The sequence below is a fragment of the Xanthomonas sp. 4461 genome (genome assembly GCF_024806475.1).
Taxonomy (GTDB): domain Bacteria; phylum Pseudomonadota; class Gammaproteobacteria; order Xanthomonadales; family Xanthomonadaceae; genus Xanthomonas; species Xanthomonas arboricola_F.
Genome location: NZ_JANTYV010000001.1, coordinates 1,768,575 through 1,812,080 on the forward strand (window position 1 = coordinate 1,768,575; position 43,506 = coordinate 1,812,080).

Below are 43,506 nucleotides of genomic sequence, written 5' to 3' on the forward strand. Positions count from 1 at the left end.
GCGCGACAAAGCCGGCAGACAGCAGGCGTGCAAACGCGCACGCCGCGCCGTGACTGCTACACCAGCAACGCCTGCAGCGACTCCCGCTCCAGCTGCGCATATAACGCGAACTCGTCGTGCACCTGTGCGCCCAACGCCTGCTCGAAACTGCGCTTGCTCGAATGTGCGGCGTAGGCGCGTTGCTCGGCGCCGCCGAGGTTGGACTGGAAGATGCCGGCTGCGCTGACCGGCAGGAAGTCTTCGTAGATGATCGGATCGGCACTGAGCAGGCCGAGCGCGATCGCCGTTTCTGCAGGCAGTGCGGCCACCTGCGCCGGATCGGCGCGGCCGGCATCGGTCAACGCATAGCGGAAGTAGCCCAGCCCTTCCTGACGCAGCAGCGCCTCGTCGTCTGGAAAGGCCACGAACGCGGTCTGCAGCCGCGTGGCGTAATCGGTGCCGGTGCTGCCGGCGCCATCGGCGTCGCGCGCCTGCGCCAGCAGTGCGTCGTACAGCGCGCGGCCCTTGGGCGTCAGTGCGAGCCCGCGCTGTTCGATCTCGCCGAAGCGCGCGGTATGCGTGCCGTGTTCGGGCTGCCCGCCGTCGCCGACAAAGCGCACCGGCTCTTCCAGCGCCTTGAAACTGGTCTGGCGCAGCAGGATCGGCACGCGCCGACGCGGCGGCCCTTCGATCACCGCCTTGGCATCGATGCCGGCGCGCTGCATCTGCGCCTGCGCCGCGTCGATATCCAGCGTGCGCGGGGTCAGATGGTTGATATGCGGGCCGTGGAAGCTCACCACATCGGCGATCAACTTGTGCGCATCGCTCAGCGCGCGGTAAGTGGGCAGCGACACCGTTGCATCGCCATGCCAGCGGAAGGTTTCCAGCGCTTCGGCCACGAAGCGCTGCGCCTGCCCGGCATCGAGCCCGCCGACACGCTCGTAGTGTTCGATCAACTCCACGACGGCATCGGTGAAGATCTGCCGCTGCTCCAGGATCTGCGCAGCCTGCGCACGTAGCGCGGCATCCTCGATCAGTTCCAGCCGCAGCAACGAGGTGAACACGCGGAACGGATTGGCCGACAGCGCGGCCTCGTCGATCGGGCGGAACGCGGTGGAATGCACCGGCACCCCCGCCACCGAGAGATCGTAATAACCCACTGGGTGCATGCCCATCACCGCAAACAGGCGCCTCAAGGTGGCCAGTTCCGCCGCCGTGCCGACCCGGATCGCGCCGTGCCGCTCCAGATCCAGCCGTGCGCGCTCGTCGTTGCGCTGCAGCCGCGCTGCCAATGCCGGATCGGCTTCCAGCGTCTGCGCATTGACCTGCGCCACCAGCGTCATCAGGTCGCCGTACAGCGGCACCTCGGCGCGATACATGTCCGACATCGCCTGCGCGAACAGGCTGCGGATATGGTCGGAAGAAACAAACACGGTATCGCGCATGGCGTGGTCTTGGCAGAGGCCGGCCGATGCCAGCGTTACCGCATTCTCGCCGACCACGCCCCTTAGCGACCAGCTGCACGGCAGCATCGCGCCCGCGCGTTGGCGCGCAGACAGCCGGCTGCGCCTGCGGACCTGCGACATGCCTTGCGCGTTACAACCCCGCCTGGGCTGCAGCGTCGGCCGCTTCGCTGGCCTCGCGCGCGGCCTCCAGCCGCTGCGCGTGATCGCCAAGCTGGCGGCGCAGCAGCGCATCGAGGGTGATCGGCCGTTCCCAGCGGTCGTAGCTGGCGACGATGGCGTGCCGCAGCGCGCGCAGATGCGCGTTGTCCGGCGCCACCGGCAGCCGCGTGATCACGCCCTCCCATCCATCGCGATGATCGCGCGTGTAGGCGCGCACGCTGTCGCGGCACGACAGCTGCACCGTGTGCGCCCACGCGCAGGCGAAGTAGATGTCGCCGGCATGCCAGCCATGCACCTGCAGCAGCGCCTGCACGTAGCCACGCGGGGTTTCGGTATAGCGGGCAACCTCATCGATGAAACTGTCGGGGTAGCGCTGCGCATAGCTGCCCATGTCGGCCAGATGCTGGTCCACCCACGCATCGCCAGTGCCGGGCGTCACCGCCGGTGCGGCTTCCTGCGTCCGGGTGCCGGCAGCCGGCGCAGGCACGCCCTGCGCCACCGCCAGTACCGGAACCAGCACGGCAACCAGCAATGGCAGCGATCGCAACCGAGGTGAGCGTAATACGGGCATGCCCCGATGATGCCGCATGCCCGCGCCGGTGTCAGGCCACACGCGTGTCAACGCAGATCGTAAAAGCCGATCGAATGCACTTCGCGAGCACGACCAGCTCAGGCCTGTCTGTGCCTGGCCAGTGCATCCAGCGCATGCACGGCGGCCGGCCAGCCTGCGGCATCGGGCACTTCGCGCATGCGCGGTTCGTCGGCGGCGACACCGTGGTCCTGTTCGTGCGCCCAGGTCACCGCGTAGGGGGTATGGATGCCCCAGCCGCCGATCGCCAGCACCGGCTCCACGTCCGAGCGCAACGAGTTGCCGATCATGACGAAGCGCTGCGCCGGCAGGTCGAACTCGCCGAGTACGCGCGCGTAGGTATCGGGATCTTTCTCGGACACCACCTCGACCCGCGGGAACAGGTCGGTCAGGCCGGACTGGGCGATCTTCTGCTCCTGATGGAACAGATCGCCCTTGGTGATCAACACCACCGCATAGTCGGCGGCGATAGCGCTGACGGCCTCACGCACTCCGGCAATCACTTCCACCGGATGTTGCAGCGTGGCCCGCCCAATCTCGACGATGCGCTGGATGTCGCGGGCGTCGATGCGGGCGTCGGTCAGTTCGATGGCCGTCTCGATCATCGACAAGGTCATGCCCTTGGCGCCGTAGCCGAACACCTTGAGGTTGCGCCGTTCCACCGCCAGCAGATGCCGCTGCATGCGGCTGTCGCCCAGGTCCAGATAACCGGCCAGGATCGCTTCGAAATCCGCTTCGGCGCTGCGGTAATAGTCCTCGCTTTTCCAGAGGGTATCGTCGCCATCGAAGCCAACCAGTTGGATCGCCTGGCCGTCGCGCTGTGTCAGAGCTGTCATCGCGCAAGTCTAGCAGCGCGTGGATGCGCTGCTGCGTCAGTCGCCCGCAGCGTCGCCCGGGCCGGGCTGGTAGCTGGCGAATTCGTCGCGCGACAGGCGCCCATCGCCGTTGCTGTCGAAGTCGGCGAAGTTCTCGCGCAGGATCGGATCGGCCCCGGCTTCTTCCCGCGTCAGCGAGCCGTCTGCATCGCTATCCAGACTGCGGAAGCTGCGCGGTACCAGCGTCCCGGCCGGCGCGGCCACCGAGGAGTCGGCGCCGCTCCTGGGGCGGACCGGGCCGGCGGGATCGCTGGGAAGCAGTGGCGTCGTTGCAGGTGGTGGCGGCTCGATCGGCAGAGGCGACATGGCCGGGGCACTGGAGCCAGGCGGCGCAAGCGGTTGCTGCGTAGACGCCGGTGGCAGCTCCGGGGGCGCGGCAAACGCCAGCAGCGGGCCAGATAGACCCGCCAGTAAGATAATGCGCAGCTGCACCATGGAAGAAGGCCGGAGTTGTAGCACTTCACCGTAACGTGCCCGACGTAAAGAAAACGGGAGCGACCTTGGCAGGCCGCCCCCGTGTATCCATCCCGACCCAACGCGCAAGGCGTGGTCGGCTTGCCTACCTACAAAAGCTCCTCTTCGATCATTGAAGGCTGTCTGTAGCCGTACGGGCTGGTGATCGCGGCACGATGCCGGTCAGTTCCCCTGCGAGCCGCTGGCACCGCCGCCGCTCTGCTGGGTGGCGACAAAGGCTTTGTACTCATCCGGGGTCAGCTTGCCGTCGTGATCGCCGTCGGCCTGGTCGAAGATCTGCGCCAGCCCGGCGTTGACCTGGGCTTCGGGCTTGCTGATTGCGCCGTCACTATCGGTATCGACACTGGCCCAGGTCTGCCCGCCGCCACTGGAACTGGAGCTACCGCTCTGGGCACCGGTGGCCGAACTTCCCGACTGCGCTGCAGCATCCTGGGAGGTGCTTTGCGCCATGGCCGGCAGCGCAAGAGCGGCGGCAAGAGCGGCGGTGGCGGCAAGCAGCGAGGTGCGGTTGCGATTCTTCATTGGGTGGTCTCCTTGGCTTGGGAATGCGCGGTGTCGCCGCACATGGCACCACCCTACCCATCGCAAATGAACGCCCAACCCGGCGTAATTTCGCGCAAAACGTCCTCTTAACCATCGCGCGGAACGTTGTGTTTAGCCGCCTGTTAGCGGCTGGTGAGCCAAACAGAAGCAGCGCATTCAACAGCGCGATTTTTGAGAACCAGGCCGCGTTTTTCCACCGTCGTTTACGCGCCCGGGGCCTCGTCATCCCAGCTTCCGGAGCTGAACAGTTTCCAACCCAGGACGACGCCCGCAAGTGCACCGGTCACTTGCAGGATGACGCGCGAACCTAATTCGTTGGGGTCGTGAATCTTTGCTAGCGCCAGCCGCGCATACAGCGGCGACTCCAGCCGCACGATGCTGGTGTAGACGAGGTTCCAGATGTCGTAGCCGGCACCGATGGCCACCGCGAGCAGGCAGGCGATTCCCAGGGTGTGGCCGTGGGTGAACTGCAGACGTCGGCCGATGTACTCGACAGCGGCAAACAACAGCACCCCAAGCACCAGCGCAATCAGGCCGGCCTCCAGCGAACCGAGCAGGCCGAAGTGCAGGGGCAGATTCATCGTGACAATCCAGGCAGCAGGCGTGCCAGTCTAGCGGCTAAGGGCAAGGGATCCGCAGGCGTCGCCGAATCGGTGGACGAGCACGCGAACATGGCAGCGGCGATGGCGAGTCAGGCGCGCGCCTGACTGGGTCCGGCATGTTGCGCGGCCTGCTGCAGCGCTGCACAAAGACCGTGTCCGCAAGTCCGCCTCAATCGTCCTGACCGCGCGCGGTCACCTGCGCCTCGCCATCCTCGTCCCATTGCACGCTGACCGAGATCGGCTTGCAGCACACCTGGCAATCTTCGATGTACTGCTGATCGCCACCGGTGAGATCCAGCGTCAGCGTGATCCACTCCCCGCAGTACGGGCAGGCGATATCCAAAAAGCGTTCCGGGTCGGACATGGCGATTCCTCAGGCAGCGGCCGCAGCGTGGCCAATAGCCGGCGAAGCGGCAAGCGCGACGCCAAGGGGTGCAGTGTACGAGCGTTCCAGCCACTGCACGCCTAAAACCGGCCCAGCTTGCACATGACCGCGCTCACTCCACCGGCACATCGTAGGCGGTCTGTGGTGTGGGCTCGGGGCGGAAGGTGAAATGCCACCACTCCATCGGGTAGTTGGCAAAGCCTTCGGCCGCCATGGCGCGCAACAGGTGCTGACGATTCGCACGCTGCGCACTGCTGATATCGGCTGCATCGGTATGCGCACGCGGATCGAAGAAATCGAAGTCGGTACCCATATCAACCGCGCGGCATGCACCGTGACGGCAATCCAGCAATCCCAGGTCCAGGGTGGCGCCGCGGCTGTGTCCCGAGGTCTCGGCGATGTAGTCGCCCAACAATGCCTGCTTGTCCACACGCGGGTAGTACTGCGGCTTGGTCAGCTGATCCTGCAGGTCCGCCGCCCACGCCACAAATGCATGCACCGCCCGCACCGGCCGGTAACAATCGAACACCTGCAGGCGATAGCCTACTGCGTTGAGCGTACGCGCCACCCGTGTCAACGCCTCGGCTGCCGGCCGCAACAGATAACACCGTGATGCGAGATACCCGGGCACCACGCGCCCGGTGAAGTTATTGCTGCCTGCATAGCGCATGTCGACGGCGATCTCCGGCGCGAGCGTGCCCACGTCGATCAGACCCGCGTCGGCAGCAGTGGTCGCCGGCGAAATGACCGGCGCTGCGGTGGCAACAAAGCATGTGCTTGCCAACGCCGCTGCAAGTAACAGCCAGGGCAGCGCAGGCTTCTGGCGGCCCGAAGGCACTGCGGGAATGTGGGTTGGGCGTGGATGCGTCATCTGCAAAGCATAGGCGATCGGCGCAGCAAGAAACGCCAGAGCAATCCTTTGCCGAGGCGCTCTATGCAGACCAATTGCCAGCTGGACCACGGAACTCATGTCTGGGATGCGGCATCTCGCCCGGATGGTCCGAGCTGGGCCGCGCCGCGCCGGGATTGGGGATTGGGGATTGGGGATTGGGGATTGGGGATTGGGGATTGGGGATTGGGGATTGGGGATTGGGGATTGGGGATTGGGGATTGGGGATTGGGAATTCGCGATGCTGAGCTCGAGTCGGATATCTCGCATTGCTCGAATGCGTCACTAGCATTTCTGACAATGGCCATGTCGCAGAGACGCATGCATCAAACAACGCTTCGCACACTGCAACTGCAAGGGGCACCGCCGCATTTGCACGACAGCCATAGCCTGACGCGATCGCGCGTGCAGCAGTGCAACCTGCAACGGCTCACAGATACCGGCCGCGCCCGGTGAGGCACGGCCGGTATCCCGGCGTTTACCGCGACGGGGCAGCTTGCGTTGCCGCCTGGGTCCGCTGCTCATCCTGACTTTGCCGCTGCGTCTCGGACGCCAGTTGCTGCTGGCTTTGCTCCAGCGGCACGGTTGCGGCCTGATGCCTGTCCACGTATGCACGATTGACGTCCAGGGGATTGTTCGGATTGCGCTGTACCGCAATCAGACCCTTGCCGTCGGTGCTTGCCACCAGGTCATCGATTCGCGACATGCCGCTGACCTTGGCTTCGAACGCCACCTGGCCGGCCGCCCGCTGCATCTCATCGCGATTCTTGAAGCCACCGTTGGGGCCGTGCTTCTCCAGCTGGGTCACCGCCTGGTCAAACAACGGATCGGCACGGCGAAGCTGATCGACGCCTTGTTGACGTTGCATTGCTCCATTGATCGATGCAAGCGTCTCTGAACCGGCTTTGCCATCGACACTTTTCAATCCGCTATCCCTCTGGTACTTCTCGACTGCGGCCTCTGTCTTGGGCCCATAGGTACCAATGGCGTCCTTGCCTTCCATATAGCCAAGCGACGCAAGCTTGTCTTGAAGTTCTTTCACCGCTGGACCGTGCTCATGCCGCTTCAATATCCCGCCATCTTGGGCATGCACATCGGACGGAGCCTTATCGGCTGGCGCTTTATCCCGACTGGACGGTGTAGCCTCTGACTGCGTCACCGTCTTGTCCAGGTCAGCCAACTTGACCAAATCCGCCTTTTCGTTTTCTGCGCGGTTCTTCAATGAATCCAGCGTCTTCTGCTTTTCCACCCGCGGGAAAAGTTCCTTGACGTGCGCCGCCTTGTAGTCCTGGACGGCACTGACAATCTCCTTGTCCGAAAGCTTGGAAACGTCGTAGCCCTTACCGAACTTTTCTTCGAGTCCTTTAAGGAATACGCCAGATCCGCCCGGCCGCTTATCGCTGCCGGGACCATACTGGACGGCAGTGCTCCACAGCGCGTCCTGTACTGCTGGACCGCGACTCGTCAAATCCAGCCCCTTGCCTTCCAGTCGGTCCACAAGCTTGTCGTAATGGGTGCGCTTGATGTAGTCGTGCTGCTCTTGTGCGAAAGATGTATCGGTCTTTGCCAATTCTTTCCACTTGGCACTGAAGTCGGCAGAGCCGGGGGTCAGCCCGGCGAAATCGTCTGCATACTTACTGCTTTTCACAAAGGCCGCAACGGTTCCGCCAACGATCACAGCCCCTTCCTTGGTCTTGACCTGAGAGGTCATCTGATACGAACCGTATGAGACGCCACCAGGATCGTCGATACCTGACGACACGGTACTCGCGCCCCGGCCGCCTGTTTCATAGTGCTTCGAAGTTTGCCCTAATTCCCAATCCTTGCCGCTCATCGCCTTATCTCCCTGACATAGAAATTACCAATAGAATTGACCGGCAACTTCACGGCTCAGCGCGACTCCAGCTGCGCAGCCCGTTCCGCTGTCATTTCGAGGCGGCACTGCGCCGCATCCACGATGCCCGCCTGTCCGCTATCGGGATCGTAGAAACATTTCTCGTCGCGATCTGCGATCCACTGACGCTGCTGGTCGCGCAGCTTGCTCTTGTCCTCATCACCGAGCCGCTCGATCAAGGCCTTATAGACCTTGTTGAGTTTTTCATCCTGGTACGCATGTTCGGCCGCAATACAGTCCTGCATTGCGGGAGTCGCACCTGCAGCAGCAGTAATACAGTCATCATAAGAAGGGCGTAGCACGGGGGAATCTCCTGTTGATGGTGAGGGTGTGGACTTCTGAGCTTGGCCAGCGGACGAGCTGGATGTTGGTTGTTTTGAGGTAGCCCTGGACTCCATGCCGTCCGCTGAGGTTTCCGACGCAGCAGTGGAGGTCACGGCAGCGGAGTCGAGGGATTTATCGGCCGACTGCGATTGCCCGCCACAGGCAGTGGTCAGCACGCACAGCGTCATCACAGACAAAAGGGGCAGAGTTTTGAGAGCTGGCATCGTTGAGACTGTTCCTTGAGAGGGATGGAGACTGACGCAAAGCACTTGAACGCCTAGCGCCACGCAACGGGAAATGAGTGAAAAAGCACGAAGGTGCTCGAATAGTGCTCACTGATCCAGCGGCGGGGTGTACTGCTGCCTGGAAGCATCGAAGGTGTAGGTCACCGTATCGGAGGCGTCCAGGACACGGACCTTGCCTGGACCGGAGACGGCGGTGCCTTTCATGACAACCCGCAGTGTCGGCATCGAACCGGTCTTGCCCGGCTCAAAGCTCAGCGTTCCAGCGCTGGAGGCGCATTTCATCGTCCCGCTGTCGTCGCACGCTGCGCTGTTGTCTCCACCGGTCACAACGGTACCCAGGTAAACCCAGCCCTTGTAATCGCCCAGGTCGTTTTTGTTCGGATCGAAGCTGAAGATGGCAAAGCCCAGGCTGCTGACGCCGGGTGCAAACCGTGTGGTGGGCACCGCCAGAAGCAGGTGACCGTCCTTGGTTTCCGTACTTTGCGGCTCGCGCTTTTCATCGAGCGGATCGGCGTTTTCATTTGCGCCGAAATCGCCAGCCCACTGCTGCGCGTGAAACAGTGTCCATGCCGGCTTGCCAGCAACGTCGTCGAGCACATACGTCGCCTGGCTGATGGCGACGCCAACGCCGGGGTCTGGGCCGTCGCGTTCCTCTGCCTTGCCATACGTTCCCGGCCCGGCATTGGCGAAGCCGGTGTAATAGTGCTTGCCGCCCAAGTCGAAGCGATAGCCATACCAGAAGGCGGCCAGCGCACCGTTATCGACGGTATAGGACGCTGACCCATCGCCCTTCATTCCATAAATGTCATTCAGCACCTGCCCCGGGGCCGGTACGTCGGCGACGATCTGCCGGGGCTGCGCCGCGGGCGGTGTCGCCGGCGTTGCGGGTGTCGTCTCGGTGGGCGCCGGCGGCGCGCCGGCCTGCCCGGTGTCGATGGCCTTATCCGAGCAACCAGCAAGGACTAGCATCGCTGCCACCCACAGCGCTGTCTTCCCGAGATTCATCACGCGACAGCCTTCCATTCTTGTCAGGAGAAAATCCTATCAAGAATGCGATGCAGGTCCAGTGGATTGACCAAAAGCACCTCAATCCAGGAAGGCAGCGCCCCCTCCCGCACAGAACGCGGCCCGCCCTGCCGCCGATTGAACCCGCTCAACGCGATGCACCGTGTCACTTGGCTCGGAGCGCGCCCGGAGTAAGCGGCACAGCCGGCGAATTCGGTGGTCGTGTCAACGCATGCAATATCCGCAGATCCTCGGCATCCAGCGTAGTGGCGCTGTTGCCGCGATAGTGGTGATGGAAGGCCTGCAGCGTGGCGGCGGGGTCGTCGAGGCTGTAGCCCAGCAGGGCCAGCGCCTGCCAGGGATCGAAATCCGCCGGTGCGGGTGGCGTCTCGGGTACGGGCCAGCGGCCGAAGCCAGCATCGGCCAGGCGTTTCCACGGGAATAGCGGCCCCGGGTCGTTCTTGCGTGCAGGAGCGACGTCTTCATGACCGACGATCTGGGTGCGCGGGATGCGCAAACGCGTGCACAGGTCTTCCAGCAATACCAACAGGCTGTCGATCTGCGCTGGTGCGAACGGTTCGCTGCCGTCGTTGTCCAGTTCAATGCCGATCGAGGCCGAATTGATGTCGGTGATGGTGCCCCAGCGGCCGGCACCGCCATGCCAGGCGCGCTGCGCATCGCTGACCAACTGGTAGCGCTGCCCATCCTCGCCGATCAGGTAATGCGCACTGACGCGGCCGCCGCTGTTGCGCCCACGCAACGTGCTCAGGCTCTGCTGCACCGAGTGCTGGTCGGTGAAGTGCAGCACGATCAGGATCGGCCGTCGCGCGTCGTAATTGGGCGACGGTACCCACTGCGCAAGCGGGTTGCGCTGCGGCGCGTGCGCGCAGGCACCCAGCGACAGCGCGGCCATGCAGACCATGGCCCGCAGCCAGGCCAATGAACACGGATGGGGAGTAGGCGGCATCGCATTTCTCTTGAAGGCACTCAGAGCGGCTGACTCCATCTGACAAATCGACGCCAGCGCGATGCAGATGCTGACGGCTGCAGTGTACGAGAGCAAACGCCGACACCGGGTCACGTCCGCTGACGGTGACTGCGGTGGCTGGTGACCGGTCGCAGGTGGTTCGCCGCGTGAACGGGCTCCGGCGAGTCCGCCTGGCTGCAGACCATGCGGATGGCAAAGCGACGCGCCAACCTTGGCCCCAACGCGATCTCCGCAGCAACGCCCCATCGATCGAAGCACCCCATGGCGGCAGCACGTCAACAGACCACCGCAAATCGCATGCCTGTGGAGGAGCGATCACCGCTTGCGGTCTGCGCACCCCGAGGCGTCCCGCGTACACTCATCATCACGCTTGCAGCGGCAAGGAGGTGAAGGTCGGCGCGCCGTGCTTCCCTCCACGCTGCATTGCAGCCCCACATGCACTCACTCCGAGATGTTCATGCCCTTGTCGCGCCGCCTGCTGACGTTGCTGTTGATGTCACTTGCGCTGCCCGGTAGCGCAGCGCCCGGCAGCACTTCAGCTTCACCTGTGGCCCCCTTTGCGGTCAGCCAGGCGCAACTGACAGCGGACTACTGGATCCAGCGCAGCGGCAATGCACGGTTGCCGCGTTTGAACGCGGCACAGATCGCCGCCTTCAATGCCCGCCTGTTGCGCGACGATGCGTCCATGCACGATCTGTCGCAGCTGCCCGAGGTCATGCCCGGCGACGCGGTACGTGCGCGAATCGAAGCACTGTCGGCGCCGCCGACGCGTGCGCTCTACGGCGCCGATGGACATGTCATCGACCCAGTGCGCCTGTCGGAGTTGCGCCGCACGCTGGCATTGGATGCGCTCCCCGCAACGGTGGCAGTGCAGTTTGCGCTGGTGGTCCAGCGTGCGGCATTGCGCACCTTCCCCACCACCCAGCGCGTATTCACCAGTCCCGACGATCTCGATATCGACCGCTTTCAGGAATCGGCCCTGTATCCAGGCACGCCGGTCGCGGTGCTGCACACCAGTGCCGATGGTGCTTGGCGGTTCGTGCTTGCAGCCAATTATGCAGCGTGGATCGCTGGCGACCGGATCGCTGAAGGCAGCCGCGAGCAGGTGTTGCGGTACGCACAACGCGGTCCACGCATGCTGGTGACCGGTGCCCGCGTGCAGACTGCATACACCCCGGAGCTACCCGCCGTCTCGGCACTGTCGCTGGACATGGGCACCAGCCTGCCCCTGGATGTCGACTGGCCATCGCAGCAGCCGGTCAACGGACAACTGCCACTGGCTGCCCACGTGGTGCAACTGCCGCTACGCGATGTCGATGGTCGCTTGCAGCTGGTGCCGGCCCTGGTCCCGCGCGGCGCGGATGTGCACGCCGGTCCCTTGCCGGCAACCGATGCCGCGTTGCTGCGGCAGGCCTTCAAGTTCCTCGGCGAACGCTATGGCTGGGGCAACGATTACGATGCGCGCGATTGCAGCGGCTTTGTGCTGGATATCTACCGCAGCCTGGGGATTGCGCTGCCACGCAATACCGGCGATCAGGCACGCAGTCCGGCTTTGCGCACGATTGCGTTCGATGCACGCGCACCGCAGTCGCAACGTCTGCAGCAGCTGGCGCAGCTGCGCATCGGCGACCTGATCTATATCCCTGGCCACGTGATGCTGGTGATCGGGCATGAGCGTGGCGCGCCCTGGGTGATCCACGATGTCGCCGGCGCCAACTATCGCGCTGCCGATGGCAGCGTGCAGCGTGCGCGCCTGAACGGCGTCTCGGTGACGCCGCTGTTGCCGTTGCTGACCACCGATGGCACGCCCTTCGTCGATCGCATCACCCGCATCCAGCGCATCGCGCCAATTGGCTCCCCATGAAGATCACCGGCTTCCGCCTTGGCATGCTGCGCGTGCCGTTGAAAACTCCGTTCAAGACCGCGGTACGCACCGTGCAGGCGATCGAGGACGTGGTGGTGCTGCTGCAAACCGATAGCGGCCATATCGGTTATGGCGCCGCGCCGGCCACCGCGCCGATCACCGGCGATACGCACGGCAGCATCATCGCCGCGATCGGTCACTGCATCGCACCGCGGTTGATCGGCCAGGACGTGGCTGAACTCAATCGACTGTGCGGGCTGGTGCAACATGCGCTGGAACGCAATACCAGCGCCAAGGCCGCAGTGGAGATCGCACTCTACGATCTGTGGGCGCAGACCTTCGGCGCGCCGCTCTATCAGCTGCTTGGGGGCGGCACCCCGCGCATCACCACTGACCTCACCATCAGTGCCGATACCATCGACATCATGGTGGCGCAGGCGCAGTCGGCATTGGGGCGCGGCTATCGGTCGCTGAAGATCAAAGTGGGTAAGGACAGCGCGTCGGATGTCGAACGCGTCAAGGCGATCCACGCAGCCGTCGATGGGCGTGCATCGCTGCGCCTGGATGCCAACCAGGGCTGGACACCCAAACAGGCCGTGCGCAGCATGCGCATGCTGGAAGACGCCGGCATCGTGCTGGAATTGCTCGAACAGCCGGTCAAGGCCGCCGATATCGATGGCCTGGCCTTCGTCACCGCGCGCATCGACACCCCGGTGATGGCCGACGAAAGCGTGTTCTCGCCAATACAGGTGATCGACATCATTCAGCGCCGCGCGGCCGACATCGTCAACATCAAGCTGATGAAGACCGGCGGCCTGTCCAATGCCATCCGCATCGCCGATATCGCAGCGCTGTACGGCGTACCGTGCATGATCGGGTGCATGATCGAATCCAGCATCAGCGTCGCCGCCGCCGTGCATCTGGCGGTGGCCAAGGCCGACAGCATCACCCTGGCCGACCTGGATGCACCGGCGTTGGGGCAGTTCGATCCCACCGAGGGCGGCGTGCAGTTCGATGAGGCGCAGATCCATATCGATGATTCGCCAGGCCTGGGCATCCGCCGCATCCGCGGGTTGGAACTGTTGCCCGACTGACCTGGCCATCGCAGGCGGCATATCGGGCGTCAAGCGACGGAGCGCTCGACTGGCACGCAGGCATGCCCTCGCCGCCTGCCTGCGTGATCCGCACGGCAAAAAACCATGCACGCAACGATGGCGATTCCAGGGCATCGCCATGGCCCGCACATGCAGTCGTCATCGCCATGCGCCACACACCCGCATTGCTGGGTACAGTAGGCCTGCCCGCCCCGATGCCATCGGGTGCGGCACGCGTGTCGTCGTCCGCACCGAGACACCGCATTCCTCACCAGCTCGTCCCCTGCCGTCCGGAGTCCGCATGCGCCTTGCCATCCTGTTGCGATCCACCCTGCTGCTGGCGCTCGCACTGTGCAGCAGCGGCGTCCAAGCAGGCGAGCCGATCCAGGCGCTGCGGCAGGCACGCGCGTTGATCGTGGTGACCACACCGGACTGGAACAGCACCCAGGCACGACTGCAGACCTTTGCGCGTGTGGATGGCGCATGGGTACCGGCCGCACCGGGATTTGCCGTGGCGCTCGGCCGTCACGGCAGCGCCTGGGGCGAAGGCCTGCACCCGGCACAGTCGCAAGGTCCGCACAAACGCGAAGGCGATGGCCGCAGTCCGGCCGGCGTGTTCGCCATCGGCCCGGCATTTGGGTATTCCAGCAGCATCGACAGCGCCATGCCGTATCAGGCGATGAGCGCCACGCATTACTGCATGGATGTGCCCAGCTCGCCGCTGTACAACCGCATCGTCGATGCTGCGCAGGTCGGTGAAGCGGCGGTGGCCGGCTCCACCGAGCCGATGCGCCTGGATCTGCGCCATCCCGGCGATGCGCGTTACCGCGAAGGTTTCGTCATCGCGCATAACCCCAACAACATCGCCGGGCGCGGCAGCTGCATCTTTGCGCATCTGTGGCGCACGCCGGGGCAGTTCACCGCTGGCTGCACGGCGATGGAGCCTGCCGACATGCAGCGTCTGCTGGCGTGGTTGAAACCTGCCGACAAGCCGCTATTCGTGTTGTTGCCGCGTGCCGACTATGCGCGCCTGCAAGCGCAATGGCAGCTGCCCGACCTGGGCGAGGCCGCCCCATGAGCACGCCGACGCCGCCGCCCGATGGCACCGGCCTGATGCGTGTCGTCAGCCGCTGGCAGATCGTCGGCTTGTCGATCAACGATGTCATCGGCAGCGGCATCTATCTCTTGCCTGCGGCCACCGCTGCACTGCTGGGGCCGATGAGCCTGTGGGCGGTGATGCTGGCCGGGCTGGCAGTGGCCTTGCTGGTGCTGTGTTACGCGCAGGCAGCAAGTTATTTCGACACGCCCGGCGGCAGTTATCTCTACACGCGCGAGGCGTTTGGCCCGTTTGTCGGGTTCCAGATCGGCTGGATGATCTGGCTCACCCGCATCAGCTCGGCGGCGGCCTTGAGCAACGGACTGGCCGATGCGGTGGCGCGGTTCTGGCCCACCGCCTCCACCGATGCCTGGGCGCGTACCTTGGTGGTGGTCGGCTCGCTGGGTGTGCTGACCGCGATCAACGTGATCGGCGTGAAGTCGGCCGCGCGTACCGGCATCGCGCTGGTGATCGGCAAACTGGTGCCGTTGCTGTTGTTCGTGGCGATCGGGCTGTTCTATGTGGACTGGTCGTGGGCGTTTGCCGGCACGTCCCCGGACCTGCGCGACCTGGGCAATCTCGGCGAAGCCGCACTGCTGCTGCTGTTTGCATACGCGGGTTTCGAAAACATTCCCGCAGCTGCCGGCGAATACCGCAATCCGCGCCGCGACGTGCCATTTGCGCTCATCACCATGATCGTGACGGTGACCTTGATCTATGCCGCGGTGCAGGTTGTCGCACAAGGCACGCTGCCCAATCTCGCGGCCTCGCCGACACCGTTGGCGGATGCAGCCAGCGGCTTCGGCGGCGAAGCGCTGGCGCTGATTCTCACCGTGGGCGCCACCATTTCCATCCTGGGCACGACCAGCAACACGGTGATGCTCGGGCCGCGCTTTTTGTTTGCGCTTGCGCAGGACGGTTACGGACCGGCGTTTCTGGCGCGCGTGCATCCGCGTTTTCATACCCCCGCAGCAGCGGTGCTCACCCAGGGCGTGTTGTCGCTGGCGCTCGCATTGTCGGGTTCGTTCACCCAGCTGGCGCTGCTGTCGATGGTCACGCGCCTGTTCGCCTACATCGGCACGGCGGCGGCGGTGATCGTGCTCGCGCGCCGCTATCGGCAACGCACCGATACGTTGCGGCTGCCGGGAGGCCCGCTTATTCCCATCGCGGCATTGCTGCTGTCGCTCGGCTTGCTGGCCAGCGCCAGCTGGCAGAATCTGGCCGCAGCAGGCGTGGCATTGCTGGTGGGCTGGGCGTTTTACCTGTTTCCGCGCAAGCCGGTGTAACGGCTTCGCAACGCGCTCGCGCCGCGCTCACGCACCTGTAACCGGTCACGCCCAACGCTGCGCCCTCACCTGCATGGGAGCCTGCGATGAAACTGCGCCGCGTCTACAGCACACCTGATCTTGCAAGCGCGCAACGCGTGCTGCAGGCCGCGCGCAGCGCCGGCATCGACAATGAGGCGTTGTCGCTGATCGCACGCTCGGATATCGAATTGCACGATGTGCCGGACGAGCGCAAGGATGCCAAGACCGATTTCGTGCCCGCCGCAGCGCGCGGTGCAGCCACCGGTGGCGCAGCCGGGTTGGTGGCAGGCCTGGTGGCAGTGGCGGTACCGCCGATCGGCCTGACCCTGGCTGGCGTGGGCGTGATGGCCCTGGCCGGCGCCCTGGTGGGCAGCTGGTCGTCGGCCCTGGTCGGCGCCACCGTGCCCGACCCGGTACGGCGTCAGTTCGAAGACGAAATCGAGGCCGGCCGCGTCCTGGTCGTCATTGATGCCGACGAACAGGCGCTGCAGGCGGCGGAGTCGTCAGTGGCCGCCGCTGGCGCCAAACCGCTGCCATACCAGTCAGCCTCGGCAGCGGTATGAAACGCATGGGCTGCGGGTGAGCGCAGCACACCTGTTCGCGATCGCCGAGCGATATGCAACTGCAACTGCACTTGCGGCGGGTCTTGACCCAACCATCACCTCGCGTGCCGCGCTGTTAACACCTCGCTGCTTAGCTTGGTTCGCACATTCGCAACGACGGAGACGAGCATGAACGTGCCGTACCAGATCCCGGGCCGCGCACCCGACGAGGACCGCAGCCAAAACGTATCCAATTACTGGCGTGAGCGTTTCACCGAAGAGCCGTACTACACCGAAGGCGACCGTTACGAAGACTACGAAGGCGCCTATCTCGTAGGGCATGAAGCGCGCATCCGCGAGAATGCGCGCGCCTACGATCAGGTCGAGGCCGAATTGCATCGCGACTGGGAAGCCAAGCGCGGCACCGATGGCCTGAGCTGGAGCAAGGCGCGCCACGCCGTCAAGCGCGCGTGGGAAAACGCCACCGATTTCGTCTCTGGCGATAGCAAATCCAAGCCGTAACCAACAACGCCACCGTCACGGTGGCGTTGTCGTCTCAGCGGCGGTGCCTGTCAGTCCAATGGCGGCGGCGCGACGCGCGAGGTGTACGCAGTCGTATCCGCTTCCATCGCATCGCGGGTGTTCTTCTGCACGGCCACTGCGCCAAACAGGCTCAATGCATACGCCATTGCATAGAAGCCTTTTTCGCTCAGCAGCAAGGTGGCGTTGAACAAGCCGACTGCCAGCAGCACCAGCGCGATAATCAGCGAAAACCAGCAGATGGCGTAGTAAAGGCCTGTCACCGGGATTCCATCCGCACGGTCACGCACGCTCTTCTGCAACGACACCGATGCGAACAGGCCAAACAACAGCAGCGTGAAGTAGTAACCCTTCTCGTTGAGCAACATCTGCGCGTTCCATAGACCGATCAAATACGCAGCGCCGCCCGCCAGCAAAGCGGCCCACGACGCGGCGATAAAGGCAAACGAGGTTTTTTGCGTGGCCATGGAAACTCCTTTTCATGGTGAAACTGCATGATGAAACAACGATGTGAGACGCGGCCGGCCTGCGGAGAGTGACCTGCGACAAGGGCAGCCCCGGTAGCGTCGTGTAAGGTACTTGAAAACCCGACGCGGAACACGTTGCGGGAGGGCTGCAGCGTGACCGTGCCCATCCCCTGGAGGACCTCATGTCTATCCGTCGTCTGCTCGCCCTGGCCTGTTCGGCCACCCTGTTCACCACCGGTGCCGCCCTGGCCGCACCTGCGGCCGCTCCCGCGGCCTCCATCCCCAAGGCGCAATGGCCCTTTCAGGCCGCCACCGTCGCCGACTTCGACGAGCCCTGGGCAATGACCTTCCTGCCCGACGGCACGCTGCTGGTCAGCGAAAAGCGCGGCGCGCTGATGCGTCTGGACCCCAAGACCCAGCGCAAGAGCGCGGTGACCGGTGTTCCGGCAGTCGCTTACGGTGGCCAGGGTGGGTTTGGCGATGTCCTGGCCCATCCGCGCTTTGCCAAGAACGGCCTGGTCTATGTGAGCTACGCCGAACCCGGCCAGGGCGACACCCGCGGCGCGGCAGTCGCGCGCGCCAAGCTCACGCTGGATGCCACCGGAGGCGGCACCTTGTCCGAGCTCAAGGTGATCTGGCGTCAGAATCCCAAGGTCTCCGGCAATGGCCACTTCGGCCATCGGCTCGCGTTCGGCCCGGACGGCAAGCTGTGGATCACCTCCAGCGAGCGCCAGAAGTTCGATCCGGCGCAGGACATGAAAGCCAATCTCGGCAAGTTGATCCGTCTCAACGACGACGGCAGCGTGCCGGCCGACAACCCGTTCGCCGCGCAAGGTGGCGTGGCCGCGCAGGTGTGGTCGCTGGGCCATCGCAACATCCTGGGTATTGCGTTCGACGGCAAGGGCCGGTTGTGGGAGCACGAAATGGGCCCGGCAGGCGGCGATGAGCTCAACCTGATCCAGCGCGGCGCCAATTATGGCTACCCGATCGTTTCCAACGGTGACCACTACGACGGCAGGCCGATTCCCGACCACAACACGCGCCCGGAATTTGCCGCCCCCAAGATCAGCTGGACGCCGGTGATCTCGCCGGCGGGTTTTGTGATCTATAACGGCACGCAATTCCCGGCCTGGCGCGGCCAGGGCTTCATCGGCGGCCTGTCGTCGATGGCGCTGGTGCAGGTCTCGCTGGGCGATCAGCCACGCGAAGTGGCCCGGTACGACATGGGCGCACGCATCCGCGAAGTGGAGCAAGGCCCCGATGGCGCGCTGTGGCTGCTGGAAGACGAGGCCAGCGGCAGCACCGGCCGTCTGCTCAAGCTCACGCCCAAGAGCAAGGCCGCGGTGGAAAACGACGCGTGAGCGGCGCGATCTAGGTCATTGCCGGCACTGTCTGCGCGTCTCGATGCGCAGACAGTGCCGGAGGCATAGGGGGACGCGCTCTGTCTTGCATCACCATGTGCATCCCATGCCGGCGATTTTCTCTGGCCGGCGCTTCGCACTCAGCACGGGCACGATCTATTGCTGGCAGCGGAGGCCTGCGCGCTGTCGCGCATATCCGCTTGCAGCAATGATGGCATCAAAACGATGGCATCAAGGTGCGCGTGCACCGATGTCGGCACGCACCTGCGCTGCGGCAGCAGGCAAGGCCCGCTCACCCTGCCACCTCACGCGACAACGGCCCTGCCATCACAAGCGGCAGCCAGCGGCGTCTTGATCAGGTCTTGCACATGATCGCATCGCAGACGACGACCTATCGCCGCGATGGTGCTCCACCGTCTTGGCCAGCGCACTCAGGCGCCAAGCAACTCGAAAGTCGCCGCTTCGCCACTCTTGGCTGATGCACACACCCATAGGTCGAACAGACCAGGCTCGGCACCGAACACGCCCTTCGGATTGGTAAACGCCAGCGCCTCGCGCGTCAGCGTGAACACCACATCCATGTGCTGGCCAGGCTGCAACAAGACCTTGCGGAACCCCTTGAGTTCGCGCACCGGACGCACCCGGCTTGCCACGCGATCGTGCAGATACAACTGCACCACTTCTTCGCCGGCAACGGTTCCGGTATTGGTCACGCGCGTGGTGATGGTCAGCGTGTCGTCCCAGCCAAGTTGCGCGGCGCTCAATTGCGGCTGCGCATATGCGAACGTGGTGTAGCTCAGACCGTGCCCGAACGGATACAGCGGCTCGTTGGGCATTTCGCGCCAGCGCGCCTTGTATTCGGACAACGTCGGCAGCTCGGGACGGCCGGTGCGCAGATGATTGTAGAAGTACGGCTGCTGCCCGGTGACCTGCGGAAAGCTGATCGGCAGGCGCGCGGACGGGTTGTAATCGCCGAACAGCACATCGGCCACACCGGTACCGGTCTGAGTCCCCAGATACCAGGTCACCGCAATCGCCTGCGCATCGCGCACAGCGCCATGCAGCGCCAGCGCGCGACCGTTACGCAGCAGCACCACAATGGGCGTGCCGGTGGCGGCAACCGCTTCGGCCAGCGCCTGCTGCGCAGGCGGCAAGGTAATCTCGGTGCGCGACTGCGCCTCGCCACTGAAACGCTGCGGCTCGCCGAGCGCCAGCACCACCACGTCGGCAGCCTGCGCGGCATCGATGGCCGCGGAAATACCGCCCGGCAGCGCCTCTTCCAGGCCACAGCCCTGCACAACGCTCAGATAGTCGGAGCCGACCACGGCGCGCACGCCCTGCTCCAGGGTCACGTAGCGCGCCTTGTCGCCGAACAACGTCCAGCACCCTTCGATGTTCTCGCGGTCCTGCACGAACGGGCCGATCAGCGCGATCCGCTGACCGCTCTTGCGCAGCGGCAGCACCGCGCCGTCGTTCTTCAGCAACACGATCGAACGCCGCGCCGCATCGCGCGACAATGCATCGTGTGCAGGCAGGTGAGCGTTATCGGCTTCGCGCGCCGGGTCCAGCGAGCGATACGGGTTGTCGAACAGGCCGATCGCCTCCTTCAGCTGCAGGATGCGACGCACGCTGGCATCCAGCGTGGCCATCGGCACCTCGCCGCTTTCCACCAGCGACGGCAGATGCGCGGCGTAAAAGCCGCTCTGCATGCTCAGGTCCAGGCCAGCCAGGAAGGCCTTCTTGGTCGCATCGCGCTCGTCGGCCGCGTAGCCGTGCGCGATCAGTTCCATGTCGGCGGTGTAATCGGAAATCACCACGCCGGGGAACTGCCATTCGCCGCGCAGGATCTCGGTCAGCAATTCGTGGTTGGCGCTGGCCGGCACGCCGTTGATGTCGTTGAACGAGGACATCACGGTCAATGCACCGGCATCGAAGGCGGCCTTGAACGGCGGCAGATGCACATCGCGCAAGGTCTGCGGCGCGATGTCCACGGTGTTGTACTCCATGCCCGCGGCCACTGCGCCGTAGGCGGCGAAGTGCTTGGGGGTGGCCAGCAACGCGTCGTCGGCCTTCAGATCGCTGCCCTGGAAGCCACGCACGCGCGCGGCGGCAAACGCCGCGCCCAGCACCACGTCTTCGCCGGCGCCCTCGGCGCCACGGCCCCAGCGCTGGTCGCGGGCGATGTCCACGGCCGGTGCGTAGGTCCAGTGCAGGCCGGCGGCGGTGGCCTCGATCGCGGTGGCGCGCGCGGTGCGCTCGGCCAGCTCCGGCTCGAAGCTGGCCGCTTCGCCCAGCGGGATCGGGAACACCGTGCGCATGCCATGGATCACGTCGGCCGCCAGGATCACCGGGATGCCCAGGCGGCTCTCTTCCACCGCCACCTTCTGGATCTGCACACCCAACGCGGCGCCCACGCCGTTGAACAGCGAGCCGACCCGGCCTTCGCGCACCTGCTGCAGCACCTCGTCGGCATTGCGCACGTTGGCTTCGGGATTCACGTCCGGTGCGAACGGCCGCACCATGTCGGCGAACACACCCAATTGGCCGACCTTCTCTTCGACGGTCATCCGGGCAATCAGGGTTTCGATGCGATCAGCAGCCATGAGATCCTTGAGAAAACGTTTACATGGCCGTCAATTCTAGCCTGACGCGACCGCGAGGGGGCAAGTGTCGGGAGATGGAATTCGAGATTCGGGGTTTGTAGAGTCCGGTTGAAACGCGCGTTGGTGGTGTGGATCTGTAGGTGGTTGTGGATCGCTGGGCCAGCGCCGGTAGGATCTCCGGGGCTGGCCCATGGCCGCAGCGGACGGCGGCCTTCAGCCCGTCCGCTCACGCTCGATGATCACCCCCACCGCCTGCGCGCCGCGCACCGCGCCAGGCTTGCTCAGCTTCAACCGCAGCCAGTGCACGCCGAACTCGTCCAGCACGATCGCCGCGCAGCGCTCGGCCAGCGTTTCGACCAGCCCGAAGTCGGAGGCCTGCACGAACTCGATCAACCGCTTGCTCACCGCCTTGTAGTTCAAGGTATCGGCAATCTCGTCGCTGGCGGCCGGAATGCGGTTGTCGAAGCCCATCTCCAGATCGAACCGCAGCGTCTGGCGAATCCGCCGCTCCCAGTCGTAGATGCCGATCAGCGCATCGATTTCGAGACCTTCAATGAATACTTTGTCCATGGGGGAATAGGGAGTCGGGAATAGGGAATGGTGAAGAGCACAAGCAACGGCACGGCAGCGCGAACGGAATCGAAGTAGCGCTTTTACGATTCCCGATTCCCGACTCCCGATTCCCCCGCCGCCAACGGCGGCAAGCCAGCCATATCCCAGCGCGGCGTCACATGCACCTGCGCACCGGCGCGCTCGCCGGCTTCCAGCCGCAGCGCGCCGGCGAAGGCGATCATGGCGCCGTTATCGGTGCACAGGGCCGGTCGCGGGAAGCAAACCCGGCCGCCCCGATGCTGCGCGGCCTCGTGCAGCTGCGCGCGCAAGCGCTTGTTGGCGCCCACCCCGCCGGCCACGACCAGCGTGTTGCAGCCGGCCGCATCCAGCGCGCGCAGACATTTGATCGCCAGCGTCTCCACCACCGCATCCTCGAAGCCGCGCGCGATGTCCGCCCGCGTGGTGTCGGACTGGTCGCTGGCGCGCCACGCCAGCAGCACCTGGGTCTTGAGCCCGCTGAAACTGAAATCCAGGCCCGGCCGGTCGGTCATCGGCCGCGCGAACTTGTAGCGCCCCGGCGTGCCGGTTTCGGCCAGCGCCGCCAGCTGCGGGCCGCCCGGATACGGCAGGCCCATCATCTTGGCGGTCTTGTCGAAGGCCTCGCCGGCCGCATCGTCCAGGGTCTCGCCGAGCACTGCGTACTGGCCCAGGGCCTTCACCGACACCAACTGGGTGTGCCCGCCGGAGACCAGCAGCGCCACGAACGGCGGCTGCGGCGGGTCGTCTTCCATCAGCGGCGCCAATAGATGGCCTTCCATGTGGTGCACCCCGATCGCCGGCACGTCCAGCGCCCAGGCCAGCGACCGCGCCACACCGGCACCGACAAGCAGCGCGCCGACCAGGCCCGGGCCGGCGGTATAGGCCACTCCGTCGAGTTCGTCTACACCCAAACCGGCCTCGCCCAGGGTCTGGCGGATCAGCGGCAACAGCTTGCGTACGTGGTCGCGGCTGGCCAGTTCCGGCACTACCCCGCCGTACTCGGCATGCAGCGCGATCTGGCTATAGACCGCATGGGCACGCAGCGCCGGCACCCCGGACAAGGCGGTGTCGTAGACCGCTACGCCAGTCTCATCGCACGATGATTCGATCCCAAGGACTTTCACGGCAGCTCGGCAGGGAGAACAGGCGCCTATTTTCGCAGCTTTTGTACTGCGCAGATGCGCCGGCGGCGATATGCTGCGCGCCCGCATCCGCAGCGCCGGATCGGGCGCAAACGCACGCTCTGACGGGCTTGTCGAGGTAAATATCGGCAAGGGCTTGCAGGCCGCCTGCAAGTCGTTATAATGCGCGGCTCGCCGGGGCAACCCGGAAATTCCGTCACGCGAGTCCGCTCGCACCCGCCCGGGGCTCCCGGACGGAAATCCCATTATCTGGAGAACCCATGCCCAGCGTTAAAGTCCGCGAGAACGAGCCCTTCGAATTTGCGCTCCGCCGTTTCAAGCGCACCTGCGAAAAGGCCGGCGTGCTGGCCGAAACCCGCAAGCGCGAGTTCTATGAAAAGCCGACCCAGGAGCGTAAGCGCAAGGCTGCCGCTGCTGTGAAGCGTCAGTTGCGTCGTTCCTCGCGCGACGTCACCAAGCGCCAGCGCTTGTACTGATCGAACGCGGTTCTTGCCGGTGGGTCTGCGCTGTAGGCGCGGCCCATCGAAGAGAGCCCAAGAGCCGGCACGCGCAAGCGTCGCCGGCTTTTTGTATTGGTCCGCCGACCGGATCGAACGACCTGTTGGGCGATGCGACGCCGCCGGCTCCCGCCGCGCATCGCCATCCCGTCCATTCAGCCGATGCACGTTGCCACCGCAGCGCGCCGGCCTCCCCACTATGTAACCAGGAGTTACCGCATGCCCCTCAAGCAGCAGCTTACCGATGACATGAAGGCCGCCATGAAGTCCGGCGACAAGCACAGCCTGGGCGTGATCCGGCTGATCAACGCCGCGATCAAGCAGAAGGAAGTGGACGAGCGCATCGAGATGGACGATGCCGCGGTGATCGCCGTGCTCGACAAGATGGTCAAGCAGCGCAAGGACTCGGTCACCCAGTACGAGGCCGCCGCACGCGAGGACCTGGCGCAGATCGAGCGCGAGGAGATCGTGGTGATCGAGCGCTACCTGCCGGCCAAGATGGGCGAAGCCGAGATCGTCGCCGCCATCCAGGCTGCCATCGCGCAGACCGGCGCCAGCAGCCCGGCCGATATCGGCAAGCTGATGGGCGCGCTCAAGCCCAAGCTGGCCGGTCAGGCCGACATGGGCCTGGTCTCGACCCTGGTCAAGCAGCACCTGGCAGGCTGATCGGTCCGCCCTGCCCTGCACCAAACGCCAGGGCACTGCGGGCAGCGGGGGTGCATGACTGCAGTGCGTCGGTGAGTCGTCATCGGCGCCGCCTTTGTTGTAGATGCTGGGCGGTTCGTGTTGCCGGAGTGCGTGCTCATGCCTTGGTGCAAGGCCGCCGTACGCAAGACCTTCAAAGACGCTTGCACGCCGCTGTCTCGCACTGCCCAGGCGCGGTGTCCGCCGATTGACAGATGCACAGAGCGCCGCACGCACGCGCTTTCACCCCTCCTTCGATTTGGCCCTGCTAGAACGGGTACGCCAGCGCAGGCGTGGGCAAGGTCTTCCCGCATACCGACCTTGCTGCGACCCTCCTGCGCGCACAACGGTATGCGCCAAGGATGTTCCCGACGGTGACGACGCTTTCAACCGCCTATCTGCATAAGCACGTGAGCCGTCTGCAGCGCAGCGTGCCGATGGCGCTGCTGAACCGCTTTATCGAAATCGACGTCATGACGCAGGCTGCGTCGTTGTCGTTTTACGCACTCTTGTCGCTGGCACCGCTGCTGGTCCTGCTGTTATGGCTGACGGCCTCGCTGTATCCGCCTGCGCAGGACGCGTTGGTGCAGCAGGTTGCACAACTGGCCGGCGGCAGCGCTGCCGAAGTCGCCCAGACCATCATTCGCAACGCCACCGATCAGCCCGGCGTCGGCTCGCTGGCAGGTTTGTGGAGCACGCTGCTGCTGTTCATCGGCGCCACGGCGGTGTTTGCGCAGCTGCAGAACGCCTTGAACCTGATTTTTCGCACCGACAAGCAACGCCTGGACGGGTTGATGGCGTGGCTGAAGAAGCGCGTGTTCTCGTTCGGCGTGATCCTGGCGCTGGGCTTTTTGCTGATCGTGTCGATGATCGCCACCACTGCGTTGCAGGTGGTGTTTGCGCGCCTGCCGTCGGTGCTGCCGGCCGTGGGCTATGTCACCACGCTGGCCCTGTATTCGCTGGCGTTTGCATTCCTGTATCGCTATCTGCCCGACCGCACCGTGGATTGGCGCCAGGCGTTTCTGGGTGGCGTCATCACCGCGCTGTTGTTTGCGCTGGGCCGCTATGCCATTGGCGTGTACATCGCCACCGCCGCGCCCGGCAGCGCATACGGTTCGATGGGCACGTTGGTCATTCTGCTGGTATGGATGTACTACGCCTCGGTCGTGTTCTTCGTCGGTGCATTGATCACCGCGGTGATCGACGAACGGGTGCGCTCGCACCGCAAGTTGCGCGAGGCCGGCGTGGATCCGGAGCACCCGCCGGTGCTCGCGCCGGCAGCCGATGCGCCGGCCGCTTCGGCAGCCCCGCAGCCGACGTCCCCGCCACACAGCTGAGCGTGAGCTGATGCGGACATCGGCAACCCAGGCGCGCGCCCTCTAAAGCAGGGCGGTCGCCGGCCGCTGCGATATCCTAGCGGGATGGCCCGCATCCCCGACGCATTCATCGACGAACTGCTCGCACGTACCGACATCGTCGAGGTGGTAGGCGGCCGCGTGCCGCTCAAGCGCCAGGGCAAGGAATACTCGGCACGTTGCCCGTTCCACGACGAGCGCTCGGCCTCGTTCACGGTCTCGCCGACCAAGCAGTTCTATCACTGCTTCGGCTGCGGCGCGCATGGCACGGCGATCAGCTTCCTGATGAATTACGACCGCCTCGAGTTTCTCGATGCGGTCGACGAGCTGGCCAAGCGCGCCGGCATGGAGATCCCGCGCGATACCCAGCAGCGTACGCCGCAGCAACAGGACGACAGCCGCGAGCTGTATTCGGCACTGGAAGCGGCCACCAAGTTCTTCCAGCGTCAGCTCGAAGGCAGCGCGCGTGCGGTCGAGTATCTGGATGGACGCGGCGTGGATGCGGAGAACCGTGCGCGTTTCCAGATCGGCTATGCGCCCGATGGCTACAGCGCATTGAAGGACACCCTGGGTACCGATGCCCGCCGCATGAGCGTGCTCGAACGCGCCGGGCTGTTTTCCAAGAACGATCGCGGCCACGTCTACGACAAGTTCCGCGACCGGGTGATGTTTCCGATCTTCGATCGCCGTGGCCGGGTGATCGCCTTCGGCGGTCGCATCATGGGTGCGCCGGCCGATGGCCGCGACCCGGGGCCGAAGTACCTCAATTCGCCGGAAACCGCGCTGTTCCACAAGGGCCGCGAGTTGTACGGCCTGTGGCAGGTGCGCCAGGCCAATCAGAAGATCGAGCGGCTGATCGTGGTCGAGGGCTACATGGACGTGGTCTCGCTGTTCCAGTTCGGCGTGACCCAGGCGGTGGCCACGCTGGGCACCGCCACCACGCCCGAGCATGCCGAACTGCTGTTCCGCAATGCGCCGGATGTGTACTTCTGCTTCGATGGCGACAACGCCGGGCGCAAGGCAGGCTGGCGCGCGCTCGAATCGGTGCTGCCGCGCATGAAGGATGGCCGCCAGGCGTTCTTCCTGTTCCTGCCCGATGGCGAGGATCCCGACACCATCGTGCGCAAGGAAGGCGCGCAGGCCTTCGATCAACGCCTGAAGCAGGCAACGCCGCTGTCGCAGTTCTTTTTCGACGAGATGTCGCGCGAGATCAACCTGCACACACTGGACGGCAAGGCGCGCCTGGCCGAGCGTGCCAAGCCGATGCTGGCGCAGATTCCCGAGGGCGCGTTCGGCGATCTGATGAAGCAGGAGCTGGCGCGCATGACCGGCGTGGGCGCGAGCACGTCCGCGCCACAGTTCTCGCCAAAGGCACGGCCGCCCGCGCGCATGGGTGCACCCACGCAGAAACGCAGCCTGGTGCGCGCATCGATCGCCATCCTGTTGCAACAACCCTCGCTGGCGATGAGCCTGGAAGGCAACCACGATTTTTCCGGCCTGCGCCTGCCCGGCATCGAGTTGTTGATGGAGCTGCTGGCGCTGGTGAGGCAACGGCCGGAAATCAGCACCGGCGCGCTGCTGGAGCACTTCGCCGAGCGCGAGGAACTGGTCGCGCTGCAGAAGCTGGCCGCGCAGGAGCTTCCCGGCGACGAGCATAGCTGGGCGATCGAGCTGCACGACGTCGTCGCCCAACTCGACAAGCAATTGCTGCGTCAGCGCGTGGAAGAACTGCAGGCCAAACAGCGCGCACAGGGCCTGGACAATACCGACAAATACGAAATGCGCGAGTTGCTCAAGGCGCTCGCAGCGTTGTGATGCATCACCGCCTGCGCCATGCGGCTTGGTGCGCCGCGCTACTCAGCGGCGCTGCGCTGGCGCAGGCAAGGCCCACAGGCACGGCCCGCGATCTGCTCAGTTCCGGCCAGCCCACGCCGGCGCACCTGCGCGATGCCGCGGCCCAGGGCGTCACCACCGTGATCGATCTGCGTGCCCCGGACGAGCCACGCGGCTACGACGAGAGCGCAGCCACCCACGCACTGGGCCTGCGCTATGTCCGCCTGCCGATCCGCAATGCCGATGCACTCACGCCGGAGACCGTCCGCACATTGCAGCGGGTGCTCGATCAACAGCAGCGCGGCGCGGTATTACTGCACTGCGCCACCGGCAATCGTGCGGGCGCGCTGCTGGCCCTGCTCGCCGCACGCGAGGGGGCCAGCAGCGAACAGGCCTTGCAGGTCGGACGCGATGCCGGCATGCAGCCGTCGCTGGAAGCGGCGGTGCGCAAGCAACTAGGTGTCCAACCGCAGCGCTGAGAGGCTGTGCAAGCCGGGCAGCCACGACGACACAGGCTTAGGCAGCGCCCGCACGCGTCGTAGAATGGTCCGCTCCAGGCGCACAATCGCGCGATACCGTCGGATCTCGATGAAGAAGCTGCTGGCGCGGTTGCGCATTGACCCCTTCACCCTCGCGCTGCTGTGCACGGTCACGCTCGCCTCGTTGTTGCCGGTTTCCGGCGCTGCCGCCGCGATCATGGACGATGTCACCGATGTGGCGATCGCCGCGCTGTTCTTCCTGCACGGCGCACGGCTGTCGCGCGAAGCGGTCAAGGCCGGCGCGCTGCATTGGCGCCTGCATCTGGTGATCCTGGCCTGCACGTTCGTGCTGTTTCCGCTGCTGGGCCTGTTGTTCAAGCCGCTGGCGCATATCGCACTGACGCCGGAGCTCTACATCGGCGTGCTGTTCCTGTGCGCGTTGCCGTCCACGGTGCAGTCGTCGATCGCCTTTACCTCGATGGCGCGCGGCAACGTGCCGGCCGCAGTCTGCGCGGCCTCGCTTTCCAGCCTGCTGGGCGTGTTTTTCACCCCGTTGCTGATGGGCGCCATGGTCGGCAGCCAGGGCGCAATGGCGCACCCGGCCGAGGCCATCGGCAAGATCCTGCTGCAACTGCTGGTGCCATTTCTGGCGGGGCATTTCATGCGTCCGTGGATCGGCGGTTGGGTGGAGCGCCATCGCGCGGTGCTGCGCTATACCGACCAGGGCACCATCCTGCTGGTGGTCTACACCGCCTTCAGCGCGTCGGTGAACGAAGGGCTGTGGCAGAAGACGCCACTGCCGGCATTGCTCGCAGTGCTGGGCGCTGCGGCGCTGTTGCTGGCAGTGGCCATGCTGTCGATCACCTTCATTGCGCGCCGGCTTGGCTTCAACCGCGCCGACGAGATCGCCATCGTGTTTTGCGGCTCGAAGAAGAGCCTGGCCACCGGCGTGCCGATGGCCAAGGTGATGTTTGCCGGTGGCGGCCTGGGCGCGATCGTGTTGCCGATCATGCTGTATCACCAGTTGCAGCTGATCGTGTGCGCGTTCGTGGCCGCGCGCTATGCGCGCAATGCACCTGACCAGCCGCAAGGCGCGTCCGGGTCGCATTGACGGTGCGCCGTCAGCGCTCGGACGCTGCGCATCGCGTGACAGCAGTTCGCATCGCCGGAAGGCCCGGGTTGTAAGCAGATATACAACGGTTATCACGCATGTCCGCATGCACGCGCCAGCGCTCGCTAGAGTGCTCGATCGACCTCCTGCCGCCCCACGGTGACTGTCATGACGCTGTCGTTTCGACGCCCCTCCCCGTCCTTGATCGCGCTGCTGGCGGTGCTGGCGACGCTGACTGCCTGCAACAAGCCCGCCCCGCCCGCGGCTCCCGCGCAGACCAAGGCTGCATCCACGCCAGCACCCGCTGCCAGCATCGCCTGGCGCGAGGGCGACGTGGAAGACGCCTTCGCCGAAGCCAAGGAAAGCGGCAAGCCGATCCTGCTGTACTGGGGGGCGGCCTGGTGCCCGCCCTGCAATCGCCTGAAGGCCACCCTGTTCAAGGACCCAGCCTTCATCGCGCGTACCCAGCAATTTGTCGCCGTGCACCTGGATGGCGATTCCGAAGGCGCGCAGGCCTGGGGCGAGCGCTTCGGGGTCAAGGGCTATCCCACCATCATCGTGCTGCGCCCGGATCACAGCGAAGTCACCCGGCTGGCCGGCGATGCCGATAACGCGCGTCTGGTCGACGTGCTACGGGCCGCCGCCAAGAGCACCAGTACCGCCCAGCAATTACTCGACAAGGCGCTGCACACGCCACAACAGCTCAGCGCGGACGACTGGGCCGTGCTCGGCAACTATGCCTGGGGCACCGACGACCGGCTGGTCAAGCCCGCCGACGCCGCCAATGTACTGACCCGACTCTCCAAATCGGCGCCGCAGCCGGCGCTGCAACGCAGCTTCGCCCTGGCCGCCATTAGCGCCGCAAAGGATCCGCCAGCTGCCAATCCGGCCAATCGCACCTTGCTAGAAGCGGTGCTGGCCGACCCGGCCGAAGTGCGCGCCAATCTGGGTACCCTGAGCTATGTGCCCGCACGCCTGATCACGGCCGCCAGCAACGAGGCTGGCGTCCGCGCTACGCTCTCCAACGCACTGAATCAGGCCTTGGACAAGGTCTACGCCGACACCTCACTGCCGATCTCCGACCGGCTCGGCACTGCCTATGCGCGCATCCAGCTGGCACGGCTGGCGCAAGGCCAGCCCACCGAGACGCAAGCCAAAGGCCCGCAGCCGCCGCTTCCAACCGAGGTGGCCGATCTCGTGCGCCAGCGCGTGCAATGGGCCAGCGACGCGGCCAAGACCGATGAGGAGCGCCAGTCCACCATCAGCACCGCCGCGGCGTTGCTGGGAGAAGCCGGCGACGCCAGCGGTGCCGAGCAACTGCTGCTGGCGGAGCTGTCGCGCAGCAAGACGCCGTACTACTACATGCCCGAGCTGGCGGATCTGGCCGAACAGCGGGGCGACAAGAAGACTGCACTGTCCTGGCTCAGGAAGGCTTACGAGAGCGCGCAAGGCCCTGCCACCCGGGTGCAGTGGGGCGTGATGTACGTGGATGGGCTGATCCGGCTCAGCCCCGACGACACCGCCGGCATCGAGAGCGCCGCCACGCAGGTGATCGGCGAACTGGCCGGCCAACCGGATGGCTACAGGCAACGCACCCGGCAGCGCTTCGCCACGCTCGGCACCGCACTGAAGACCTGGAGCAAGCAGCATCGCCGGGAAGGCAGCGCAGTGCTGACGCGCCTTCAACAGAAAATGCAGTCCAGCTGCGATAGCAAAAACACCACCGAGTGCGCCAGCTGGCTGAGCTGAGGTGTGGCGGCTCAGCGTGGCTGTTGCCGGCAACGCGTGATGGATCAATGCACTGGACGAACCCGAAATCGCGGCGTCTGCCGACGCTGACGCCGCGATTGGCTTGGACGCAGCGCAGTTGGCCAGTCTTTTCAACGCCCGTAGCCATGCTTCGCATGCCTGCAGACGCATCGCACGGGATGCGCGGGCTTGCGCAAGCGCGCTGGACGGCTGATCTACAGCGCTGCCGCGGCCACTAGCGCACCCAGGGCAACAGCAGGTGATCGACCATCAAGAAGGCGAACAGCGCCATCAGATACACGATGGAATAGCCGAACATCTTCATCGAAAACAGTTCGTCCGGCGGGTCCAGCATGCGCCACGCATACCAGAGGAATACCGCGTTGAGCACCACCGCGCCGCCCAGATAGAACACCCCGCTCATGCCCACCGCCACCGGCAGCAAGGTCACGATGGCCAGCACGATGGTGTAGATGAAGATCTGCTTGCGCGTATGCGGCACACCGTGGGTCACCGGCAACATCGGGATCGCCGCCTTGGCGTAGTCGGCGCGCCGGAAGATCGCCAGCGCCCAGAAATGCGGCGGCGTCCAGATGAAGATGATCAGCACCAGGATGGAGGCATTGATCCAGTCGGCCGTGGTCGGCAACCCGGTCACCGCCGCCCAGCCCAGCATCGGCGGCGTAGCGCCGGCCAGCCCGCCGATCACGATGTTCTGCGAGGTCGCCCGTTTCAGGTAGACGGTGTAGATCACCGCATAGCCGATCATCGAGGCGAAGGTCAGCACCGCGGTGATGACATTCACCCAGACCACCAGCATGGTCATGGAGATCGCAATCAATACGCTGGCAAACACCATCACCTGCCACGGCCGCACCTTGCCCACCACCAACGGACGCCAGGAGGTACGCGCCATCTGCGCGTCGATCTTGGCATCGAGCAACTGATTGATCGCCGCCGCCGCCGAGGCGGCCAGCCAGATTCCCACAAAACCCAAGGTGCCCGCGCGCACCTGTGCCCAGGTGGGGACGCCGGGAATGGCCAGGAACATGCCCACCAGCGCAGTGAACACGATCAGTGCCACCACCTTTGGTTTGGTCAGATCCCAATAATCGCGTGCGCTGACAGCCATGCTCACTCCGGCGCGCGCAGCCGCGCCAATAACGACACCAGCACGAACAGCAAGGCCACCGCGCCGCCGTTGTGCAGCACCGACACCTCCAGCGGCAAGGCCAGCTTGACGTTGAGCATGCCCAGCGTCACCTGCACCGCCACCAGCACCGCCAACGCGGTCGCCCACACGCGCATGCCCGGCGAACGCGACAGACGCCACGCCAGCCACCACAGGTACAGCGCGGTCGCGATCGCCCACAAGCGATGCGCCATCTGGATCGCGATGCGCGCTGCGCCATCGAGCACGCCGCCTTCGTAATCCACCCCGATCCCGCGCCACAGCGTGAAGCCTTCGCGGAAGTCATGCGGCGGCCACCACTGGCTGACGCAACGCGGGAAGTTGTCGGCAGACCAGCTGCCGCCGCCGCAGGCCAGCGCCGCGTAATTGGCACTGACCCAGCCGCCCAGCGCAATCTGCAGGCCCAGCACTGCCACACCCAGGCGCAGCAGCCACTTCAGCCGCGAGGCGTCGGCCAAGGTGATCGGCAAATGGGTCGCCCGCCATGCCATCCACACCAGCAAAGAAAACATCAGCATGCCGCCGAGCAGATGGCCCATCACCACGATGGGCTTGAGCAGCAGCGTCACCGTCCACATCCCCAGCAGCGCCTGGAAGATCACCACCGCCAGGGTCAGCACCGCCGCACGCGCCAGATCGATATTGCTCCAGCGCAGCGCCGCCAGCAGCAGGATCGCCTCGCCGGCGATCGCTACAGCCATTGCCGGCATGTGCCACCCGGACATGTACAAGGGGATCGAGAGCGCCACCAGCGCCGCTGCCGACACCACCTGCGCAATGCCCATACGGCGGCGACGCGCGGCCAGCAGCGACAGCACCAGCACTTCCACGCCCAGCGCGCCGGCCAGGAAGCGGTGCACCTGCTCGCGCCAGGCCTTGTGCGATTCCAGCGGGCGGATCTTGCTGGCCACGTGCGTGTTGGCTTCGTCGGTGGTCTGCGGCCAGGTGACGCGGCCATAGCAGGTCGGCCAGTCCGGACAGCTCATGCCGGCGTCGGACAGGCGTACGAACGACCCGAACAGGATCGTGCTCGCAGTGAACAGCGCCGCAAGCCAGGCCATGCGGTGGAAGTGGCGGAACAACGCCGGTGGCGCAAACAGATTCATCGAGACGGACTCACATCAATTTCAGCAGCTTGACCAGATCCGCACGCAAGCCGGCCGGGTCGAACCCCGGGGCATAGCGCAGGATCACGAAGCCGTTGGGGTCGATCACATACACCGGCACGCCAGCGGCATCGTTGCCACCCGGCAGTGCGCCCCGCAGCGAGGCATCGTCGCGCAGCACGCGCAAGGCCGGCATCGGCGGCAGACCGGCGGGCGGCGTTCCGATCCACAGCAGCTCCACCTTGTCGGCGCGATGCCCCAGCAGTTGCCAGACCTTGTCCAGTTCTGCGGCCAATGCCACGCAGCGCTGCGCGCAGTCTGCCGGCGGCGCCAGCGCGATCCGCCAGATGCGTTCGCCAGGCGCCCACGCGTACGGCTTGCCGTCCGCGCGTACCGGCACCAGTGCACGCAGGTCGGCGGGCGGATTGAGCAATTGTCCGTTGTTGCGCATCGACGCCGGCTGCCAACCGGAGAAGCGCAGCACGCCGGCCAGCAACATCGAGCCGAAGAACAGCACTGCCAGGGCAATCAGCATCCTGCGGCCGCGTTTGACCGAGTGCGGCGTGGCCGATGTAGGAGAGGTCATGCCGGCGATTTTCTCATGCCGCGCGGGTCAGTGCCCGCGCCGCCGACGGCGCCGCGCACGCCACGTCAGCAGCGTCGCAGTGGCCAGCACCGCCGCCGCGAGGCCGAACCATTGCACCGCGTAACCCAAGTGCCGCGCGGGCGGCAGCGTGTTCGGCAGCATCTCCATATCTCGCGCATAACCGACCGGCACGGCTGGATCCAGCCGCAATACCTGCGACGAAATGTCGCGCCTTCCCAGCATGCTGCGCACCGCCTGCGCATCCAGCCGCGTCGCCAACCAGGCGTTGGACGTGGCGGTGGGCGCCAGCGCCGGCCCGATCGCCAGGCCGGACGACGGCGGCGCGCTCAGCAGCCCCTGCACCTCGCGCGCACCTTGGAGTGCAGCGATGTTCGGCAGTTGCCGATTTGCCGGCAACGGCAGCCAGCCCAGGTCGACCAACAAGGTGCGCGATGTGCCCTGCGCGGCGGCAAGCTGATAGACACGCACGCCGGCACGCCCGGCATGCAACTGATTGTCCAGCAGCACCTGCTGCGGCAAGAACTGCACACCTCCGCTCACCCAGGCCAGCGGCTGCCGCGCAGCCATTGCCTGCGCCAGCGTCAACGGCGTCTCACGCACATGCGCTGCGCGTTCCAACAACGCCTGTTTGCTGTGCATGCGCTGCAGTTGCCATTGCCCAAGCGCAGCAAACCCCGTGCTCACCAGCACTGCCAGCGCCCACCCCAACACCGCCGTGTGCTTGCGCGTCATGACAAGCGGCGCAAAAAAGCGTGCAATGCCCGGACCACGTCGACGACCACCGGGGCTGCTGTGAACGATTCGCTCAAGACGCTGCTGATTGTCGCCTTCCTGATCGTGATCCTGTGGAACCTGGGTGCCGGTCTCTACTACCTGCTGACCGACCGCGGCCAGACCAAACGCACCGTCAATGCACTGACCTGGCGCATTGGATTGTCAGTTGCATTGATCGCCATCGTGATCATCGGCATCTACACCGGCTGGATCAAGCCACATGGCATCGGCCGCTGACGCGGCCGATGGGATTGGGGATTGGGCATTAGGGATTCGTAAGAGCAAAAGCGGATCGCTCTTGCAAATCACCAATCCCGACTCCCCAATCCCCGCCCTTAAAGCACATACACGAACAGGAACAGCGCCAGCCACACCACGTCGACGAAGTGCCAGTACCACGCGGCCGCTTCGAATGCGAAGTGATTGTCGCGAGTGAAGTGGCCCTTGGCCGCACGCAGCCACATCACCGCCAGCATGATCGTGCCCAGTAGCACATGCATGCCATGGAAGCCGGTGAGCATGAAGAACGTGGAGCCGTAGATGCCCGAGCCCAGGGTGAGATTGAGTTCGGTATAGGCGTGGATGTATTCCTCGGCCTGCAGGAACAAAAACACGCAACCCAGCAGCACGGTCAGCCCCAGCCACAGCAGCAGCGCACCGCGACGACCGCCCTTCAGCGCGTGATGGGCGATGGTCAGCGTCACGCCGGAGCTGAGCAGGATCAGCGTATTGATCAGCGGCAATCCCCAGGCCGGAATGGTCTGGAATTGGCCGCCGATCGTGCCTGGACCATTGGTCGGCCAGGCAGCGGAATAGCCGTTCCACAGCAGCTCGTTGGTCATTACGCCATCGCCTTCGCCGCCCAGCCAGGGCAGCGTCAGCACGCGCGTATAGAACAACGCACCGAAGAAGGCACCGAAAAACATCACCTCGGAAAAAATGAACCACACCATCCCCATGCGGAACGAGCCGTCCACCTGACGGTTGTAGTTGCCTGCATTGGACTCGCGAATGACGTCGCCAAACCACATGAACAAGGTTGCCAGCAACATCGCCATGCCGGCAAAGAATGTCCAGCGCCCCCATGCCGCGTCGTTGAGCCAACTGGCCACGCCAATCATCATCACGAACATCGCAATCGACCCGACGAAGGGCCATTTGCTCTGCTTCGGGACGAAATACGCATCGGCGTTGGGACTGTGATCGGCCATGGCGTTGCTTCCGTGTGGTGGTGCGGGTGGATGAAGGTTACGGTGCCGCGCGCGGCGTGCCGGACACGGCACCGCCCTGCAGTTCCGAGGTCAGCGCGTCATTGCGATAGAACGTGTACGACAACGTGATTGTGGTGACCTCCGCAGGCAGCGCAGGGTCCACGATGAAACGCAGCGGCATGTCGCGCTTCTCCCCGGCCTGCAGCGTCTGCGCGGTGAAGCAGAAGCATTCGGTCTTGTTGAAATAGCCGGACGCTCGCGCCGGCGCAACCGATGGCACCGCGCTCCCCACCACTGCGCGCTTGCTGTCGTTGCGCGCAAAATACAGCGCCTCGTTGAGCTCTCCCGGAACCACGTCCATCGTCATCTGCTCGGGATGAAAGGTCCACGGCAGTTTCGAATTGACCCCGGCATCGAACTCCACGCGCACGGTGCGTTTGCCACCGCCCACCGCCTTGGACGCACCTTCGCGGGCGCTCCCCGGTGCGCGCTCCATGCGAATACCGAAGACTTTTTCGCATGCGATGCGATACAGCGGCACCAGCGAAAATGTCAGCACAAAGACGCCCAGCACCACGCCCAGCAGCTTGAATAAGCCAGCGGTCGGCGCATGCGTGGGCGCGCGCGCAGTCATCGGCCGATGACGCCCGAAGCGATGAAGCCGGCATAGATCAGCAGCGCAATGATGCCCACCGTGATTGCGGTGCGGCGTACCGCACGCCGCTGCTGCGCCTGCCGCTCGGCAGCGGAAAGTAGACGCGTCACCGCCGGCTCCGACGCCGACTCAGTGGCCGATGTCTTCATGCGCAAGATCTCCAGGCTTGATGACCGGCGGCACGGTGAAGGTGTGCGCAGGCGCGGGCGAAGGCACTGTCCACTCCAGCCCCTTTGCACCTTCCCAGGCACGCGCATCGGCACGGGCGCCGCTACGCAGCGACGCCAACAGAATGGCGGCCATCAGGAAGGGCGTGGCAAACATGCCGAACGCACCGATCGAGCTGACCAGGTTCCAGTCGGCAAACACCACGTTGTAGTCGGGGATGCGCCGCGGCATGCCGGCCAGCCCGAGGAAGTGCTGCGGGAAGAACAGCAGGTTGACGAAGATCATCGTCCACCAGAAATGGAACTTGGCCCAGGCTTCGTTGTACATGCGCCCGGTCCACTTGGGCCACCAGTAATACACCGCGGCAATCAGGGCAAACACCGCACCGGTGACCAGCACGTAATGGAAATGCGCCACCACGAAATAGGTATCGTGATACTGGAAGTCGGCCGGCACGATCGCCAGCATCAGGCCGGAAAAACCACCAATGCTGAAAAGGATCACGAACGCCACCGCCCACAGCATCGGCGACTCGAACGTCAGCGAGCCCTTCCACATCGTGCTGACCCAGTTGAACACCTTCACCCCGGTCGGGATGGAGATCAGCATCGTGGCGAACATGAAGTAGATTTCGCCACCGAGCGGCATGCCCACGGTGAACATGTGGTGCGCCCACACGATGAAGCTCAAGAACGCGATCGCCGCGATCGCATAGACCATCGCCTGATAGCCGAACAGCGGCTTGCGGCTGAAGGTGGGAATGATTTCGCTGACCACGCCGAACGCCGGCAGGATCATGATGTAGACCTCCGGGTGCCCGAAGAACCAGAAGATGTGCTGGTACATTACCGGATCGCCGCCGCCGGCCGCGTTGAAGAAGCTGGTGCCGAAGAACTTGTCGGTCAGCAGCATGGTGACCGCACCGGCCAGCACCGGCATCACCGCGATCAGCAGGAAGGCAGTGATCAGCCACGCCCAGCAGAAGATCGGCATCTTGAGCAGATCGATGCCGGGCGCGCGCATGTTGAGCACGGTGGCGATGATATTGATCGCGCCCATGATCGAACTGACGCCGGCCACGTGGATCGCAAACACGCTGAAGGCCACGTTGTAGCCGCCCTGCAGCGACAGTGGCGGGTACAGCGTCCAGCCGCCGGCAGGCGCACCGCCGGGCAAAAACAACGTCAGCAACAACAAGGTGAAGGCAACCGGCAGCAACCAGAACGACCAGTTGTTCATGCGCGGCAACGCCATGTCCGGTGCGCCGATCTGCAGCGGAATCATCCAGTTGGCCAGGCCGACGAAGGCCGGCATCACCCCACCGAAGATCATCACCAGCGCATGCACGGTGGTCATCTGGTTGAAGAATTCGGGTTTGACGAACTGCAGCCCGGGCTGCATGAGTTCAGCGCGGATCACCACGCTCATCGCCGCGCCGATGATGAACATCACGAAGGAGAACAGCAGATACAGCGTGCCGATGTCCTTGTGATTGGTCGAAAAGAACCAGCGCTCGACGAAGCCGGGCTGGTGGTGTCCGTGGTGATCGACTGCGGTATGCGCCATGACGGAACGACCTCTGCGAAGCGGTACGGTTGCGAGCGGTGTTAGAGAGCGGCGGTCGGTGCGGCAGGTTGTGCTGCCGCAGGCGCAGCCTCACCTGTGGGTGCTGTCGCTGGTGCAGCCGGCGTCGGAGTTGCTGCCGGCGATGCAGCGGGTGCGGTACCGGCAGCGCTGCGACGCGACGCCAGCCAACGCTGGAATTCGGCCTTGGGCAGCGCCTCCACCACGATCGGCATGAAGCCATGATCCTTGCCGCACAACTCGGCGCACTGCCCGCGATACACGCCCGGCTGCTCGATGTTGGTCCACGCCTCGTTGACGATGCCCGGGATGGCGTCCTGCTTCCAGCCCAGTGCAGGCACCCACCACGCATGGATCACGTCGTCGGCGGTGATCACGAAACGGATCTTGGTATCGACCGGCAAGACCAGGCGATTATCGACGTCGAGCAGATAATGCGGCTGCGACGCCACGGTGGGACGTTCGCCGCTTTGCCGGATGCGGTCCGATTCGCGCGCCAGACGGCTGGTGAACTCCACCCCCTGGCCCAGATATTCGTACTTCCACATCCACTGGTAGCCGGTGACCTTGACGGTCATTTCCGACTCGCGGGTGTCGTACATCGCAATCAGCTTGGCCGTCGCCGGCCATGCCATCGCAATCAGCACCAATACCGGAATCACTGTCCACAGCACCTCGGCGCGCGTGTTGTGGCTGAACTGTGCAGCCACCGCGCCCTTGGACTTGCGAAACTTGAAGATCGCATAGCCCATTGCCCCGAACACCAGCGCACCGATCACCACGCAGACCCACAGCGCCACCATGTGCGCCTCATAGGCCATGCGCGCGGTCTGGGTGACGCCGCGGCCCATATTGAGCTGCCATTCCTTGGGATCGGCCGATTGCGCCCACGCGAGCGGTGTGCCGACCAGCGCTGCCAGCGCCAGACTCAACCTTGTGTACGTCGACTTCCAGCTGCTGCGTTGCGTCATTGCCTAGACCCTTACGTCATCGGTGACGGCCATTGGCGGCCGCGAGCAAGCGTTTCAGCGTATCTGCCAGTTCCACACGTTCGGCCGGCCCGAGAAAACTTCCGATCTCGATCTGCCTGCCGCTGCTCACCAACAGCACCCTGTCGTCGCGTTCCATGCATAGCCGCACCCAGTGCGGATGTGCCTGAAACGCTGGTGGCGCATGGCCGGACGGAAACACCTCAACGGCGGTCTCCCCTACCCGGATCGCTTCTTCGCGCTCGCCACTTCGCCATAACTGCCGTAGCGCCAACGCCACCACACCACTATGCAACAGGGCGAATACCGGCGCGAATGCATTGCCGGTCCACCACCCCAGGCCCGCAAATAACCACATCGTTCCTGCCAGAACTGCAAACAGCAGCACGAATTGCCTTGCCGACAGCGCCCGCGGAGGCCGCAACCGCAATTGCGTCCCAACCCCTTCGGACATCAACGGCAGCACTTCGATCATTGGCAACACGCAGCGCGCTGCGGGAACAGCCCGATGGTAGACCCGCTCGAACGCATGCGGCAAGCGTTTCCGCCGATCGACGATTTGCTGCAGTGCAGCTAAAAATGCGTGGAAATCAATTACTTCACCGAAGTGGCCGACCGCGCGCGCCCTCGAACCCGCACGCCAGCACACGTGTGGGCGACCTGCACAAAACGGCGGGAAAGCTGCCGCTTCCACACAAGTGTGCCGGTGCCAGGTCTCTCTAGAATGCGCAAAGATTCCCAGGCACTTCTCGTATGAACGCTCAGCTCGACCCACTTGCCTCTACCGCCCCAGCGCCGCCGCTGCTCGCGCCCGAATTGCCGGTCGCGCCCGGTGCATTGCGCGCGGCCATCACCGCTGCCTGGCTCAAGGACGAAGCCGAACACGTGCACGAACTGCTCGACCAGGCACGCTTGCCAGCCGCAGAACAGGCCAAGGTGCAGGCACTGGCCGCCGATCTGGTCACCCGCGTGCGTGCCCGCGCGCAGGATCAGGGCGTGATCGAAGCCTTCATGCGCCAGTACGATCTGGGCAGCGAGGAAGGCGTGCTGCTGATGTGCGTGGCCGAAGCCTTGCTGCGCATTCCCGATCAGGACACCGCAGACAAGCTGATCCGCGACAAGCTCGGCGATGCGGACTGGAAAAAGCACATGGGCGGCAGCGACTCGGTGCTGGTCAATGCATCGACCTGGGGCCTGATGCTCACTGGCAGGTTGGTACAACTCAACGACCTCACCCGTGCGGATGTGCCCGGTGCCTTCAAGCGCCTGATCGGCCGCGTTGGCGAGCCGGTGATTCGCCTGGCCGTGCGGCAGGCGATGAAGATCATGGGCCACCAGTTCGTCATGGGCCGTACCATCGGCGAGGCGCTGTCGCGTTCGCGCAAGGGCGACAACGCCGACTACCGCTATTCGTTCGACATGCTCGGCGAAGGCGCATTGACCATGAAGGACGCCCAGCGCTATCTGCAGGCGTATCGCGACGCCATCCACGCGATCGGCCGCAGCGGCAGCTTCGTCGGCACCGATGTGTTCGCCGCACCCAGCATTTCCATCAAGCTCTCCGCGTTGTATCCGCGCTACGAACACGCCAAGCGCGCACGCGTAATGGCCGAACTTGTGCCGGGCGTGCTGGAGCTGGCGCAGCTGGCCAAGTCCTACGGCATTGGCTACACCGTCGATGCCGAAGAAGCCGATCGTCTGGAACTGTCGCTGGATATCATCGAGGCCACCTTCTCCGATCCGTCGCTCGATGGCTGGGAAGGGTACGGGCTGGCAGTGCAGGCCTACCAGAAGCGCACGCCTTACACGATCGATTTCCTGGCCGACCTGGCGCGGCGCGTCGGGCGTCGCATCCCGGTGCGCCTGGTCAAGGGCGCGTACTGGGATGCGGAAATCAAACGCGCACAGATCGAAAGTCATCCCGGCTATCCGGTGTTTACGCGCAAGCAGAACACCGATGTGTCCTACCTGGCCTGCGCACGGCGCATGTTTGCGCACAGCGACGCGCTGTATCCGATGTTCGCCACTCACAACGCGCAGACCATCGCCGCGGTACGCGCGATCTCTGCTGGCAAGACCTACGAGCACCAGAAATTGCACGGCATGGGCGATGACCTGTATGCCGAGGTGATTCCCGCCGATCGTCTGGGCTTGCCATGCCGCGTGTATGCACCGGTGGGTTCGCACGAAGATCTGCTGCCCTACCTGGTGCGTCGCCTGCTCGAAAACGGCGCCAACTCCAGCTTCGTCAATCGCATCACCGATGAGGACGTCGCCATCGAAGACCTGATTCGCGATCCGGTCGAGGCGGTGTCGTCGTTCGCTTCCATCCCGCATCCCAAGATCCCGCTGCCGACCGACCTGTTGCGCAGCCAGAACCAGAACAGGAAAAACTCCATGGGCGCCAATCTCGCCAACGACAACGATCTGCGGCAGCTGGCCGAGCAACTCAATGCCGCCGTCAAACCATGGAAGGCGGCGCCGCTGGTACCGGGTGCGGTGATCGGCACGCCGAGCCAAGCAGTGCTGAACCCGGCCGATCGCCGCGAGACCGTTGGCCATTGGCAAGCGGCCGATCCGGCGACGGTGCAGAAGGCGCTCGCCTCGGCGGCTGCAGCCCAACCGGGCTGGAACCGCACTCCGGCGGCGAGCCGCGCCACCATCCTGGAGCATGCCGCCGACCTGCTCGAAGCGCGCATGCCCGAGTTCATGGCCATCTGCGTCAAAGAGGCCGGCAAGACCCTGTCCGACGCCGTGGCCGAAGTGCGCGAGGCGGTCGACTTCCTGCGCTACTACGCAGGCCAGGCACGTGCGCAATTCGGCGCACCCGAGCGCCTACCCGGGCCGACCGGCGAATCCAACGAACTGCAACTGCACGGTCGCGGTGTCTTCGTCTGCATCAGTCCCTGGAACTTCCCGTTGGCGATTTTCCTCGGCCAGGTCGCCGCCGCACTCGCTGCCGGCAACAGCGTGATCGCCAAGCCCGCCGAGCAGACCAATCTGATCGGCTACGCAGCGGTGAAGCTGCTGCACGAGGCGGGCGTACCGGAGGCTGCCGTGCAATTCCTGCCCGGCGATGGCGCTACCGTGGGCGCTGCACTGACCAACGATCCGCGCGTGGCGGGTGTGGCGTTCACCGGTTCCACCGAAACCGCACGCGTCATCAACCGTACCCTGGCCGCGCGCGACGCCGCCATCGGCGTGCTGATCGCCGAGACCGGTGGCCAGAACGCCTTCATCGCCGACTCCTCATCGCTGCCGGAAGCCGTCGTCAAGGACGCGATCTCCAGCGCCTTTATGTCCGCCGGCCAACGCTGCTCGGCGGCCCGCGTGCTGTTCGTGCAGGACGACATCGCCGACAAGGTCATGACCATGCTCGCCGGTGCAATGGGCGAGCTGAAGGTTGGCGATCCTGGCCTGCTCTCGACTGACGTTGGCCCAGTAATCGATGCAGATGCGCTCAAGATCCTCGACGATCATGCAGCGCGCATGGATCGCGAAGCGCGTTTGATCGGCACCACTACCCCGGATCCAGCCACTGCCAATGGCAGCTTTTTCGCCCCACGTGCGTACGAGCTGGCGTCGCTCGCGGAGCTGCAGCGCGAGGTCTTTGGACCTGTGCTGCATGTCATTCGCTGGAAAGCCGACCAACTCGACGCCGTCATCGACCAGATCAACGCAACCGGCTACGGCCTGACGCTAGGCGTGCATTCGCGCATCGACGAAACCATCGACCGTATTACGTCCCGCGTCGCGGTTGGCAACGTCTACGTCAACCGCAATCAGATCGGTGCCGTGGTCGGTGTGCAGCCGTTCGGTGGCCAGGGCCTGTCCGGCACCGGTCCGAAAGCAGGTGGACCGCACTACCTGCTCCGCTTTGCTACAGAAAAGGTCGTCACCGTCAACACCACCGCAGCAGGCGGCAATGCCTCGCTACTGACACTGGGCGATTAACATCCCTCGCTGGATTCCCTACTAGCGCGCTGAGGAGGCAAAAACCCCGCCGAGGCGGGGTTTTTGTTGTGCCCAGATACCAATGGGGTGCGGTGTTTGTATGTCGGCAATGCAGGCAAAGCGATGAGGCTGGCTGCGCAACGACAGCGCTGACAGCTTGGGCAGTTGCCGTGGATGCTCAAAGCTCGTCAGGCCAGAGGCAATCACGGTCAAAGTACCGCAGCCTTTGGATGCCTGAAGTAGGCGAGCGTGACACTGTGTGGACGCTGGCGCTGACGGCGTTTCCTCGACGTGCCTACAGAGCGTTGAAAACGCTGACTGACCTAGACAATCGGTCATGGCGCCGTGGCGTGAGGCATCGCGTCACAGTGCTTCGAGCAGCACTTATGATCCTCAGCTCCGCAACACATTGGAGCTTTGCGCACATTACGGGAGTTGGGTTGGGCGAAGTGGTCGGTGTGGGTCTGTTGGCGAAGCGTGCAGAGCGAGGCGCTAGCGCAGGCGCAGGCAGCTACACCTACCTGCCGAGGGCAG

General features: G+C 64.9%; 42 protein-coding genes. 16 read left to right on the forward strand and 26 right to left on the reverse strand.

The genetic code is table 11. From position 1 onward, the window contains the following. Positions 1-56 precede the first annotated feature (56 nt). The 12 genes from FHY19_RS07605 to FHY19_RS07660 form a co-directional block, all read right to left on the reverse strand. Positions 57-1,424: a VOC family protein gene (locus FHY19_RS07605; RefSeq protein WP_259163587.1), complete on the reverse strand. Its 1,368-nt coding sequence runs from the start codon at positions 1,422-1,424 to the stop codon at positions 57-59. A gap of 151 nt (positions 1,425-1,575) precedes the next feature. After that, a complete protein-coding gene (locus FHY19_RS07610; protein WP_259156884.1) occupies positions 1,576-2,193 on the reverse strand; it encodes a hypothetical protein in 618 nt (205 codons plus the stop codon). A gap of 80 nt (positions 2,194-2,273) precedes the next feature. Beyond that, a complete protein-coding gene (locus FHY19_RS07615) occupies positions 2,274-3,029 on the reverse strand; it encodes an HAD family hydrolase (protein ID WP_259163589.1) in 756 nt (251 codons plus the stop codon). 36 nt (positions 3,030-3,065) lie between these two features. After that, a complete protein-coding gene (locus FHY19_RS07620) occupies positions 3,066-3,503 on the reverse strand; it encodes an EF-hand domain-containing protein (RefSeq protein WP_259163590.1) in 438 nt (145 codons plus the stop codon). Between the two features lie 201 nt (positions 3,504-3,704). Beyond that, positions 3,705-4,064 carry an EF-hand domain-containing protein gene (locus tag FHY19_RS07625; RefSeq protein ID WP_259156888.1) on the reverse strand — a complete coding sequence of 120 codons (360 nt, stop codon included), beginning with the start codon at positions 4,062-4,064 and terminating at the stop codon, positions 3,705-3,707. A gap of 224 nt (positions 4,065-4,288) precedes the next feature. Beyond that, complete coding sequence (locus tag FHY19_RS07630) at positions 4,289-4,666, reverse strand: hypothetical protein (RefSeq protein ID WP_259163593.1); 378 nt, start codon at positions 4,664-4,666, stop codon at positions 4,289-4,291. Between the two features lie 190 nt (positions 4,667-4,856). Continuing rightward, complete coding sequence (locus tag FHY19_RS07635; RefSeq protein WP_259156890.1) at positions 4,857-5,051, reverse strand: CPXCG motif-containing cysteine-rich protein; 195 nt, start codon at positions 5,049-5,051, stop codon at positions 4,857-4,859. Positions 5,052-5,184: 133 nt separating this feature from the next. Next, a complete protein-coding gene (locus tag FHY19_RS07640) occupies positions 5,185-5,856 on the reverse strand; it encodes a M15 family metallopeptidase (protein WP_259163595.1) in 672 nt (223 codons plus the stop codon). 583 nt (positions 5,857-6,439) lie between these two features. After that, entirely contained in the window at positions 6,440-7,795 is a 1,356-nt protein-coding gene (locus FHY19_RS07645; protein WP_259163596.1) for a peptidoglycan-binding domain-containing protein, read from the reverse strand. 56 nt (positions 7,796-7,851) lie between these two features. Then, positions 7,852-8,403 (reverse strand): lysozyme inhibitor LprI family protein, encoded by a 552-nt coding sequence (locus tag FHY19_RS07650; protein ID WP_259163611.1) that lies wholly within the window; start codon positions 8,401-8,403, stop codon positions 7,852-7,854. 108 nt (positions 8,404-8,511) lie between these two features. Then, the gene (locus tag FHY19_RS07655) at positions 8,512-9,429 is read right to left on the reverse strand and encodes a hypothetical protein (RefSeq protein WP_259163613.1); all 918 of its coding nucleotides are present in this window, start codon (positions 9,427-9,429) and stop codon (positions 8,512-8,514) included. Positions 9,430-9,595: 166 nt separating this feature from the next. Beyond that, positions 9,596-10,396 (reverse strand): N-acetylmuramoyl-L-alanine amidase, encoded by an 801-nt coding sequence (locus tag FHY19_RS07660; RefSeq protein WP_259163623.1) that lies wholly within the window; start codon positions 10,394-10,396, stop codon positions 9,596-9,598. Positions 10,397-10,874: 478 nt separating this feature from the next. Between FHY19_RS07660 and FHY19_RS07665 the strand changes: the two genes are divergently transcribed. The 6 genes from FHY19_RS07665 (at position 10,875) to FHY19_RS07690 (ending at position 16,842) form a co-directional block, all read left to right on the forward strand. Continuing rightward, positions 10,875-12,281: an SH3 domain-containing protein gene (locus FHY19_RS07665; protein ID WP_259163632.1), complete on the forward strand. Its 1,407-nt coding sequence runs from the start codon at positions 10,875-10,877 to the stop codon at positions 12,279-12,281. Beyond that, complete coding sequence (locus FHY19_RS07670) at positions 12,278-13,375, forward strand: dipeptide epimerase (RefSeq protein ID WP_259163636.1); 1,098 nt, start codon at positions 12,278-12,280, stop codon at positions 13,373-13,375. Before FHY19_RS07665 ends, FHY19_RS07670 begins: the two co-directional genes overlap by 4 nt. 301 nt (positions 13,376-13,676) lie before the next feature. Further along, positions 13,677-14,453 carry a L,D-transpeptidase family protein gene (locus tag FHY19_RS07675; protein WP_259163638.1) on the forward strand — a complete coding sequence of 259 codons (777 nt, stop codon included), beginning with the start codon at positions 13,677-13,679 and terminating at the stop codon, positions 14,451-14,453. Further along, positions 14,450-15,757, forward strand: coding sequence for an APC family permease (locus FHY19_RS07680; protein WP_259163640.1), 1,308 nt, complete (start codon positions 14,450-14,452; stop codon positions 15,755-15,757). Before FHY19_RS07675 ends, FHY19_RS07680 begins: the two co-directional genes overlap by 4 nt. 86 nt (positions 15,758-15,843) lie before the next feature. After that, entirely contained in the window at positions 15,844-16,341 is a 498-nt protein-coding gene (locus FHY19_RS07685; protein ID WP_259163642.1) for a hypothetical protein, read from the forward strand. Between the two features lie 168 nt (positions 16,342-16,509). Beyond that, positions 16,510-16,842 (forward strand): hypothetical protein, encoded by a 333-nt coding sequence (locus FHY19_RS07690; protein ID WP_259156900.1) that lies wholly within the window; start codon positions 16,510-16,512, stop codon positions 16,840-16,842. A 50-nt stretch (positions 16,843-16,892) separates the two neighbouring features. On the opposite strand, the gene yiaA is transcribed toward FHY19_RS07690, so the two are convergent. Further along, positions 16,893-17,327 carry an inner membrane protein YiaA gene (gene yiaA, locus FHY19_RS07695; protein WP_259163644.1) on the reverse strand — a complete coding sequence of 145 codons (435 nt, stop codon included), beginning with the start codon at positions 17,325-17,327 and terminating at the stop codon, positions 16,893-16,895. A 182-nt stretch (positions 17,328-17,509) separates the two neighbouring features. On the opposite strand from yiaA, the gene FHY19_RS07700 reads away from it, so the two are divergent. Then, positions 17,510-18,688, forward strand: a complete 1,179-nt coding sequence (locus FHY19_RS07700) for a PQQ-dependent sugar dehydrogenase (RefSeq protein ID WP_259163646.1) — start codon at positions 17,510-17,512, stop codon at positions 18,686-18,688. A gap of 431 nt (positions 18,689-19,119) precedes the next feature. Here the strand turns inward: FHY19_RS07700 and FHY19_RS07705 are convergent, their stop codons facing one another. The 3 genes from FHY19_RS07705 to tsaD form a co-directional block, all read right to left on the reverse strand. After that, a complete protein-coding gene (locus FHY19_RS07705; RefSeq protein ID WP_259163656.1) occupies positions 19,120-21,291 on the reverse strand; it encodes a glycoside hydrolase family 3 N-terminal domain-containing protein in 2,172 nt (723 codons plus the stop codon). 213 nt (positions 21,292-21,504) lie between these two features. Continuing rightward, the gene (gene folB, locus FHY19_RS07710; protein ID WP_259163662.1) at positions 21,505-21,861 is read right to left on the reverse strand and encodes a dihydroneopterin aldolase; all 357 of its coding nucleotides are present in this window, start codon (positions 21,859-21,861) and stop codon (positions 21,505-21,507) included. Between the two features lie 83 nt (positions 21,862-21,944). Then, positions 21,945-23,006: a tRNA (adenosine(37)-N6)-threonylcarbamoyltransferase complex transferase subunit TsaD gene (gene tsaD, locus FHY19_RS07715; protein ID WP_259163671.1), complete on the reverse strand. Its 1,062-nt coding sequence runs from the start codon at positions 23,004-23,006 to the stop codon at positions 21,945-21,947. A gap of 278 nt (positions 23,007-23,284) precedes the next feature. On the opposite strand from tsaD, the gene rpsU reads away from it, so the two are divergent. The 7 genes from rpsU to FHY19_RS07750 all read left to right on the forward strand — a co-directional run bounded on the left by rpsU (position 23,285) and on the right by FHY19_RS07750 (position 30,732). Next, positions 23,285-23,500 carry a 30S ribosomal protein S21 gene (rpsU, locus tag FHY19_RS07720; RefSeq protein ID WP_002808376.1) on the forward strand — a complete coding sequence of 72 codons (216 nt, stop codon included), beginning with the start codon at positions 23,285-23,287 and terminating at the stop codon, positions 23,498-23,500. Positions 23,501-23,740: 240 nt separating this feature from the next. Beyond that, a complete protein-coding gene (locus FHY19_RS07725) occupies positions 23,741-24,187 on the forward strand; it encodes a GatB/YqeY domain-containing protein (protein ID WP_126946494.1) in 447 nt (148 codons plus the stop codon). A 311-nt stretch (positions 24,188-24,498) separates the two neighbouring features. Beyond that, positions 24,499-25,542, forward strand: coding sequence for a YihY/virulence factor BrkB family protein (locus FHY19_RS07730; protein ID WP_259163673.1), 1,044 nt, complete (start codon positions 24,499-24,501; stop codon positions 25,540-25,542). Positions 25,543-25,626: 84 nt separating this feature from the next. Then, positions 25,627-27,375, forward strand: coding sequence for a DNA primase (dnaG, locus tag FHY19_RS07735; protein ID WP_259163681.1), 1,749 nt, complete (start codon positions 25,627-25,629; stop codon positions 27,373-27,375). After that, complete coding sequence (locus FHY19_RS07740; RefSeq protein WP_259163685.1) at positions 27,375-27,872, forward strand: sulfur transferase domain-containing protein; 498 nt, start codon at positions 27,375-27,377, stop codon at positions 27,870-27,872. The genes dnaG and FHY19_RS07740 overlap by 1 nt, the downstream gene beginning before the upstream one ends. A 64-nt stretch (positions 27,873-27,936) precedes the next feature. Further along, positions 27,937-28,983, forward strand: a complete 1,047-nt coding sequence (locus tag FHY19_RS07745; RefSeq protein WP_259156934.1) for a bile acid:sodium symporter family protein — start codon at positions 27,937-27,939, stop codon at positions 28,981-28,983. A 168-nt stretch (positions 28,984-29,151) separates the two neighbouring features. Beyond that, complete coding sequence (locus FHY19_RS07750; protein WP_259156936.1) at positions 29,152-30,732, forward strand: thioredoxin family protein; 1,581 nt, start codon at positions 29,152-29,154, stop codon at positions 30,730-30,732. 235 nt (positions 30,733-30,967) lie between these two features. On the opposite strand, the gene cyoE is transcribed toward FHY19_RS07750, so the two are convergent. The 4 genes from cyoE to FHY19_RS07770 are packed head-to-tail and all read right to left on the reverse strand — an operon-like array spanning position 30,968 to position 34,369. Continuing rightward, entirely contained in the window at positions 30,968-31,864 is an 897-nt protein-coding gene (gene cyoE / locus FHY19_RS07755) for a heme o synthase (protein ID WP_046964245.1), read from the reverse strand. Between the two features lie 2 nt (positions 31,865-31,866). Further along, positions 31,867-33,030: a COX15/CtaA family protein gene (locus FHY19_RS07760; protein WP_259163687.1), complete on the reverse strand. Its 1,164-nt coding sequence runs from the start codon at positions 33,028-33,030 to the stop codon at positions 31,867-31,869. A 10-nt stretch (positions 33,031-33,040) separates the two neighbouring features. Then, positions 33,041-33,616, reverse strand: a complete 576-nt coding sequence (locus tag FHY19_RS07765; protein WP_259163690.1) for a hypothetical protein — start codon at positions 33,614-33,616, stop codon at positions 33,041-33,043. A 27-nt stretch (positions 33,617-33,643) separates the two neighbouring features. Next, positions 33,644-34,369, reverse strand: a complete 726-nt coding sequence (locus FHY19_RS07770) for an SURF1 family protein (protein WP_259163691.1) — start codon at positions 34,367-34,369, stop codon at positions 33,644-33,646. A 60-nt stretch (positions 34,370-34,429) separates the two neighbouring features. Between FHY19_RS07770 and FHY19_RS07775 the strand changes: the two genes are divergently transcribed. Then, complete coding sequence (locus FHY19_RS07775) at positions 34,430-34,648, forward strand: twin transmembrane helix small protein (RefSeq protein WP_005996896.1); 219 nt, start codon at positions 34,430-34,432, stop codon at positions 34,646-34,648. Positions 34,649-34,746: 98 nt separating this feature from the next. On the opposite strand, the gene FHY19_RS07780 is transcribed toward FHY19_RS07775, so the two are convergent. From FHY19_RS07780 to FHY19_RS07805, 6 genes are read right to left on the reverse strand one after another with little or no spacing between them, the layout of a single operon-like run. After that, positions 34,747-35,622 (reverse strand): cytochrome c oxidase subunit 3, encoded by an 876-nt coding sequence (locus tag FHY19_RS07780; protein ID WP_259163693.1) that lies wholly within the window; start codon positions 35,620-35,622, stop codon positions 34,747-34,749. 37 nt (positions 35,623-35,659) lie between these two features. Beyond that, positions 35,660-36,256, reverse strand: coding sequence for a cytochrome c oxidase assembly protein (locus tag FHY19_RS07785; RefSeq protein ID WP_259163694.1), 597 nt, complete (start codon positions 36,254-36,256; stop codon positions 35,660-35,662). Further along, positions 36,253-36,426 carry a hypothetical protein gene (locus tag FHY19_RS07790; protein ID WP_003484652.1) on the reverse strand — a complete coding sequence of 58 codons (174 nt, stop codon included), beginning with the start codon at positions 36,424-36,426 and terminating at the stop codon, positions 36,253-36,255. Before FHY19_RS07790 ends, FHY19_RS07785 begins: the two co-directional genes overlap by 4 nt. Continuing rightward, positions 36,407-38,011, reverse strand: coding sequence for a cytochrome c oxidase subunit I (gene ctaD / locus FHY19_RS07795; protein ID WP_046964238.1), 1,605 nt, complete (start codon positions 38,009-38,011; stop codon positions 36,407-36,409). Before ctaD ends, FHY19_RS07790 begins: the two co-directional genes overlap by 20 nt. A 41-nt stretch (positions 38,012-38,052) precedes the next feature. Next, positions 38,053-39,000, reverse strand: coding sequence for a cytochrome c oxidase subunit II (coxB, locus tag FHY19_RS07800; RefSeq protein ID WP_259163717.1), 948 nt, complete (start codon positions 38,998-39,000; stop codon positions 38,053-38,055). A gap of 16 nt (positions 39,001-39,016) precedes the next feature. Then, on the reverse strand, positions 39,017-39,493 hold the full coding sequence (locus tag FHY19_RS07805; protein ID WP_170068618.1) for a DUF2244 domain-containing protein: 477 nt from the start codon (positions 39,491-39,493) through the stop codon (positions 39,017-39,019). A 278-nt stretch (positions 39,494-39,771) separates the two neighbouring features. Here FHY19_RS07805 and putA point away from each other — a divergent pair, with 278 nt between their 5' ends. After that, positions 39,772-42,972 carry a bifunctional proline dehydrogenase/L-glutamate gamma-semialdehyde dehydrogenase PutA gene (gene putA / locus FHY19_RS07810; protein ID WP_259163727.1) on the forward strand — a complete coding sequence of 1,067 codons (3,201 nt, stop codon included), beginning with the start codon at positions 39,772-39,774 and terminating at the stop codon, positions 42,970-42,972. Positions 42,973-43,506: the final 534 nt, after the last annotated feature.

Excerpts from the sequence above, each read along its gene's own strand:
- FHY19_RS07650 (WP_259163611.1), bottom strand. The coding sequence starts at position 8,403 with ATGCCAGCTCTCAAAACTCTGCCCCTTTTGTCTGTGATGACGCTGTGC.
- ctaD (WP_046964238.1), bottom strand. The coding sequence starts at position 38,011 with ATGGCGCATACCGCAGTCGATCACCACGGACACCACCAGCCCGGCTTC.
- FHY19_RS07680 (WP_259163640.1), top strand. The coding sequence starts at position 14,450 with ATGAGCACGCCGACGCCGCCGCCCGATGGCACCGGCCTGATGCGTGTC.
- yiaA (WP_259163644.1), bottom strand. The coding sequence starts at position 17,327 with ATGGCCACGCAAAAAACCTCGTTTGCCTTTATCGCCGCGTCGTGGGCC.
- folB (WP_259163662.1), bottom strand. The coding sequence starts at position 21,861 with ATGGACAAAGTATTCATTGAAGGTCTCGAAATCGATGCGCTGATCGGC.
- FHY19_RS07675 (WP_259163638.1), top strand. The coding sequence starts at position 13,677 with ATGCGCCTTGCCATCCTGTTGCGATCCACCCTGCTGCTGGCGCTCGCA.
- FHY19_RS07700 (WP_259163646.1), top strand. The coding sequence starts at position 17,510 with ATGTCTATCCGTCGTCTGCTCGCCCTGGCCTGTTCGGCCACCCTGTTC.
- FHY19_RS07780 (WP_259163693.1), bottom strand. The coding sequence starts at position 35,622 with ATGGCCGATCACAGTCCCAACGCCGATGCGTATTTCGTCCCGAAGCAG.
- rpsU (WP_002808376.1), top strand. The coding sequence starts at position 23,285 with ATGCCCAGCGTTAAAGTCCGCGAGAACGAGCCCTTCGAATTTGCGCTC.
- FHY19_RS07670 (WP_259163636.1), top strand. The coding sequence starts at position 12,278 with ATGAAGATCACCGGCTTCCGCCTTGGCATGCTGCGCGTGCCGTTGAAA.
- FHY19_RS07610 (WP_259156884.1), bottom strand. The coding sequence starts at position 2,193 with ATGCGGCATCATCGGGGCATGCCCGTATTACGCTCACCTCGGTTGCGA.
- FHY19_RS07660 (WP_259163623.1), bottom strand. The coding sequence starts at position 10,396 with ATGCCGCCTACTCCCCATCCGTGTTCATTGGCCTGGCTGCGGGCCATG.
- cyoE (WP_046964245.1), bottom strand. The coding sequence starts at position 31,864 with ATGGCTGTCAGCGCACGCGATTATTGGGATCTGACCAAACCAAAGGTG.
- coxB (WP_259163717.1), bottom strand. The coding sequence starts at position 39,000 with ATGACGCAACGCAGCAGCTGGAAGTCGACGTACACAAGGTTGAGTCTG.
- FHY19_RS07770 (WP_259163691.1), bottom strand. The coding sequence starts at position 34,369 with ATGACGCGCAAGCACACGGCGGTGTTGGGGTGGGCGCTGGCAGTGCTG.
- FHY19_RS07665 (WP_259163632.1), top strand. The coding sequence starts at position 10,875 with ATGCCCTTGTCGCGCCGCCTGCTGACGTTGCTGTTGATGTCACTTGCG.
- FHY19_RS07765 (WP_259163690.1), bottom strand. The coding sequence starts at position 33,616 with ATGACCTCTCCTACATCGGCCACGCCGCACTCGGTCAAACGCGGCCGC.
- putA (WP_259163727.1), top strand. The coding sequence starts at position 39,772 with ATGAACGCTCAGCTCGACCCACTTGCCTCTACCGCCCCAGCGCCGCCG.
- FHY19_RS07605 (WP_259163587.1), bottom strand. The coding sequence starts at position 1,424 with ATGCGCGATACCGTGTTTGTTTCTTCCGACCATATCCGCAGCCTGTTC.
- FHY19_RS07760 (WP_259163687.1), bottom strand. The coding sequence starts at position 33,030 with ATGAATCTGTTTGCGCCACCGGCGTTGTTCCGCCACTTCCACCGCATG.
- FHY19_RS07740 (WP_259163685.1), top strand. The coding sequence starts at position 27,375 with ATGCATCACCGCCTGCGCCATGCGGCTTGGTGCGCCGCGCTACTCAGC.
- FHY19_RS07790 (WP_003484652.1), bottom strand. The coding sequence starts at position 36,426 with ATGAAGACATCGGCCACTGAGTCGGCGTCGGAGCCGGCGGTGACGCGT.
- FHY19_RS07785 (WP_259163694.1), bottom strand. The coding sequence starts at position 36,256 with ATGACTGCGCGCGCGCCCACGCATGCGCCGACCGCTGGCTTATTCAAG.
- FHY19_RS07725 (WP_126946494.1), top strand. The coding sequence starts at position 23,741 with ATGCCCCTCAAGCAGCAGCTTACCGATGACATGAAGGCCGCCATGAAG.
- FHY19_RS07750 (WP_259156936.1), top strand. The coding sequence starts at position 29,152 with ATGACGCTGTCGTTTCGACGCCCCTCCCCGTCCTTGATCGCGCTGCTG.
- FHY19_RS07805 (WP_170068618.1), bottom strand. The coding sequence starts at position 39,493 with ATGATCGAAGTGCTGCCGTTGATGTCCGAAGGGGTTGGGACGCAATTG.
- FHY19_RS07705 (WP_259163656.1), bottom strand. The coding sequence starts at position 21,291 with ATGGCTGCTGATCGCATCGAAACCCTGATTGCCCGGATGACCGTCGAA.
- FHY19_RS07690 (WP_259156900.1), top strand. The coding sequence starts at position 16,510 with ATGAACGTGCCGTACCAGATCCCGGGCCGCGCACCCGACGAGGACCGC.
- FHY19_RS07625 (WP_259156888.1), bottom strand. The coding sequence starts at position 4,064 with ATGAAGAATCGCAACCGCACCTCGCTGCTTGCCGCCACCGCCGCTCTT.
- FHY19_RS07745 (WP_259156934.1), top strand. The coding sequence starts at position 27,937 with ATGGTCCGCTCCAGGCGCACAATCGCGCGATACCGTCGGATCTCGATG.
- FHY19_RS07620 (WP_259163590.1), bottom strand. The coding sequence starts at position 3,503 with ATGGTGCAGCTGCGCATTATCTTACTGGCGGGTCTATCTGGCCCGCTG.
- dnaG (WP_259163681.1), top strand. The coding sequence starts at position 25,627 with ATGGCCCGCATCCCCGACGCATTCATCGACGAACTGCTCGCACGTACC.
- FHY19_RS07630 (WP_259163593.1), bottom strand. The coding sequence starts at position 4,666 with ATGAATCTGCCCCTGCACTTCGGCCTGCTCGGTTCGCTGGAGGCCGGC.
- FHY19_RS07655 (WP_259163613.1), bottom strand. The coding sequence starts at position 9,429 with ATGAATCTCGGGAAGACAGCGCTGTGGGTGGCAGCGATGCTAGTCCTT.
- FHY19_RS07645 (WP_259163596.1), bottom strand. The coding sequence starts at position 7,795 with ATGAGCGGCAAGGATTGGGAATTAGGGCAAACTTCGAAGCACTATGAA.
- FHY19_RS07635 (WP_259156890.1), bottom strand. The coding sequence starts at position 5,051 with ATGTCCGACCCGGAACGCTTTTTGGATATCGCCTGCCCGTACTGCGGG.
- FHY19_RS07615 (WP_259163589.1), bottom strand. The coding sequence starts at position 3,029 with ATGACAGCTCTGACACAGCGCGACGGCCAGGCGATCCAACTGGTTGGC.
- FHY19_RS07685 (WP_259163642.1), top strand. The coding sequence starts at position 15,844 with ATGAAACTGCGCCGCGTCTACAGCACACCTGATCTTGCAAGCGCGCAA.